The organism is Ideonella sp. A 288 (assembly GCF_002198735.1).
In the GTDB taxonomy this organism is placed as follows: domain Bacteria; phylum Pseudomonadota; class Gammaproteobacteria; order Burkholderiales; family Burkholderiaceae_C; genus Pseudaquabacterium.
Window position 1 is genome coordinate 1 of record NZ_MWLO01000139.1, and the last position, 55,862, is coordinate 55,862.

Annotated in this window: 53 protein-coding genes and 1 pseudogene (1 of these 54 running past the window's edge); 35 read left to right on the forward strand and 19 right to left on the reverse strand. The window is 67.8% G+C overall.

What is annotated here, in order from left to right; genetic code table 11:
• The 3 genes from EOINJALH_RS21180 to EOINJALH_RS21190 all read right to left on the reverse strand — a co-directional run.
• On the reverse strand, nt 1-206 hold a 206-nt coding region (locus EOINJALH_RS21180; protein ID WP_234413968.1), incomplete at its 3' end, for a TrbC/VirB2 family protein.
• 51 nt (nt 207-257) lie between these two features.
• Nucleotides 258-752, reverse strand: a complete 495-nt coding sequence (locus tag EOINJALH_RS21185) for a lytic transglycosylase domain-containing protein (protein WP_088283802.1) — start codon at nt 750-752, stop codon at nt 258-260.
• Between the two features lie 16 nt (nt 753-768).
• The gene (locus EOINJALH_RS21190) at nt 769-1,221 is read right to left on the reverse strand and encodes a hypothetical protein (RefSeq protein WP_158219843.1); all 453 of its coding nucleotides are present in this window, start codon (nt 1,219-1,221) and stop codon (nt 769-771) included.
• A gap of 259 nt (nt 1,222-1,480) precedes the next feature.
• On the opposite strand from EOINJALH_RS21190, the gene EOINJALH_RS21195 reads away from it, so the two are divergent.
• Nucleotides 1,481-2,554 (forward strand): rhodanese-like domain-containing protein, encoded by a 1,074-nt coding sequence (locus tag EOINJALH_RS21195; protein ID WP_234413969.1) that lies wholly within the window; start codon nt 1,481-1,483, stop codon nt 2,552-2,554.
• Nucleotides 2,555-2,588: 34 nt separating this feature from the next.
• Here the strand turns inward: EOINJALH_RS21195 and EOINJALH_RS21200 are convergent, their stop codons facing one another.
• Nucleotides 2,589-3,368 carry an autoinducer binding domain-containing protein gene (locus EOINJALH_RS21200; RefSeq protein ID WP_158219845.1) on the reverse strand — a complete coding sequence of 260 codons (780 nt, stop codon included), beginning with the start codon at nt 3,366-3,368 and terminating at the stop codon, nt 2,589-2,591.
• Nucleotides 3,355-3,780, reverse strand: a complete 426-nt coding sequence (locus tag EOINJALH_RS21205) for a hypothetical protein (RefSeq protein WP_144290118.1) — start codon at nt 3,778-3,780, stop codon at nt 3,355-3,357. Before EOINJALH_RS21205 ends, EOINJALH_RS21200 begins: the two co-directional genes overlap by 14 nt.
• A 915-nt stretch (nt 3,781-4,695) precedes the next feature.
• On the opposite strand from EOINJALH_RS21205, the gene EOINJALH_RS21210 reads away from it, so the two are divergent.
• Nucleotides 4,696-5,013 (forward strand): hypothetical protein, encoded by a 318-nt coding sequence (locus tag EOINJALH_RS21210; protein ID WP_234413970.1) that lies wholly within the window; start codon nt 4,696-4,698, stop codon nt 5,011-5,013.
• A 43-nt stretch (nt 5,014-5,056) separates the two neighbouring features.
• On the opposite strand, the gene EOINJALH_RS21215 is transcribed toward EOINJALH_RS21210, so the two are convergent.
• The 10 genes from EOINJALH_RS21215 to EOINJALH_RS21260 all read right to left on the reverse strand — a co-directional run bounded on the left by EOINJALH_RS21215 (nt 5,057) and on the right by EOINJALH_RS21260 (nt 16,589).
• Entirely contained in the window at nt 5,057-5,287 is a 231-nt protein-coding gene (locus EOINJALH_RS21215) for an AlpA family transcriptional regulator (protein ID WP_088283814.1), read from the reverse strand.
• Nucleotides 5,288-5,832: 545 nt separating this feature from the next.
• The gene (locus tag EOINJALH_RS31360) at nt 5,833-6,396 is read right to left on the reverse strand and encodes a hypothetical protein (RefSeq protein WP_144290119.1); all 564 of its coding nucleotides are present in this window, start codon (nt 6,394-6,396) and stop codon (nt 5,833-5,835) included.
• A gap of 13 nt (nt 6,397-6,409) precedes the next feature.
• Nucleotides 6,410-6,799, reverse strand: coding sequence for a hypothetical protein (locus EOINJALH_RS21225; protein WP_088283820.1), 390 nt, complete (start codon nt 6,797-6,799; stop codon nt 6,410-6,412).
• Between the two features lie 41 nt (nt 6,800-6,840).
• Complete coding sequence (locus EOINJALH_RS21230; RefSeq protein WP_088283823.1) at nt 6,841-9,960, reverse strand: efflux RND transporter permease subunit; 3,120 nt, start codon at nt 9,958-9,960, stop codon at nt 6,841-6,843.
• Nucleotide 9,961: 1 nt separating this feature from the next.
• Nucleotides 9,962-11,080, reverse strand: a complete 1,119-nt coding sequence (locus EOINJALH_RS21235; RefSeq protein ID WP_199873449.1) for an efflux RND transporter periplasmic adaptor subunit — start codon at nt 11,078-11,080, stop codon at nt 9,962-9,964.
• On the reverse strand, nt 11,077-11,649 hold the full coding sequence (locus EOINJALH_RS21240; protein WP_088283825.1) for a hypothetical protein: 573 nt from the start codon (nt 11,647-11,649) through the stop codon (nt 11,077-11,079). The genes EOINJALH_RS21235 and EOINJALH_RS21240 overlap by 4 nt, the downstream gene beginning before the upstream one ends.
• Before the next feature lie 59 nt (nt 11,650-11,708).
• Nucleotides 11,709-13,019, reverse strand: a complete 1,311-nt coding sequence (locus EOINJALH_RS21245; RefSeq protein WP_088283827.1) for a TolC family protein — start codon at nt 13,017-13,019, stop codon at nt 11,709-11,711.
• 164 nt (nt 13,020-13,183) lie between these two features.
• Entirely contained in the window at nt 13,184-13,546 is a 363-nt protein-coding gene (locus EOINJALH_RS21250; RefSeq protein ID WP_088283830.1) for a DUF2946 family protein, read from the reverse strand.
• A 63-nt stretch (nt 13,547-13,609) separates the two neighbouring features.
• Nucleotides 13,610-14,320 (reverse strand): transglutaminase family protein, encoded by a 711-nt coding sequence (locus tag EOINJALH_RS21255; RefSeq protein WP_088283832.1) that lies wholly within the window; start codon nt 14,318-14,320, stop codon nt 13,610-13,612.
• A 7-nt stretch (nt 14,321-14,327) separates the two neighbouring features.
• Nucleotides 14,328-16,589 (reverse strand): cation-translocating P-type ATPase, encoded by a 2,262-nt coding sequence (locus EOINJALH_RS21260; RefSeq protein ID WP_088283835.1) that lies wholly within the window; start codon nt 16,587-16,589, stop codon nt 14,328-14,330.
• A gap of 73 nt (nt 16,590-16,662) precedes the next feature.
• Here EOINJALH_RS21260 and cadR point away from each other — a divergent pair, with 73 nt between their 5' ends.
• Complete coding sequence (gene cadR, locus EOINJALH_RS21265) at nt 16,663-17,103, forward strand: Cd(II)/Pb(II)-responsive transcriptional regulator (RefSeq protein ID WP_088283838.1); 441 nt, start codon at nt 16,663-16,665, stop codon at nt 17,101-17,103.
• Nucleotides 17,104-17,491: 388 nt separating this feature from the next.
• Here the strand turns inward: cadR and EOINJALH_RS21270 are convergent, their stop codons facing one another.
• Entirely contained in the window at nt 17,492-18,370 is an 879-nt protein-coding gene (locus EOINJALH_RS21270) for a LysR substrate-binding domain-containing protein (RefSeq protein ID WP_088284123.1), read from the reverse strand.
• Nucleotides 18,371-18,464: 94 nt separating this feature from the next.
• Here EOINJALH_RS21270 and EOINJALH_RS21275 point away from each other — a divergent pair, with 94 nt between their 5' ends.
• From EOINJALH_RS21275 to EOINJALH_RS21310, 8 genes are all read left to right on the forward strand, one after another.
• Nucleotides 18,465-19,676 (forward strand): muconate cycloisomerase family protein, encoded by a 1,212-nt coding sequence (locus EOINJALH_RS21275; protein WP_088283841.1) that lies wholly within the window; start codon nt 18,465-18,467, stop codon nt 19,674-19,676.
• 26 nt (nt 19,677-19,702) lie between these two features.
• Nucleotides 19,703-19,981, forward strand: a complete 279-nt coding sequence (catC, locus tag EOINJALH_RS21280) for a muconolactone Delta-isomerase (protein WP_088283843.1) — start codon at nt 19,703-19,705, stop codon at nt 19,979-19,981.
• A gap of 35 nt (nt 19,982-20,016) precedes the next feature.
• The gene (locus EOINJALH_RS21285) at nt 20,017-21,003 is read left to right on the forward strand and encodes a tripartite tricarboxylate transporter substrate binding protein (protein ID WP_088283846.1); all 987 of its coding nucleotides are present in this window, start codon (nt 20,017-20,019) and stop codon (nt 21,001-21,003) included.
• A 43-nt stretch (nt 21,004-21,046) separates the two neighbouring features.
• Nucleotides 21,047-21,763 carry a 3-oxoacid CoA-transferase subunit A gene (locus tag EOINJALH_RS21290; RefSeq protein ID WP_088283848.1) on the forward strand — a complete coding sequence of 239 codons (717 nt, stop codon included), beginning with the start codon at nt 21,047-21,049 and terminating at the stop codon, nt 21,761-21,763.
• Entirely contained in the window at nt 21,760-22,407 is a 648-nt protein-coding gene (locus EOINJALH_RS21295) for a 3-oxoacid CoA-transferase subunit B (protein WP_088283851.1), read from the forward strand. The genes EOINJALH_RS21290 and EOINJALH_RS21295 overlap by 4 nt, the downstream gene beginning before the upstream one ends.
• Before the next feature lie 18 nt (nt 22,408-22,425).
• Nucleotides 22,426-23,628, forward strand: a complete 1,203-nt coding sequence (gene pcaF / locus EOINJALH_RS21300) for a 3-oxoadipyl-CoA thiolase (protein ID WP_088283854.1) — start codon at nt 22,426-22,428, stop codon at nt 23,626-23,628.
• Nucleotides 23,629-23,639: 11 nt separating this feature from the next.
• Nucleotides 23,640-24,473 (forward strand): alpha/beta fold hydrolase, encoded by an 834-nt coding sequence (locus EOINJALH_RS21305; RefSeq protein ID WP_088283856.1) that lies wholly within the window; start codon nt 23,640-23,642, stop codon nt 24,471-24,473.
• Between the two features lie 74 nt (nt 24,474-24,547).
• Entirely contained in the window at nt 24,548-25,765 is a 1,218-nt protein-coding gene (locus EOINJALH_RS21310) for a benzoate/H(+) symporter BenE family transporter (RefSeq protein ID WP_088283859.1), read from the forward strand.
• Here EOINJALH_RS21310 and EOINJALH_RS21315 read toward each other — a convergent pair.
• On the reverse strand, nt 25,762-26,706 hold the full coding sequence (locus EOINJALH_RS21315) for a LysR family transcriptional regulator (RefSeq protein WP_088283863.1): 945 nt from the start codon (nt 26,704-26,706) through the stop codon (nt 25,762-25,764). The genes EOINJALH_RS21310 and EOINJALH_RS21315 overlap by 4 nt on opposite strands.
• 143 nt (nt 26,707-26,849) lie before the next feature.
• Here EOINJALH_RS21315 and catA point away from each other — a divergent pair, with 143 nt between their 5' ends.
• The 9 genes and pseudogenes from catA to EOINJALH_RS21360 form a co-directional block, all read left to right on the forward strand.
• Entirely contained in the window at nt 26,850-27,764 is a 915-nt protein-coding gene (gene catA, locus EOINJALH_RS21320) for a catechol 1,2-dioxygenase (protein ID WP_088283866.1), read from the forward strand.
• Between the two features lie 174 nt (nt 27,765-27,938).
• A complete protein-coding gene (gene benA / locus EOINJALH_RS21325; protein ID WP_088283870.1) occupies nt 27,939-29,354 on the forward strand; it encodes a benzoate 1,2-dioxygenase large subunit in 1,416 nt (471 codons plus the stop codon).
• Nucleotides 29,355-29,367: 13 nt separating this feature from the next.
• Nucleotides 29,368-29,853, forward strand: coding sequence for a benzoate 1,2-dioxygenase small subunit (gene benB, locus EOINJALH_RS21330; RefSeq protein ID WP_088284125.1), 486 nt, complete (start codon nt 29,368-29,370; stop codon nt 29,851-29,853).
• A 58-nt stretch (nt 29,854-29,911) separates the two neighbouring features.
• Nucleotides 29,912-30,919, forward strand: a complete 1,008-nt coding sequence (gene benC / locus EOINJALH_RS21335) for a benzoate 1,2-dioxygenase electron transfer component BenC (protein WP_088283872.1) — start codon at nt 29,912-29,914, stop codon at nt 30,917-30,919.
• 10 nt (nt 30,920-30,929) lie between these two features.
• On the forward strand, nt 30,930-31,706 hold the full coding sequence (locus EOINJALH_RS21340) for a 1,6-dihydroxycyclohexa-2,4-diene-1-carboxylate dehydrogenase (RefSeq protein WP_088283875.1): 777 nt from the start codon (nt 30,930-30,932) through the stop codon (nt 31,704-31,706).
• A 47-nt stretch (nt 31,707-31,753) separates the two neighbouring features.
• Nucleotides 31,754-33,139 (forward strand): MFS transporter, encoded by a 1,386-nt coding sequence (locus EOINJALH_RS21345; RefSeq protein ID WP_088283878.1) that lies wholly within the window; start codon nt 31,754-31,756, stop codon nt 33,137-33,139.
• A 20-nt stretch (nt 33,140-33,159) separates the two neighbouring features.
• Entirely contained in the window at nt 33,160-34,485 is a 1,326-nt protein-coding gene (locus EOINJALH_RS21350) for an amidohydrolase (RefSeq protein ID WP_088283881.1), read from the forward strand.
• Between the two features lie 66 nt (nt 34,486-34,551).
• Complete coding sequence (locus tag EOINJALH_RS21355) at nt 34,552-35,376, forward strand: 3-keto-5-aminohexanoate cleavage protein (protein WP_088283884.1); 825 nt, start codon at nt 34,552-34,554, stop codon at nt 35,374-35,376.
• 16 nt (nt 35,377-35,392) lie between these two features.
• Nucleotides 35,393-36,700, forward strand: a pseudogene (locus EOINJALH_RS21360) (malic enzyme-like NAD(P)-binding protein); the annotation flags it as partial.
• A gap of 82 nt (nt 36,701-36,782) precedes the next feature.
• Here EOINJALH_RS21360 and EOINJALH_RS21365 read toward each other — a convergent pair.
• Together EOINJALH_RS21365 and EOINJALH_RS21370 are read right to left on the reverse strand one after the other, a co-directional pair.
• Complete coding sequence (locus tag EOINJALH_RS21365; RefSeq protein WP_088283887.1) at nt 36,783-37,466, reverse strand: trimeric intracellular cation channel family protein; 684 nt, start codon at nt 37,464-37,466, stop codon at nt 36,783-36,785.
• A gap of 222 nt (nt 37,467-37,688) precedes the next feature.
• On the reverse strand, nt 37,689-38,213 hold the full coding sequence (locus EOINJALH_RS21370; RefSeq protein WP_404872785.1) for a MarR family winged helix-turn-helix transcriptional regulator: 525 nt from the start codon (nt 38,211-38,213) through the stop codon (nt 37,689-37,691).
• 135 nt (nt 38,214-38,348) lie between these two features.
• Between EOINJALH_RS21370 and badH the strand changes: the two genes are divergently transcribed.
• The 15 genes from badH to EOINJALH_RS21445 all read left to right on the forward strand — a co-directional run.
• On the forward strand, nt 38,349-39,119 hold the full coding sequence (badH, locus tag EOINJALH_RS21375; protein ID WP_088283892.1) for a 2-hydroxycyclohexanecarboxyl-CoA dehydrogenase: 771 nt from the start codon (nt 38,349-38,351) through the stop codon (nt 39,117-39,119).
• 29 nt (nt 39,120-39,148) lie between these two features.
• Nucleotides 39,149-39,931, forward strand: a complete 783-nt coding sequence (gene badI / locus EOINJALH_RS21380) for a 2-ketocyclohexanecarboxyl-CoA hydrolase (RefSeq protein ID WP_088283895.1) — start codon at nt 39,149-39,151, stop codon at nt 39,929-39,931.
• A 16-nt stretch (nt 39,932-39,947) separates the two neighbouring features.
• Nucleotides 39,948-41,105, forward strand: coding sequence for a cyclohexanecarboxyl-CoA dehydrogenase (gene aliB / locus EOINJALH_RS21385; RefSeq protein ID WP_088283897.1), 1,158 nt, complete (start codon nt 39,948-39,950; stop codon nt 41,103-41,105).
• Between the two features lie 28 nt (nt 41,106-41,133).
• Nucleotides 41,134-42,777 carry a cyclohexanecarboxylate-CoA ligase gene (gene aliA, locus EOINJALH_RS21390; RefSeq protein WP_088283899.1) on the forward strand — a complete coding sequence of 548 codons (1,644 nt, stop codon included), beginning with the start codon at nt 41,134-41,136 and terminating at the stop codon, nt 42,775-42,777.
• Between the two features lie 38 nt (nt 42,778-42,815).
• Complete coding sequence (locus EOINJALH_RS21395) at nt 42,816-43,817, forward strand: tripartite tricarboxylate transporter substrate binding protein (RefSeq protein ID WP_199873450.1); 1,002 nt, start codon at nt 42,816-42,818, stop codon at nt 43,815-43,817.
• A gap of 31 nt (nt 43,818-43,848) precedes the next feature.
• Nucleotides 43,849-44,628: an enoyl-CoA hydratase gene (locus EOINJALH_RS21400; protein WP_088283901.1), complete on the forward strand. Its 780-nt coding sequence runs from the start codon at nt 43,849-43,851 to the stop codon at nt 44,626-44,628.
• A 35-nt stretch (nt 44,629-44,663) separates the two neighbouring features.
• Complete coding sequence (locus EOINJALH_RS21405) at nt 44,664-45,824, forward strand: acyl-CoA dehydrogenase family protein (RefSeq protein ID WP_088283903.1); 1,161 nt, start codon at nt 44,664-44,666, stop codon at nt 45,822-45,824.
• Between the two features lie 9 nt (nt 45,825-45,833).
• The gene (locus tag EOINJALH_RS21410; protein ID WP_088283905.1) at nt 45,834-47,018 is read left to right on the forward strand and encodes an acyl-CoA dehydrogenase; all 1,185 of its coding nucleotides are present in this window, start codon (nt 45,834-45,836) and stop codon (nt 47,016-47,018) included.
• A 112-nt stretch (nt 47,019-47,130) separates the two neighbouring features.
• Entirely contained in the window at nt 47,131-49,011 is a 1,881-nt protein-coding gene (locus tag EOINJALH_RS21415; protein WP_234413972.1) for an AMP-binding protein, read from the forward strand.
• On the forward strand, nt 49,008-50,681 hold the full coding sequence (locus EOINJALH_RS21420; RefSeq protein WP_088283907.1) for an electron transfer flavoprotein-ubiquinone oxidoreductase: 1,674 nt from the start codon (nt 49,008-49,010) through the stop codon (nt 50,679-50,681). The genes EOINJALH_RS21415 and EOINJALH_RS21420 overlap by 4 nt, the downstream gene beginning before the upstream one ends.
• 16 nt (nt 50,682-50,697) lie before the next feature.
• Nucleotides 50,698-51,171 carry a MaoC family dehydratase gene (locus tag EOINJALH_RS21425; protein WP_088283909.1) on the forward strand — a complete coding sequence of 158 codons (474 nt, stop codon included), beginning with the start codon at nt 50,698-50,700 and terminating at the stop codon, nt 51,169-51,171.
• 13 nt (nt 51,172-51,184) lie between these two features.
• Nucleotides 51,185-51,934 carry an electron transfer flavoprotein subunit beta/FixA family protein gene (locus EOINJALH_RS21430; protein ID WP_088283911.1) on the forward strand — a complete coding sequence of 250 codons (750 nt, stop codon included), beginning with the start codon at nt 51,185-51,187 and terminating at the stop codon, nt 51,932-51,934.
• 2 nt (nt 51,935-51,936) lie between these two features.
• Nucleotides 51,937-52,881: an electron transfer flavoprotein subunit alpha/FixB family protein gene (locus EOINJALH_RS21435; protein WP_088283913.1), complete on the forward strand. Its 945-nt coding sequence runs from the start codon at nt 51,937-51,939 to the stop codon at nt 52,879-52,881.
• Entirely contained in the window at nt 52,878-53,915 is a 1,038-nt protein-coding gene (locus tag EOINJALH_RS21440; RefSeq protein WP_088283915.1) for a zinc-binding dehydrogenase, read from the forward strand. Before EOINJALH_RS21435 ends, EOINJALH_RS21440 begins: the two co-directional genes overlap by 4 nt.
• A protein-coding gene (locus EOINJALH_RS21445; RefSeq protein WP_088283917.1) for a 3-hydroxyacyl-CoA dehydrogenase NAD-binding domain-containing protein crosses the window boundary here: on the forward strand, nt 53,912-55,862 show its 5' portion. 119 nt of this gene lie beyond the right edge of the window; only the first 1,951 of its 2,070 coding nucleotides appear in the window; its start codon is at nt 53,912-53,914; its stop codon lies beyond the right edge, outside the window. Before EOINJALH_RS21440 ends, EOINJALH_RS21445 begins: the two co-directional genes overlap by 4 nt.

Genomic DNA, 55,862 nt, shown 5'->3' on the forward strand with positions numbered 1-55,862 from the left:
TTGAAGCCGGCCCAGATGATGGCGATCGTGACCACGGCGATCGAGATCGTCACGAGGATCTCGTTGACGTTGGTGACCGTGGTGTTGATCTTGTCGAAGCCCTGGGCGAGGGCGAGTTGCGGCAGAAGCAATTTGGCGGTCAGGGCCAGTGCGGTGCGGGCCAGACGGGCATGGTGCGGAACGGCGGGGCGGATGACGGTGTGCATGATGATGACCTCGAAGGGGAGTGAACCGAAGGGCAGGGGAGCGATGCCGGCTCACGGTGGTACCCCGCTGGCGCGGCGGCCTACTGCGGCGGCCCGCATGACCCTCTGTGCCACACGCTGCACGTAGCCGTGGCGGAACCCGGTGACGAAGTTGCCGCTGTAGTAGCAGGACAGAGACTGGCGCAAGGCTGTCTGCGGCCCCGACCCCTGCGAGGCCCGCTCGAAGCACTCGTCGAGCAGGGCCTGCATGGCGCGCAGGTTCGCGCAGGGGTCGAGGGCTGTGGCTGGCGTGAGTCCGAGCCGGTCGAAGTTGCGCCGGTTGATCTGCGCGAGGCCGAGGCTGAAGTTCCAGCCGGCCGCCTGCAGGCGGTCCGCGGTCGCCAATGCTTCGGCGCGGGTGCGCGGCTGCCGATCCAGCACGCCGCCGACGACGCCGATGGCATTCGGGTTGAAGCCGCTCTCGACCGCGACGAGCGCGTGGGTGGTGCTCGCGTGCACGGCGGGCGCACAGGCCAGCGCCAGAGCGGAGAAGGTGGTCGGGTCCATGGCTGCCTCGCCTGTCTCAGGGCTGCGCCAGTGCCGGCTGCTGCACCACCTGGTCGACCAGGGCCGGGTCGAGGCCGGCATCCCAGGCGCCGAGCCGGGCGCGGGCCGCCCGCGAAAACACGGTGACGGTCTCGCCACTGGTGTTCCACCAGGTGTGCGACCACAGCGCGCCGTCGATGTCGACCGTGACCAGGCCGTCGTACAGGCAGGTGTAGACCCAGCCGCCCTGGGTCTCGTGGACGCGGGTGTACTGCGGCGGACAGGCCTCCGGGGCGCTGGTCCAGAAGTGGCTGGCGGCATTGCCCGCGCCAGCCATCGCGCAGCGCGGGAAGGCACGGCCGCGGGCCAGGTCCCGCAGCACCTGGCGGATCGGCGGCACGCACTGCGGAATGGCTCGCCAGTTCGGCGCGGCGAAGCACAGCAGGACGAGGCAACCGTCGACGGCCAGCGCGGGACGCGGGGCGACCATGCCGCCCAGCAGCACGGCGGCCGTCGCCAGTACCGCTCCAGGCCGTCCCAGGTACCGGTTCGCACAATTCCGCATGCCAGCGGGGCGGGCAAGGCTTAGAGTGGCAAGGTGGTTCATCTGGAGCGCTCTCGGCTGGGGTTTCCGGGGGAGAAGTCCTTGGATGCCCTGGGTGGGGCGTGAGAACACTCTAGGGTCGGATTCGCTCACCTCGCGTGCGAGATTCAGGCCGTTTTCTTGCAACCTCGGCAGGTCCTTATCGATGGCCGTGTCACCTCGTCCGCACACCCTGACCCTGCCCGTGCACCCGCACCAGCTGGAGGTGCAGGAGTTCGACGCGTACGACCTGATCGTCGATCTGCGGCCGGAGTCGGACTTCGCGGTCGATCACCTTCCCGGTGCCGTGTCCGTGCCGTGGACGGTCGCGCCGACCCACCACGGCGGCGACCCGAGGCGATTGCCTCAGCGGGTCCCGGCCGAGTTTGTCGCCGCAGACAGCGCGATGGTCTCCGTGTCGTACCTGCTTGAGACGCGGCTGTCGGCGATCGAACCCGGCGCGGCCGTGCTGCTGTACTGTGACAGCAGCGGCCAGCACAGCGCCGAGGCTGCCGAGCGGCTGCGGCGGCAGGGCTTCATCGTGGACCGGATCCCCGGTGGCTGGGCCGGCTACCAGCGCTGGGTCGCGGCCGGACTGGAGATCCTGGCGCGCGCGCTGAGCTTCCGCTGGATCCGGTCGGCGCCTGGCGGGGCCGCGCAGGCCCTGGTGAGCGCACTGGCCGACCGGGGCCACCAGGTGCTGCCGATGGCGACGATCTGTGGGCAGCGCTGGATCCCCGGGTTGTCGATGCCGGGCGAGCCGCAGCCATCGTTCGGGTGGCTGCAGTCGCAGCTGGTCGATGCCCTGCGACGGCACGACCCTGGCGAAATCGTGTGGGTCGACGAGGTGGTGCCGACGGTGGACGCGACCGAGGGGCCGATCGTGCTGGTGGAGGCCTTGCAGCGTGCTCCGGCGATCCGTATCGAAGTCCCGCGGCCGGCGCGCGAAGCCCTGCTGCTCGGCCACCTGCAGGCCAGTGGCCTGGCGCCGTCGCGCCTCGTCGGGCCGGTTGATCGCCTAGCGGGGCATGCGGCCTTGTCGCCGGGTCGGATCGATGTCGACGTGACGGCACAGGCGTTGTCGGACGCCGCCGCGGTGGCCAGGATCCTCGACGGGTGTGACCTGATCGGCGCTGCCCTTGCGACACCCGCCACGCCGACGCAGGAGACGACGCTGCGCCTCGATGGGTTCGGCGCCGCGGATCTCGACGCTGCCGTCGCCGCGCTGACAAGCCGTTGAGCCGGGATCCGGCGGGTCGGCAGGATCGGTCAGGTCAGATCAGCCCGTAGATCTCGGCCAGCCGCATGGCCGCGTGCCGGTTGGGCGCGCCGAGCTTGAGGCGCAGGCGATGGAAGCGGCAATCGATGGTCTTGGCTTCGGTGTCCATTGCGGCCGCGATGACCTTGCTGCAATGTCCCTTCTGCTCATGCCGCAGCAGGGCGAGTTCGCCGGCGGTGATGCGGGCCTGGGCCATGAGCTCGGCCCGCATCCGCCGCAGCATCCAGTCGCCGATTTCCATCGCGAGCGCTCGGGCCAGGCAGCGTCGCAGGGGGTAGTCGGCGTCGTCGAAGTAGTCGTCCCGGCCTGAGCCGAGGCACAGCAGGCCGACACGGGACTGGGCCAGTGCCGACGGCGCCGGAACTATCAGGGTCGAGACGAAGCCGTAGCTCCTGGCGGCATCCACCATCCAACGCTCATGCTCGTCCAGCAGGGTCAACTGCCCGGCCTGGACGGGTTCGGTGTTCCGCCTTGCGTAGCGCAGCCATGGATCGTGCAGGCAGCCGTCGCGCTGGGCGTACAACTGGGCCCACACCGGGCTGCAGGCGAGCAGGTGGCGGTAGGAGTCGAAGGTGTCGTACTCGCGCACGAAGCTGGTGAAAGTGGCTGCGTCGGCGCCCAGCGCTTGCGCGGCGTCCTTGAGCAGCAGCACGGCCTGGCCGATTTCGTCGGTCGCTTCCAGGCGACGGATCGCCTCGACGAGACCTGGCACGTCGGCGGGCCGGGCGCCGAGGGCCGGAAGGGCTGGGGGGTCTGCCAGTTCAGCCGAGTGCATCGAAATGCTCCTGGCCAACCCGGCGCAGGCGCTGGAAGAGCAGGGGGTCATCGAAGCGCAATGGCTCGGCGTCGCACCAGGCGGTGAACTCGTCGAGGGCCGTGAAGACCAGGGACTGCACCTGGCGCACGCCACGGGGCCGACGTTGCACCCGCTCGACGTACAGCCCGCCGGCCACGGCCCGGACGGCGAAGCTCAGCGCCGCGTCGGCGGTCGACAGCCGCAGCTCGCCGTCCGGTGTCCCTGGCAGTCGTGTCGCGCATTGCGATCGAGTGACCTGGGTGGCACCGGCGTGACCGCCCAAGCGTCGCGCAACGTCGCTGGCGTGCCCGCGACCCGACCAGCCCGTCAAGGGGGTCCTCGTGCCCTCCGCCGGGGCTGTGCCAGCGGACCTGATGCGTGTGGCGATCATGGGTCTCTCCAGCAGGCTCTGCCAGGCCGCGTCAGCCGACTCGCCCCGTCTCGGGCGAGGGCATGTCGCGGTACTCGAACCAGAGCCGTCGATGTCGAGCATTGACGCGGAATCGATCCCGAGTTGTCCATGGGGACATGTGACGACTTGTGAGCGGCGCCGGGTTGGCAGGGGAGTCGGCGTGCCTGCCGTGCGCAGGCACGTTCGTGGCGGGCGCACTCCGGTGGGCGACCTGCGCGCGCCCGCATGCCTCGGCCACCGACATGGCGCTGCCCTGCACTCGCCGATCGCCTGGGGTGCGGACCCTGGCGCCGCTGGCGTGGCCGCAAGGGCCTTTCGCGGCATAAACGGCCTGCGCCCCGCGCACGCGGGTCCCCTCCATTTATTCCACGGTGCCCTGGCGGCCGCGCTGGCCAGCGGCGCCCGACGGGCCGCACGGCGACCGACGAATGCGGGGCAGTGATGCGATCGGTGGTCGGGGCGGCGTCGAGGGACCGGGTCCCCGACGGCTCCCTCGGAAATTGGGGCAGGGGGCTGGGGAACTGGTGTAGTGAGTTTGACCGGGCGATGCGCGAACTCGCGATGCGCGCGCCTGTGCGTTTACTGAAAGTTGCCATGCGGGTCGAAACCGGGTGCCCGCGCGGCCAGACTGGCACGTTGTGACGGTGGGTGGGGTTCGCCATGGCACCTGCCAGTTGCTCGAGGAGTTCGTCGTGAAGCGTACGAGACGAAATCGGTTCATCAAGGGCGCGGGACGTGTGAAGTCGCCGTGCCGTTGCAGTCGCCCCGGGGGCGGCGGTCTGGGCGGGCTGGGGGGTCGTGTCGCCGTGGCGATGCGCCGCCGTGCAACCGGCGTTTCGGCAGGGTGCTTCGAGCCGGTGACGGGTGCGCTGCCATTGGCTTGTCGAGGGGTGAATGATGTGGGTGCTGTTCGCGCGTGCACCGCTGCCTGATGCCAGGCCGTGGCCGGGACGCCGTTGGCTGGCGGCGTTGGATGCCTTGGCCTGGCCGGCCGCCTGGCTGGCCATCGTGGCGTGGCAGTCCGCGCACGTCGGCGCGGTGGGCCAACTGATGGCTGCCGTGGCCATCGTCGCGGGTGTGGGGCGCTTGCACCGGGCGCTGGCGACCAACCACCGTTATCACTTCACGTCCTGGACGTGGGGCAAGCGGTTGGGCTGGCTGCTGCTGCTTGGCTACGCGCTCAAGCTGTGCACCATCTGGTTCGCCCGTTGACCGGCGGCTCTGACCAGCGACGATGAGTCCGCCGTCGCTCCCGTCAGTGGGCGACCGTCTGTCGGGAATCGCTCCAGCGATCGAGGTCGGCGCGGCGCCAGGCGATGGCGCGGCTCGCGAGTCGCACCGGACGCGGAAAGGTGTTCGCCGCGACCATGCGGTAGATCGTCGAACGACCGAGCCCGGTCAGCTTGATGACGTTGGGCAGGCGCAGGAAGACGGTTGGGGACTCGGCGGCCTGCGGGCCGAGCGGCGCAGTCAGAGAGCGGTCCATCGGAACCTCCGCAGCCAGTCGATGAAGATCAGTCTAGGGTCGATGTGGGACGGTGGCCGCGCAGGATTCCGGCGGATATCTTGCGAGGTTCAATGGTGACCCGCCACGAACGGTTCGCCGCTGCAGTGAAAACACCAGCAGGTCCTGGAGCCGCCCACCGCGCCCTTCGGCGAGTGCGGAATCCCGCCGGGGCCGATCGGCCGACGCGCCAGGCGAAGACTGCGGCATCCGACCCACTGCTGGGTCCTTCGCCGAACGTGCCACGGTGGCTGCATTGCAGCGTAAGGAGCCGGTCGCCGGCCGCTGGGCGCACGCCGGGTCAGCGCCATCAAACCGACATCCAGCTCGGCAGCCAGTGCCGCCATGAGTGTCAGCAATGCGTGGGACAGCTGACCACCGTACTGCTACCGCGCGACCGCGGAGCGCGAATGACCGGTCCTATTTGGGCTGACGGGCTCGAATCGACCCTCTGCAGGCATTGGATGCTGGCAAAACCTGCCTCTCGCCCTGTCCTCTACCGACAAACGCCCCCAGACTGAGTTTGTCTATCGAACCTGCCGCACATCGGCCACAAGCCTGGTGGCAAGTAGGCGGTCCCTGACCTCATCCAAACGGACAGCCTGCCACTTGAAGGTATTGCCCCAGGCCCAGCCCATGCCGTTGAGTTCGAGGACTCGGACATCCCCAGCCTTGCCCTCGACCTCGAAGTCAGCAGTGCGCCCATCCCACTTGGCCGACAGCTTGTGCTTGCCCGGGGCCAGTCGCATGCGCACCAGGGACTCCGGCACCGTCGGCGCATCAGCAGCGCCTTGGACGGTGACCGGAACCACGACCGATGCATCGCCCCAACTCCGTCGCAGCACAAACACAGTCAGGGCGTCGGCGGTACCCTCGAAACGCTTGGCTTCAGCGTCAACCTCGGCCGAAGGAACAGGGCCCGGAGTACAGGTTTGGGTTCTAAGGTAGCTCCTGCCGGACCCGTGGCAGTAGATGCCGTCCGGATTGGCCGAATGCAGCGGATGGGTCACGCAGCCGCCGAGTTGCACGAGTGCGACGGTGGCAAAGCCGACCGTCAAGGTCCTGCGTGCCAAAGAATGGATGTTGTTCATGATCGACCTCGTATCACTTCAGCACAAAGCGCACGGTGCCTGCCGGCTTGCCATCATTGAAGACCAGGGCCACCACCTTGGTGCCCGGGCCGACCTTGAAGCTGCCCGTGGCTTCGAGTTTGTCTCCGGCTGGCTTGAGCTCGACATCCTGCTTGTCAGCGCCTGTCAACAGTGTCAGCTTGGCGCCCGCCTTGGAGACACCGACGGGCTTGCCGTGGTCGCGCAGGTGGAGCTGGATCAGCGTGGACTTGGCGACCAGTTCGTAGTCCATGTCCTTGACTTCGACCACAACGCCACCGTGCAGCGGCGTGTGCTCGTGGGCATGGTCGTGCTTGTCGCCGGCAGCAAAGGCCGCCCCGGCAAAGGTCAGGGCGAGCGTAGCGAAAAGGGAACGCGTCTTCATGGGAATCCTTTCGGGATGGTGGGAGTGAACAGGGAAAAGGCTCAAAGCGCCTCGGCGTCCTTGTCGTCCATCAGCGCTGCGGCCGGCTTGCGCCCGAAGAGCCAGAACATCGCGGGCGTGAGAAAGGTGTCGAGCAGGGTCGAACTGATGAGGCCGGAGAAGATCACCACGGCCACCGGGTGCAGCACCTCGGTGCCGGGTTGCTCGGCCTCGAAGAGCAGCGGGGCCAGCGCAAAGGCCGTGACCAGCGCGGTCATCAGCACCGGGCTCAATCGTTCCAGCGAGCCGCGCAGGATCATCTTCTGGTCGAAGGCTTCGCCCTCGAAGCGCATCAGGTTGATGTAGTGGCTGACCTTCAGGATGCCGTTGCGCACCGAGATGCCGGCCAGCGTGATGAAGCCGACCAGGGCGGCCACCGACAAGGGTTGTCCCGACAGCCACAGGCCGATCACCGCGCCGACCAGGGCGAGCGGGATGTTCACCATGATCAGTGCCGACAGCGCAGCCGACTTGTAGCGGCTGTACAGCACCACGAACATCAAGGCCAGCGACACGATGGACAACAGGCCGACCAGGCGTGAGGCTTCCTCCTGCGCCTGGAACTGGCCGCCCAAGGTGATGAAGTAGCCCTCGGGCAGCTTGGTCTCGGCTACGACCTTGCGGATGTCGGCAACGATCTCCGACAGTGCGCGGCCCGACGCATTGGCCGACAGCACGATGCGCCGCTTGCCATCGTCGCGGCTGATCTGGTTCGGGCCGTCGCCGTCCTCGATCGTCGCGATCTTCGACAGCGGAATGCGGCCGTTGGGCGTCTCGATCAGGATCTGACCCAGGCCTTCGACCGATCGCGCCGATTCGGGCAGCCGCACAACCAGTGCGAAGCGCCGGCCACCCTCAACGATCTGAGTGACCTTCTCGCCCTCGACCAGCGCCTGCAATGCCGACAACACCTGAGGCGCCGGTACACCGTACTGTGCCGCCGCCGCATAGTCGATGCGCACCTTGATCTGCGGCGCGAGCACTTGCTTCTCGATCTGCAGGTCGGCGATGCCCGGGATGGTGGACAGCTTCGCGCGCAGCGCATCGGCCTGGCCGCGCAGTGCATCCAGATCCTCGCCGAAGATCTTGATCGCGATCTGCGAGCGCACGCCCGAGAGCATGTGGTCGATGCGGTGCGAGATCGGCTGGCCGATCTCCAGCGCGGCAGGCAGGTTCACCAGCCGCTTTCGGATGTCGCCCTTGATCTCGTCCATGCTGCGCGTCAGCTCGGCGGTAGGCTTCAAGCCCACGTCGAGTTCGCTGACGTGCACACCTTCGGCGTGTTCATCCAGTTCGGCGCGGCCACTGCGCCGCCCGACGTGCGTCACTTCAGGCACCTGCTTGACCAGCACCTCGGCCTGGCGCGCCAGTGCCGACGATTCGGTCAAGGTGACACCTGGGTTCAGGCGAAGGCCGATCAGCAGCGTTCCTTCGTTGAAAGGCGGCAGGAAGGTCGTCGGAAAGAATGGCACGGCCACCGCGGCCACCAGCACCGCCGCCCCGGCTGCAGCGATGGCAGCCTTGGGCCTGTCCAGCACGCCCTGCAGGCTGCTGCGGTAGCGCGCCTTCAGCCAGGCCAGGACCTTGGTGTCGCCGTGGTCCAGGTTCTTCATCCGCGGCAGCAGGTAGAAGCTCATCACGGGCGTCACCGTCACCGAGACGATCAGCGAGGCGAGCGTCGACACGATGAAGGCAATGCCCAGCGGCACGAACAGCTTGCCCTCCAGCCCCTGCAGCGCGAACAGTGGGATGAAGACGAGAACGATGATGACCGTCGCATAGAGGATGGCCGATCGCACTTCCATCGTGGCACGGGCGACAACCTCGATGGGATGCAAGCGCTGGCCGGGGTGGTTCGCCCGATCCGCCTTCAACCGCCGCAGCACGTTCTCGACGCCAACCACCGCGTCGTCGACCAGACCGCCGATGGCGATTGCCAGGCCGCCAAGCGTCATGGTGTTGATCGACAGGCCGAAATACTTGAAGACCAGTGCGGTGATGAAGATCGACACCGGAATGGCGGTCAGCGCGATGATGGTCGGCCGCAGCGTCCCCAGGAAGAAGAACAGGATCACCGCGACGAAAATCGATGCGCCGATCAGCTTGCCCTGCAGCGTCGTGATCGAGGCCTCGATGAAGCTGGCCTGGCGGAAGGTCACACGCGGCGCCTCCATGCCTGCAGGCAGTGACGCCTTCAGTCCCACCAGCGCGTCCTCGATGGACTTGGTCAGCGCAATGGTGTCGGCGGTCGGCTGCTTCTGGATGCCCAGGATCACGGCTGGCTTGCCCTCAAAACCCGCATCGCCGCGTTTGAGCGCAGCGGCAAACGTGACGTCGGCGATCTGCCGAAGCAGGATGGGCTGGCCGTTCTTTGCAGCGAGCGCGAGGTTCTTCAGGTCATCGAGCCGCGAGGTGCGTCCGAGATTGCGGATCAGGTACTCGCGGCCGTTCAGCTCCAGGAAGCCACCGGAGGTGTTGCTGGAGTAGCCCTTCAATGCGCCTTCGAGCTGATCATGCGTGATGCCCAGTTCCGCCATGCGTGCGGTGTTGGGCTGTACCTGGAACTGCCGCACCTCGCCGCCAATCGGGATGACCTGCGCGACGCCGGATACCGACAGCAGGCGCGGGCGCAGCACCCAGTCGGCGTACTCGCGCACGGCCATCGGGCTGATCTTGCTCGGATCAACCGGAATGGCGATCTGCATGATCTCGCCCATGATCGAGCTGATCGGGCCCATGCGCGGCACCACGCCTTCGGCGATGCCTTCCTCCATCGAGGACAGCCGCTCCGACACCAGCTGCCGGGCGCGGAAGATATCGGTGCTCCAGTCGAAGGTGACGTAGAGGAAGGACAGACCAGCCGACGAGGTCGAGCGCACGCTCTCCACCCCGGGCAGCCCGTTCATGGTCGTCTCCAGCGGGAAGGTGATGAGCTGCTCCACCTCCTCGGCGGCCATGCCGCCGGCCTCGGTCATGATGGTGACGGTGGGCTTGTTGAGGTCGGGGAACACGTCCACCGGCGTCCGCGACAGCGTGAACGCGCCGTAGGCCATCAGAACGACGCTGGCGATGATGACCAGCAGCCGGTTCGTCAGGCTGTTGTCGAGTAGCCACTTGAACATGTCAGCGCACCTGGTTGATCAAGGCGGCGCCACCTGTGGCCACGCGGTCACCGGGCTTCAATCCGGCGGTCACCGCCACGCTAAGTCCATCCAGGGCCTCCGTCGTGACGGCGCGAGGCTCGAAGCGCTCCGGTGCGGTCTTGACCCACACGACGGTCTGGTTCGCCGGGTTCTTCATCAGCGAGGCGACCGGGACAGCGACTCCCTTGACCTTCTGCTTGGTCTGCACGAAGACGCGCACCGGCTGACCGACGGCCAGGCTGTTCAGTGCTGCGCCCTGGGCGCGAAAGCCCAGCGGCAGGGCCTGCTCGCGCAGGCTGCGCGCAGCGCCGATGAACTCCAGCGGCACACGCTGATCACCGACTGCCAGGGCGGCGCTGCCGACATTGGCCGCCAGCGCCGGGTCGAAGGCCAGCGCCTCGATGCGCAGGCGACTCGGGTCGATGATCTCGAACAGCAGTTCGCGGGCATCGACCACCTGGCCGGCGACCACATGGGCCGACGCGATCACGCCTGACACGGGGGCCACCAGCGCTTCCCTCGTCGACAGGCCACCGCCAACGGCCGAGATGCGCTCGGCCAGGCTGGACGCCTCACTTTCGGCGGCCTCGATGTCCTTGCGCGGCACGGTGTCGGCCAGTTCCTTCAGCCGTGCGACGCGCTTGTCGGCGAGCGACTTGGCCGCACGCAGTTCGGCCAGTTGCGCTGATTGATTCGATCTCTCGATGGGCGCTGTCGAGGTCACCACGTAGGCCAGCACCTCGCCCTTGCGCACCACCTGTCCCGGGTTGGGCAGACCGCGCGGACCGGGCTCGATGCGGCCGGCGTTCAGCGGCTGGACCTTGCCGCCCGCGTTCGGGTCCATCAGCACCTTGCCGTTCAGCACGACCGAGCGCGGCAGTTCGGCTTCCTCGCTCACCATCGTGCGCACGCCGAGCTGGCGCTGCGCCGGCTTGGGCAGAAACACACTGCCGTCGGGCTGGCGCTGCGGACCGTTCGCGCTGGGCGCGGCAGGTGCGTCGCCATGGTCGTGACCGTCGCCGGCATGCACGGTCAGCGGGCTGGCCAGGACCAGCACCAAACCGACCCATGCGAGGCGGCGCATCGGAGCGCGCGTCATGCTGCACCTCCAGCACGCACCTGGCGGGTCGACATCAGACGGCGGCCGCCGAACACCAGGACAGCCAAGGCGACCAAGCCACCTGCTGCCCATCCGGCAAGCTCCTTCCATGAACGTGCGTGGACGGGCTCCTGCGTGTGGGCTTCTTCGTGCAGGTCAAGTTCGCCGGCCAGGAGGTCGACCTCAGTGCCGGCGGTCACGGTGGCCGTTATCGGCAGCACTCCGGGCTTCGGTGCTTCCTTGAGCGTCACCTGGTAGGTGTCTTCGCCTTGCTGTCCTTTTGAGGCTTCTGCCTTGAACTTGGCGCCCGCCATGTCGAGTTCGATTTGCGCACCGCGCACGGGTGCGTTGTCGGCAAAGCGGTCCAGGTACAAGGTCAGCTGCTTGCCGTCGAGCACGCCGACCAGTTCGAAGGTTTCAGAAACGGCTGCAAAGCGGGGCAGCGCCGTGCCGGTAGCGGCGGGTGCAGCGTCACCGTGGTCGTGACCGTCGCCGGCTATTGCCCGCATGCCGGTACCGAGCAGGACGGCCGCAAGACTGAGCGCGGCCAAAGAATGGGTGGACTTCATGGGGTGGGATTCCTGAATGGGTTCGCTGAGCGTGTTCGATTCGTTCGCGACGCAAGGGCTCATTGCGGCAGCAGGCCCAGGGCCTGGCGCCAGGCGGAGATCGCTGCGGCGAGTTCGATGCGGGCGCGTGCGGCCTGGCGCTCGGCGACAGCGGCCTCGGACTCGATGCGCAAGCGGGTGGGCAGGTCGGTCTCGCCGAGCCGGAACGACTTGTCGAAGAAGCCGCGCGACTCCAGCGCCAACTGCGCACGTCGATCGGCGGCCGCGAGCTGCGCGCGCGCGGCATCGGTGCGTGCTCGGGCGGCCTCGCGTTCACCCGCAAGGCGGGCGCGTTCGAGCGCCAGCTGCGCCTGCAATTCGACCGCCTCGGCGCGAGCAGAGGCCACGCGTGCGTCGTGTCGGGGTCCAGCGCCGAAGGGGATGCGTACACCGACCATGAAGGTCTGCTGATAGGACTCCCCGTAGGCGCCTCGATCGCGGGTCGCTGCAATTGTCAGCTCAGGGCTGGCGCGTGATTGCGTAGCGGCGAGGGCAACCGATCCCTCGGCAACAGCAGCGCGGTCCTTCAGCGCAAGCAGTTCGGCGTGGGTGTCCATGTCGGCCGCGGGAGTTGCCGGGATGGGCGGCTCCGGTTCAGCCTGGATTGCGGTATTGCTGGCCAGGCCGACTGCCGGCATGGCTGTCAGTGAGCGCAGGTGCTGCTGTGCGGCCGTGAGCGAGCCTTCAGCCTGCGCAACGGCGCCTTCGGCCGCAGCCACCGCACCATCGGCCTGGTGCTGGTCGGCTCGGGCCAGGTCGCCAGCTTTCAGGCGCTTGCCTACATCGGCCGCGATGCGGCGCACGTTGTCGAGTTGGCCGCGCGTGGCATCCAGCTCCGTACCTGCCCGCTGCCAAGACCACCAGGCCTCGCGCACGGTGGCCGCTAGGCGCAGCTGGGCCGCAGTGGTCCGGCTCTCGACGGCACGGCCTTCGGCATCAGCCAGTGCCTGGCTGCGACCACGTTCCCCCGGCAGCCACAACGGGATGGCGACGCCGACCTCGTATTCGCGGGTGCCGAGATTGCGGTTCAGGCGGTCCGTCTTCGTGGACAGCTCCATGGCCACCGGCTCTGGCGTCAACGATTGAGCGGCCTGCACTTGAGCGCGTGCCGCATCCCGCCGGGCTGCCAATGCCTGCGCTTCGGGCTGACGCGCCCACGCTGCTTCGAACGCCTCGCGCAGCGTTGGCCGGTCCTGCACCGTGGGCGCCGCCGCGGTCTGCGCGTGCGCCTCGACAAGACCACCCGTCAGTGCGACGGCAAGTGCCAGGTTCAGGGTGGCGCGGGCGGTGTATTGCCATTGCCCGTCAGCCTGAAAATTTCTTCTGTGCATCCGATGCTCCAGTGTTGAAAACAACCCACGGGAGATCGGCAAGGAACGACGCTGAGCGGTTCAGGGTCGGATCGGGCCCGGAGCGACGCCGCCGACGAAAGTGTCAAGCAGCGCGCACTCAGGCGCGAACGGGCTTCAGATAGAGAACGGGCCCGCCTCGCCGATCAGGCGAGGGGCAGCCACTGAGGGCGTTCGGGCGGGCTTTGCGCGAGCGTGCGCACAGTACCTGCGACCGGAGTGGCCGGATGCGAGGTCAGGGCGAGCGGCGTCGTTACATCCATCGGTGCAGACATGCTGGCACAAGTGCCGTGGCAGTGGCCGCAATCGAAGTCGAACCCAGCCGGCGCGCTCTGGTCTGCAGGCGCATGGCCTTTGTCGGCAGCGGCCTGGACGGTGTGCAGGTGCTCGTGATGACCCAGATGCTGGGCATGCTCGCCGGTTTCATGCCCACAATACGCCGCCACAGCCGCCCAGCTGAACTGGAGCGGCAACAGGGTGAGCATGAGGATCGCGAGCCAACGGCGCATGACAGCAGTCTAGCAGTCACAGAGTTTCGGGAGGGTTCCTGGGGCTGATCGCCGGGACCGGCGTCACCACTTTTCGGCACGGATGCGTTGGACCTGAGCGTTCATGCGGTGCCGGATCACATGCGAGTACAGCCAGCGCTTGACCCCGGCCAGGTTCGAGCCGTGGCGCGCATAGAACTCGTCCGGACTGTCGAAGACGCCGAAGTCATCGGCGATGCCGTCCTTCTGGATGTAGGTGGCCTGGCCTCGCCACTCGACCCCGGGCGCGGACAGGTCGGGCGTGGCGGCACCGTAACCGCAGAGGCGCTGCCGGTCCGGAAAGCGCCTCTGCAGGCTGGACAGGTAGCTTGCATCGAGGATGAAGCCTTCCAGGTTCACCCACCGGCCCTCGTAGGCGACCTCCACCCAGCTGTGGATGATGCGCCGGGGGGCCAGCGCGTAGGCCAGGCCGGTGATCGCACCCTTCTGCAGCAGCTTGTCGATGGTGAAGCCGTGGAAGCGGCAGGGGATGCTCGCCGCGCGCAGCAAGGCCATCAGCAGCGTGCTCTTGGTGTTGCACTGGCCGATGCCATCGGCCAGCACTGCAGAGGCCCGCAACTCGTCACCTTCGTTGTAGCCGAAGGCGATCTCGTTTCGGACGAAGTCGTAGACGGCACCGATGCGTTCATGGGTCGGCAGCTCCCGCCAGCCGCGCTTCTGGATGAGCGCCTCGATGGCCGGGTGGGTGAAGTCGAGCAGTCGGGTGGTCTGCAGCAGGCGCGGTAGGGCATCCATGGTCGTCTCAGCTTCGTTCTGCGTTGTGCAGCAGCCGCAGGCCGTTGAAGACCACCAGCAGGCTGGCCCCCATGTCGGCGAAGACGGCCATCCACATGCTGGCGTTGTCGAACAGCGCGAGCACCAGAAACACGGCCTTGATGCCCAGGGCCAGCGCGATGTTCTGCCACAGCACCGCGTGCGTGCGTTGCGACAGGCGCACCGTCTCGGCAATGCGCCGCAGGTCGTCGTTCATCACCACCACGTCGGCCGCTTCGACCGCGATATCGGTGCCCGCCGCGCCCATGGCCACGCCGACGTCAGCCTGGGCCAGTGCCGGCGCGTCGTTGATGCCGTCGCCGGTCATCGCCGTTGCACCGTACTGCTTCTGCATGGCCTGGATCGCGGCGAGCTTGTCCTCGGGCAGCAGGTTGCCGCGGATGTCGGTGAGCCCAGCCTCGCGGCCGATGGCTTCTGCTGTGGCCTGGTTGTCGCCGGTCAGCATCACTGGGGTGATACCCATGGCCTTCAGCTCGCCGATGGCGGCTGCCGACGAGGGCTTGATGGTGTCGGCCACCGCAAACAGCGCCAGCACCCCGGACGCGGTGGCCAGCAGGCTCACCGTGCGGCCGGCTTGCTCGTGGCGGTGAAGGACGGCCTCGATCTCTGCGGAGCACTGGCCGCGCTCTTCAATCAGGCGGTGGTTTCCCAGGACGTAGCGCTGGCCGTCGATGTCGGCCTCGATGCCGCGACCCGACAGCACCGCAAAGTTGCGGGCCTCAACACTGTTCGGCGTGAGGCCTGCTGCGATGGCGCGGGACACGGGGTGGTCTGAGTGGGCTGCCAGCGCAGCCGTGATGTGTTCGGCCTGCGGCTTGGGCAGGCTGGTGGGCAGCATCTCCCACTCGACAAGGCGCGGCTTGCCTTCAGTGATGGTGCCGGTCTTGTCGAGCGCGATCGCCTTGAGCAGGCGCGCCTGTTCTAGATGGATTCCGCCCTTGATGAGGACGCCGCGCTTGGCCGCCGCCGCCAGGCCGCTGACCACGGTGACCGGTGTCGAGATCACGAGTGCGCAGGGGCATGCGATGACCAGCAGCACCAGGGCCTTGTAGACCGCGACCACGGCCGTCCAGCCGAACAGCCAGGGGCCGGCTATGGCGACCGCGAGCGCCAGCACGAACACCGCTGGCGTGTAGATGGCAGCGAAACGGTCGACGAAGCGCTGCGTGGGCGCACGGCTGCCCTGGGCCTGCTCGACGGCGTGGATGATGCGGGCCAGCGTCGACTGCGAGGCAGCCGCGGTGACGCAGCACTCGATGGTGCCTGTCTGGTTGATGGTTCCGGCGAAGACGGCGTCGCCGGGAACCTTGTCCAGCGGCAGGCTCTCGCCGGTCACCGGCGCCTGGTTCACGCTGGTGCTGCCTTCGGTGACGACGGCGTCCATGGCCACACGTTCGCCGGGCCGGACGCGCACCGTGGCGCCGATGGGGACATTGCCGACGGGCACCGACTGCCAGCTGCCGTCAGGCTGCCGCAGGTAGGCGGTTTCAGGCGAGAGTGCAAGCAGGCCACTGATCGCGTTGCGCGCCCGGTCGACGGCACGGGCTTCGATCAGCTCGGCGATGGCGTAGAGCGCCATGACCATCGCGGCTTCGGGCCACTGGCCGATGACGAAGGCACCGGCCACTGCGACCGTCATCAAGGCATTGATGTTCAGACGGCCGTGCCGCAATGCCGACAGGCCTTTGCGGAAGGTGCCCAAGCCGGCCAGCGCGATGGCCGCCGCCGCGATGGCCAGGCCGACCCACGTCGACCATGGCGCGTCGGGCACCAGGAAGGACAGGCCCTCGGCCGCAGTGGCCAGCGCGAGTGCAGCCACCAGGCGGGGCAGGCCGGAGCCGGTTGCGGCGTCGTGGTCGTGGTCGCTTTCACGACCTGCGTCCGCCGACGCAACGGCGTCAGGCCAGGCCTGAATCTCGAATCCGGTCTTGCGGATGACGTCCACGGCGGCCTGTGCGGCCTGCGGCTCGCCGTCGATGCGCAGGCTGCGCTCGCCGAGCTGAAACCGCAGTCCGAGCACGCCAGGGATGCCTTCGACAGCGCGGCGGATTTCGGACTCCTCGCTCGCACAGTCCATGGCCGGAATGCGGAATCGCTGGCCGCCAGTCAGCGGTGCCGACGCTGGAACGCTGGGTACGGGGTCCGAGGCGCCGCAGCAGGCGCCGCAAGCGTGCGCCTCGGCAACGCCGGCCGGAGCGGGCTCGGTGTGGTGAGAGTGATCGTGGGCCATGGCGCTATTGCAAACCCTGAAGTGGGTATAGAGTCAAGGCGTATCGCGATCCAGTGCTGACAAGAAGGGAACCATGCGAATCGGCGAACTGGCCCAGGCCAGCGGAACGCCCATCGAGACGATCCGCTTCTACGAGCGCGAGGGCCTGCTGCCCATGGCCGCGCGCACGGAGGGCAACTACCGCATCTACACGCCGCAGCATGCAGAGCGGCTGGCATTCATCCGCCAGTGCCGCAGCCTGGACATGACGCTCGACGAGGTGCGGGTGCTGCTGCGCTTTAAGGACCAGCCGCTGGCCGACTGCGGCGAAGTGAACAGCCTGCTCGACGAGCACATCGGCCATGTCGCCGAACGGATCCAGGCCCTGCGCGCCCTGGAAAAGGAACTGCGCGCGCTTCGGGCGGCTTGTCCCGTGCCACACGCCGCCGCCGATTGCGGCATTCTTCAAGGAATCGATCACGCGGGAGCAAAGCCGGCGACTGCTTCGAAACGCCACGTCCGCGGGGCTCACTGAGCGTTGGCACACGGCTGACCAGGCGCGACATCCAGTGACGTCGCTGTCCGGAAATGTTTGACTGATTGAGCCCGCTTGCAGCTTTGCCGCAGAGATCAGCAGGCCGTTGAACGGCAGCTTCCCGGCACGAACGTGTCCGACTGCATGTGGCCGTCACTGTGAGTTCGAGGCCGCGCCAGGAAGCTGACTTCCGATTCACCAGCCAGGGCTGGCCAAGGTCAGGTGTCGGCGAGGTCCGCGAACTGGCGGTGCCGGCCACTTCCAGTCATCCGCTTGGCAAGATACTCGTCCCTCAAAGCCGACGTCCAAGGACCGGCGGCGCGTCTCGAAGGCCTTAATAGCTTTGCTGACCGAGATAAGCCATCGCGCGGCGGTTGATCAGCCCGCCTCATCGGTCTAGCGCCTCGCGCAGCCTCGATGCGAACTCGCGTGCCGCCGCGCTGCGCGAAGCACCGCGCCGCCAGAGGATGCCCGCGTGCCGCACCACTTCAGGCGCGGTCAGCGCGATAGCGCGCAGATCGGGTGCCAGCCGAGCGGCGCGCTCGGGCACGATGCTGGCCACGTCGCCGTGGCGGCACACCACAAGGAGAGACTCCACCGATGCCATCTCGATGCGAACCGTGGCCTCAACACCAGCTTCCTGCAGGCTGGCGTCGATCAGTCGCCGTGTGGCAAAGCTGCGTGGCAGCAGCGCCAGCGGCACACCCGCAAGCGCCCCAAGCGCCAGCGTGCGCCGTTTGGCGAGCGGGTTCGTTGGCGCTACCACCAACAGCATGCGTTCGTCGAACAGCGCTTCGGTCTCGATCTCAGCGTGTGTCGTCGGGTGGAACGCGATGCCCAGGTCGAGCTCCCCGCTGCGCAGTTGCTCCTCGATGGGCCCGGCGCGCAGTTCGCGCACCTCGATTGCGACGCCCGGGTAGGCACGGCTGAAGGCACCCACCGTCACCGGCACGACGGTGTTCAGGAAGGTCGGGATCGCGCCCATCGTGAGCCGACCCGACTGCAGGCCAGAGAGCTCAGACAGTGCCATGCGACCAGCCTCGATCTCTTTTAGCGCGCGCGTGGCGTAACTGCGGAACTCGACGCCGGCATGCGACAGCCTCAGGCCCCGCCCCAGCCGCTCGAAAAGCTGAACCTGCAACTCCTCTTCCAACTGGCGCAGGCCGTGCGAAAGCGTGCTCTGCGTGACGAACAGGTTCTGTGCCGACTGCGTGAGGTGTTCAGTCTCGGCGATGTCGAGGAAGTAGCGCAACTGGCGGAGTTCCATCGCCGCATCGTAGCGCGTACCGTTCGCCCGCATCGAACGGTTCATTGGAAATATGTCATTTGAACTGGCGACGAAGGCGCCTTAACGTGGCGGCATGCAACACCACCCAAGGTTCCTCCCCACGCCGGGAAGCTGGCCCATCGAGCGCATCGAGGCGCGCATCCTCGACATCCCAACGATCCGGCCGCACAAGCTGGCCTTCGGCGCCATCAGCCGCCAGAGCCCGGTCATCGTCCAGCTTTGGCTGGCCGATGGCGCCTGTGGCTTCGGGGAGGCCGCCACCATCGGCGGACCATCGTGGAACGAGGAGTCGCCCGAAAGCATCCTGCACGCGATCGAAGGCCATCTGGCACCAGCGCTGCTGGGTCAGCCCGGCGGCCAGTTCGGTGCCGCGCTGGCGCGCATGGACCTGGCCTGCCGAGGAAACGCCTTCGCCAAGAGCGCAGTGGAGATGGCGCTGATCGACGCCGTGGCGCGCACGCTGGGCGTCCCGGCCTGGCAGCTTCTGGGCGGCCGCCGCCACACCAGCCTGCCGCTGGCCTGGACGCTGGCCAGCGGCGACGTGGCGCGCGACATCGACGAAGCGCAGCTTCGCCTGGAGCAGCGCCGTCACCGCATCTTCAAGCTCAAGATCGGCGCCCGCGAGCCGGCGCAGGACGTGGCCCACGTGGCACAGATCGCCCGCGCGCTGGACGGCCACGCCACGCTGACGGTGGATGTCAACCAGGCCTGGGACGGCGCCACCGCCCGCCGCTGGCTGCCGCCCCTGATCGACGCGGGCGTGACACTGATCGAGCAGCCGGTGGCGAAGTGGAACGTCGAGGCGTTGACCACGCTGACGGCCACGCTTGGCGACCGCGCGGCCATCATGGCCGACGAGACCGTGTGCACGCCGCAAGACGCGATGCGCCTGGCGAAGGCCCAGGCCGCTCAAGTGTTCTCGCTGAAGGTGGCCAAGCACGGCGGCCTGCTGCGCACGCTGCAGGTGGCCGCCGTGGCCGAGGCCGCCGACATCGGCTGGTATGGCGGCACCATGCTTGAGACTTCGATCGGCAGCGCCGCCGCCGCGCACGCCTTCAGCACGCTGGGCCCGCAGCACCACGGCTGCGAACTCTTCGGCCCGCAGTTGCTGGTGGACGATGTCGTCGGCAGCCGCATGGAGATCCGCGACTTCGAATTGCAGCTGCCCGACGGTCCGGGCTACGGCGTCGAGGTCGACCTCGCGCAGCTGTCGCGCTTCGACCGCGCGCGTGGCGGCCTGAACGCCACGCATATCGATCTCGGCCGCCTCGCCGCCACGGCTTGAACACCCATCCTGAGGGAGCCCCAACCATGTTGTTCCTGGTCCGCATGGACGTCCATATCCCGCACGACCTGCCCAACGCACAGGCCGATGAAATCAAGGCCCGCGAAAAGGCCTATGCGCTGGACCTGCAGCGCGACGGCCGCTGGCGCTACCTGTGGCGCGTGGTCGGCGAGTACGCCAACTACAGCGTCTTCGACGTCGCGTCCAACGATGAGCTGCACACCCTGCTGTCGAAGCTGCCGCTCTTCCCATACATGAAGCTGCACGTCACGCCGTTGGCGCAGCACCCCTCGGCCCTCGCCTGAGCGGCGCGCCCTGCCGAATACGAGACGGAGACAAGATGAACAAGCGCCACTTCTGCACCCGCATCGCCGCCGGCCTGGGCCTGCTGGCCGCGACCCTGGCGCCCGCCCAGGCCCAACCCACCGACTGGCCGAACAAGCCGGTGCGCTGGGTGGTGCCCTTTCCGCCCGGCGGCGCGATGGACGCCATCGCACGCATCCTGGGCGAAAGGGTCGGCAAGGCCCTCGGCCAGACCTTCGTCATCGAGAACCGGCCGGGCGCCGGCGGCAACATCGGTGCCTCCTCGGTGGCCAAGTCGCCGGCCGACGGCTACACGATCATGATCACCTCGATCGGCATGGCCACCAACCTTCCGCTCTACGGCAAGCTGCCCTACGACCCGGTGAAGGACTTCGCCCCGGTCAGCCTGCTCGCCGTGGTGCCCAACGTGCTGGTCGTCAACGCCGCGCAGTCGAAGGCGCGCTCGGTGCAGGACGTGATCGCCGGCGCGCGTCAGTCGCCCGGCAAGGTGACCTACGCGTCGGCCGGCAACGGCACCTCGATCCACCTCGCCGGCGAGGTCTTCACGTCGATGACCCAGACCGACCTGCTGCACGTGCCCTACAAGGGCAGCGGCCCGGCAGTGGCCGACCTGCTGGGCGGCCAGGTCGACAGCATGTTCGACAGCGTCACCTCGGCCAAGCCGCACGTCGTCTCGGGCAAGCTGCGAGCGCTGGCGGTGACCACCGCGAAGCGCTCACGCGCGCTGCCCGACGTGCCGACGCTGGCCGAGGCCGGCGTGCCGGGCTACGACGTTTCGCCCTGGTTTGCCGTCTTCGCGCCCGCGGGCACGCCGCGGCCCGTCATCGACAAGCTGAACGCTGCGCTGATGGACGCTATGAAGCAGCCAGACGTCGTCACCCGGCTCGATGCCATCGGCGTGGAACCCGTGGGCTCCACGCCCGAGGCGCTGGCCGCCCACCTGGCCAGCGAATCGGCACGTTGGACAAAGTTGATTGCCGAACGCGGCATCAAGATGGACTGAAGCGCGCCAGCGGCACGCAACAACTTTTGAAAGCGAGAACCCCGTGATAGACAAGATCGCAGCCTCCGTCGCCGAGGCGCTGGCCGGCACGGCCGACGGCGCCACGGTGCTGATTGGCGGCTTCGGTACCGCCGGCATCCCGAACGAACTGATCGACGGCCTCATCGAGCAGGGCGCACGCGAACTCACGGTGGTCAACAACAACGCAGGCAACGGCGACAGCGGCCTGGCCGCGCTGCTGGCCGCCGGCCGCGTGCGCAAGATCGTCTGCAGCTTCCCGCGTCAGGCCGATTCGCATGTCTTCGACGCGCTCTACCGTAGCGGCAGGATCGAGCTGGAACTGGTGCCGCAGGGCAACCTGGCCGAGCGCCTGCGCGCCGCAGGGGCTGGCATCGGCGCCTTCTTCACGCCCACCGGCTACGGCACTGAACTGGCAAGGAACGCCGATGGCAGCGCAAAGGAAACGCGCGTCATCAACGGCCGGCCGTATGTGTTGGAGTTTCCGATCCACGGCGACCTGGCGCTGGTCAAGGCCGAGCGCGGCGACCGCTGGGGCAACCTGGTCTACCGCAAGGCCGCGCGCAACTTCGGCCCTGTGATGGCCACCGCCGCGAAGCGCACCGTGGCCACGGTGCACGAGGTGGTGGAACTCGGCACGCTCGACCCCGAGCACATCGTCACGCCGGGCATCCACGTCAGCCACGTCGTGTGCATCGATCGAGTGGCCACACAGGCCGGCGGCTTCAAGGTGGCAGCATGAGCAAGAACTACCAACGCCGGACCAAGGACGGACTGGCGCGGCGCGTGGCGCAGGACATCTTCGACGGTGCCTGCGTCAACCTGGGCATCGGCATGCCGACGACGGTGGCCAACCACATCCCGTCCGGCATCGAGGTCGTGCTGCACAGCGAAAACGGCATCCTCGGCATGGGCCCCGCGCCCGCCCTGGGTGACGAGGACTACGACCTCATCAATGCGGGCAAGCAGCCCGTGACGTTACGCCCCGGCGGCGCCTACTTCCACCACGCCGACAGCTTCGGAATGATGCGCGGCGGCCACCTCGACATTTGCGTGCTCGGCGCCTTTCAGGTCTCAGCCACCGGTGACCTGGCCAACTGGAGCACCGGTGAGCCCGGCAGCATCCCGGCCGTGGGCGGCGCGATGGACCTGGCCATCGGTGCCAAGCAGACCTGGGTCATGATGGACCTGCTGACCCGCGAGGGCGCCAGCAAGGTGCTGCGCACCTGCACCTATCCGCTGACCGGCCTGGCCTGCGTCAAGCGCATCTACGGCGACCTGGCCACGCTGGCCTGCACGCCGCAGGGCCTGCAGCTCATCGACAAGGTCGAGGGACTGAGCCACGACGAACTCGAACACCTGCTCGGGCTGCCCATCCACCCCTGACGCACCGAAAAGACTCCCATGACACACGCCTACATCTGCGACGCCATCCGCACACCCTTCGGCCGCTACGGAGGTGCGCTGGCTTCTGTCCGTGCCGACGACCTCGGCGCCATCCCGCTGCGCGCGCTGATGGCGCGCAACCCGGGGGTCGACTGGGCGGCCGTGGACGACGTGCTCTACGGCTGCGCCAACCAGGCCGGCGAGGACAACCGCAACGTCGCGCGCATGTCGCTGCTGCTGGCCGGGCTGCCGCTCGAAGTGCCGGGCGGGACCATCAACCGGCTGTGCGGTTCGGGCCTGGACGCGGTGGGCACCGCCGCGCGCGCCATCCGCGCCGGCGAGGCCAGGCTGATGGTGGCCGGCGGAGTCGAGAGCATGAGCCGCTCCCCCTTCGTGATGCCCAAGGCCGAGAGCGCCTACAGCCGCGCCAATGCCATCCACGACACCACCATTGGCTGGCGCTTCGTCAACCGGCTGATGAAGGCGCAGTACGGTGTCGACAGCATGCCCGAGACGGCCGAGAACGTTGCCGCGGCGTACGGCATCGAGCGCGAGGCGCAAGACCGCATGGCGCTGGCCAGTCAGCTGCGTGCGGTGGCGGCGCAGCAGGCCGGCCACCTGGCGCGAGAGATCACGCCGGTGAGCGTGGCGCAGAAAAAGGGCGACGCGCTCGTCGTTGACACCGACGAACACCCGCGTGCCACCAGTCTGGAGGCGCTCGCGAAGCTCAGAGGCGTGGTGCGCCCCGACGGCACGGTGACGGCGGGCAACGCCAGCGGCGTCAACGACGGCGCCTGCGCGCTGGTGTTGGCCGACGAAGCCACCACATCGAGACACGGCCTCACGCCCCGGGCCCGCGTAGTCGGCATGGCCACGGCCGGCGTGGCGCCGCGCGTGATGGGCATCGGCCCGGCGCCGGCGACGCAGAAGGTGCTGGCGCTGACGGGATTGACGCTGGACCAGATCGACGTCATCGAACTCAACGAAGCCTTCGCGGCGCAGGGCCTGGCCGTGCTGCGCCAGCTGGGCCTGGCTGACGACGACGTGCGTGTGAACGCCTGGGGCGGCGCCATCGCGCTGGGCCACCCGCTGGGCGCCTCGGGCGCGCGCCTGGCGACGACGGCCGTCAACCGGCTGCACACGACCAGCGGGCGTTATGCGCTGTGCACGATGTGCATCGGCGTCGGGCAGGGCATCGCCGTGGTGCTGGAGCGGGTGTGAAGGGGAAGGACATGAACGCTGTGACCGGACTCACGACCAGCGCACCGCGCCTGCGCTACGACGTCCAGGGCCCGCGTGAGCGCTCACGTGAGGGCGGCCCAGCGCACCACACCTTCGTGCTGGCACACGCACTGGGTTGCGACCTGACGATGTGGGACGCATTGGCCCACCATCTGGCTGAACACGGCCGGGTGGTGCGCTACGACCAGCGGGGCCACGGCGGCAGCGAGGCACCGGCCGGGCCGTACACCATGGCCGAACTGGCTGACGACGCGGCGTGGTTGATCGAAGAGCTGGCTCTGGGACCGGTGGTCTGGGTCGGCCTGTCGATGGGCGGCATGATCGGCCAGGAACTGGCACTGCGCCATCCGGACCACGTGCGGGCTTTGGTGCTGGCCAACACCACGTCGGGCTATCCGGCGGAAGCGCAGGCCGGCTGGTCGCAACGCATCGCCGGCATCGCACAGGGCGGGCTGGAAGCCATCGTCGACGGCGCGCTGCTACGCTGGTTCCATGCCGGCTTCCACGCCCGGCAACCGCAGACCATTGCGCATTGGCGCGCCCGTGTGCTGGGTTGCGATGCAGCGGGCTACATCGCCTGTTGCCAGGCGATCGCCGGGGTTGATACCACGGCCCGGCTGCCCGGCATCGCGGTGCAGGTGCTGGTGATCGCGGGCGCGATGGACCAGGGCACGCCGCCCGAGATGGCTCGTGTCATTGCGCAAGGCATCCCGGGTGCGCGCCTGGTGGTACTGCCCGAGGCCTCGCACCTGAGCGTGCTGGAGCAGCCGCTGGCCTTCAGCAGCGCGGTCGACGACTGGCTGCAGCAGGCCTTGCCCGCCTGAGCGCGGCCCGCGCCTGCCGCCCTGCACGCCGGCGTCGTGCGGGCGCTCCCGTTTCACACCTTCCGCTCGACACCATGCTCCGACGCGACTGGTCCGTTTCTGCCATCACGGCCGGCTTCCTGGCCGTGCTGATCTCCTACGCCGGCCCGCTGCTGATCTTCTTCCAGGCCGCCCGTGCGGCAGGCGCCGGGCCGGAGCTGATGGCCTCCTGGGTCTGGGCCATCTCGATGGGCGCAGCCGTCTCCGGCATCGCATTGAGCTGGTGGTTCAAGGTCCCTGTCATCACCGCCTGGTCGGCACCGGGCACGGCGTTGCTGATCACGCTGTTTCCGGCGTTGTCGCTGCAGGAGGCCGTGGGGGCGTACATCACCGCTGCGGCCTTGATCCTGATCGTCGGCCTCAGCGGCAGCTTCGATGGGTTGATGCGGCGGATTCCCCGAGGGATCTGTGCTGGGATGATGGCCGGCATTCTGTTCCAGTTCGGGGCCCGGGCCTTCAAGGCGGTGGAGGCGATGCCGCTGCCAGCGCTGTGCATGGTGGCCGGCTACCTGGTAGCGCGCCGCTTCTGGCCGCGCTACCACCTGCTGGTGGTGCTGGCCCTGGGCCTGGCCCTGGCCGCAGCCGTGGGAGGTGTCGACTGGAGCAGCCTGCGCCTGGAGGTCACCAGACCCGTGTTCACCGCGCCCACGTGGAGCTGGGCCTCGACGCTGAGCCTGGCTGTTCCGCTGGCCGTGGTCAGCCTGGCCGGACAGTTCCTGCCCGGCATGGCCATCCTGCGTGGCGCGGGCTACACCACGCCGGCCCGGCCGGTGCTGGTGGCCACAGGTGTGGCGTCTCTCTGCACGGCGCCGTTTGGCGGCATCACCACCGTGCTGGCAGCCATCACCGCGGCCTTGTGCACGGGGCAAGACGCGCACGAAGACCCAGACCGACGCTACGTGGCAGGCATCGCCAACGGCTTGTTCTACCTGGTCGGGGGCTGCCTGGCGGGCACCATCATCGGCGTCTTCACAGTGCTGCCCGCGCCTTTCGTGGCCGTGCTGGCCGGGCTGGCGCTGATCGGTGCGATCACGGCCAACGTGCAGAGCGCCGCCAGCGACCCCGAGCACCGTGAAGCGGCGATGGTCACCTTTCTCGTCACCGCCTGCGGCATGAGCCTGTGGGGCCTGGGCGCTGCGTTCTGGGGCGTGGTGATCGGCGGCTGCGCGTATGCCGTTCTTGGCTGGCAGCGACCGAGTGCAACCGCAGCGCCGGCGCCGACACGGCCGTCCACGTCGTCACCCGGTCGCTAGACCGGCTTGTCCACTGCCGCCGCGCGCGCTGCTTCGGCGCGCTGGCGTGCCTCGGCCTGTTCCTGGTAGATGCGATCGATGAGCACGCGCAGCGTTGTGATGTCTTCGTTCTTGTCGTGCAGGCGCGTGCTCATGATGATCGGTGACACCGCCTGCGGGTCGCTGAGCGCTCGGTAGACCACTTCGTCGGGACGCAGTCGGCTCACGCCTTCGGGCACCACGCAGATGCCCATGCCCGCGGCCACCAGCCCCAGCGCGGTCTGGATTTCCTGCACCTCGTGCACGGCTGCGGGTTGCAGCCCTTGGTCACGGAACAGCGACAAGACCTGATCGGCGTAGCTGGGCCGCGGCTTTCTCGGGTAAATCAGAATGTCTTGACTCTCGAGCGCAGCCAAAAGCAAAGGTTTGCCCGGGATTGCGAGAGCATGCTCCAAAGGTATCGCCGCCACCAGGCGTTCCTCGCGCAGCACCTCGCGCTTGATGCTCGCGTCGTCGAGCCGTATGCGTCCGAACCCGACGTCGATGCGTCCGCTCTTCAGAGCCTCGATCTGATCCAGCGTCCCCATCTCGTCCAGGGCAATCTCGACCTGAGGTAGGGCCGCGCGGAACAAGCGCACCAGGCGCGGCAAGGCGCCGTACATCGTCGACGCCACAAAGCCGATCACCAGCCGGCGCTCCATGCGCGCCACGCGCCGCGTCGCGCGCGTGGCCTGCGCCGCCTGTTCCAGCAGCCGCGTGGCGTGGCTGTAGAAGAAGCGGCCGGGCTCGGTCAGCTTCAGCGGCCTCGAACCGCGCTCGAACAGCGGCGTGCCCAGCTCCTCTTCCAGGTCCTGGATCTGCCGGCTCAGCGGCGGCTGCGAGACGTGCAGCCGCTCCGCCGCGCGGGTGAAGCTCTGCTCGTCGGCAACCGCCACGAAGTAGCGCAGGTGACGCAATTCCATTGCATGCCTTTTGGGTATCGAAACAGTCTAAAAGCGTCTTGGACTTGAGGCAAACGGATTCCTACCATCCGTTCCATTCCAAGCGCACGGCCAGCGCCCCAACGGCCCAACCCTGACCTACACCCCCCCAGAGGAGACACCCCATGGACACCAAGACCATCGACCAGTTGCTGGACCGCTTCGAGAAGACCGGCGTCGTCGGCGAAGGCAACGCCCGCGTCAAGCTTGTCGCTAACCGCCTGGTGCGCGACCTGATGATCGCCATCGAGGACCTGGACATCACGCCCGAGGAGTTCTGGTCCGGCCTGAACTACTTCGCCGAAGCCGGCCGCAACGGCGAGCTGGGCCTGATCGCGCCGGGCATCGGCCTGGAGCACTTCCTGGACCTGCGCATGGACGAGGCCGAAGCCCGTGCCGGCCTGAAGGGCGGCACGCCGCGCACCATCGAAGGCCCGCTGTACGTGGCGGGCGCCCCGGTGGCGCAAGGCGAAGCGCGCCTGGACGACGGCCAGACCGCCGGCGAGGCGGTGGTGATGCAGGGCGTGGTGCGCGGCATCGACGGCCAGCCCGTCGCCAACGCCCAGGTCGAGGTGTGGCATGCCAATGACAAGGGCAACTACTCGTACTTCGACCCGACCCAGAGCGCCTTCAACCTGCGCCGCACCATCGTCACCGATGCGCAGGGCCGCTACAAGTTCCGCAGCGTGATGCCGGTGGGCTACAGCTGCCCTCCGGGCGGCTCCACCGACCGCCTGCTGCAGCAACTCGGCCGCCACGGCCATCGCCCGGCGCACATCCACTTCTTCGTGTCGGCCCCCGGCCACCGCAAGCTGACCACGCAGATCAACATCGAGAACGACCCGCACCTGTGGGACGACTTCGCTTTCGGCACGCGTGAAGGCCTGGTGCCCAAGGTCTACACCAACAACGACCGTGCCGCGATGCAGGCCATGAACGTCGACAAGCCGTTCTACGAGATCCAGTTCGACTTCACGCTGCACGCCGAACAGGCCAGCGCGCCGGCCACGGACTTCGCCCGTCCCCGCGCTGCGGCGTGATGCACTGAGGCCCCAGGCGCCAGGGCTCCTGGACGGCGTCACGCCCTGACCTCGGCGCCGCCCAGCGCGGCGCCGGTCCCCCACAGGCACGTTCTCCCCCCGGCATGCGTTCGTGCCCGGGTCGGGCGAAGCCTTACCCCGAATCAGCCCGCACGACCGGGCATGGAGACAAGCATGAGCACTTCCGCATCCCTCGAAGGCGTCAAGCAGCGCCTGGCCGGCATGCTGGTGGAGGACGCCGACCGGCACCTCTACCGGCTGCATCGCAGCGCCTTCACCGACGAGGCCTTGTTCGACCTGGAGATGAAGCACATCTTCGAAGGCAACTGGATCTACCTGGCCCACGAGAGCCAGATCCCGAACGCCAACGACTACCTGACGACCCAGATCGGCCGCCAGCCCATCGTCATCACCCGCAACAAGGCGGGCGAGCTCAACGCCATCATCAATGCCTGCTCACACCGCGGCGCCACGCTGTGCCGCCACAAGAAGGGCAACAAGACCAGCTTTACCTGCACCTTCCACGGCTGGACCTTCAACAACTCCGGCAAGCTGCTCAAGGTAAAGGACGCCAACGGCGCCGGCTACCCCGACACCTTCAACAAGGACGGCAGCCACGACCTGAAGAAGGTCGCCCGCTTCGAGAGCTACCGCGGCTTCCTGTTCGGCAGCCTGAACCCCGATGTGCTGCCGCTGACCGAATTCCTGGGCGAGTCGACCAAGATCATCGACATGATCGTGGACCAGTCGCCCGAGGGGCTGGAGGTGTTGCGCGGCTCGTCCACCTACACCTTCGACGGCAACTGGAAGCTGCAGGCCGAGAACGGCGCCGACGGCTACCACGTCAGCTCGGTGCACTGGAACTACGCGGCCACCACCAACCAGCGCAAGCAGGCCGCGGCGGGCGACAGCATCAAGGCAATGGACGCCGGCAGCTGGGCCAAGCAGGGCGGCGGCTTCTACTCCTTCGAGCACGGCCACATGCTGCTGTGGACGAAGTGGGCCAACCCGGAAGACCGGCCGGCCTACCCGATCCGCGAACAGCTCGCGGCGCAGTTCGGCCAGGCCCGGGCCGACTGGATGATCGGCCACTCGCGCAACCTGTGCCTGTACCCGAACGTCTACCTGATGGACCAGTTCAGCTCGCAGATCCGCGTGCTGCGGCCGATCAGTGTCGACAAGACCGAAGTCACCATCTACTGCATTGCGCCCAAGGGCGAGGCGGCCGAGGCGCGTGCCCGGCGCATCCGCCAGTACGAGGACTTCTTCAATGCCACCGGCATGGCCACGCCCGACGACCTGGAGGAGTTTCGCGCCTGCCAGCAGGGCTACGCCGGCATCGCGCTGGAATGGAACGACATGTGCCGCGGCGCCACGCAGTGGGTGCCCGGCCCCGACGCCGCCGCCCAGGAGATCGGCTTGAACCCGACGCTGTCGGGCGTGAAGACCGAAGACGAGGGCCTCTACACCGTGCAGCACCGCTACTGGCTGGAGACGATGCAGCGCGCCGTCGCCAGCGAGGAAGCCCGCCAGGCCGCCGGAGTCGAGCACCCGGTGTGCGCCCACAGCCACGCCTGTGACCACGCCTGAAGGAGACGCCACCATGATGACGATCGAACAAGTGCAGGCCTTCCTGTACCGCGAGGCCCGCCTGCTGGACGACCGCCAGTGGGATGAGTGGCTGGCCTGCTACCACCCGCAGGTGGATTTCTGGATGCCGTCGTGGGACGACGATGACCAGCTGACCACCGACCCGCAGCGCGAGATCTCGTTGATCTACTACGCGAACAAGGGCGGGCTGGAAGACCGGGTGTTCCGCATCAAGACCGAGCGCTCGGCCGCAAGCATGCCCGAGCCGCGCACGGGCCACAACATCCACAACGTCGAGATCGTGTCGACGAAGGGCGAGCAGGTCGAACTGCGCTTCAACTGGCACACCCTGAGCTACCGCTACCAGACGGTGGACAGCTACTTCGGCACCAGCCACTACACGCTGGACCTGAGCAGCGGCCAGCCGCTCGTCCGGCGCAAGCACGTGGTGCTGAAGAACGACTACATCCACCACGTGCTGGACGTCTATCACATCTGAGCCTGCCGACGCCGGTGACCTGCAAGAGCAGGCGCCGGCCACGCCGAGGAGACAAGCCATGCCCCACCAGATTGCCTTTCGCTTCGAGGACGGTGTCACCCGCTTCATCGAGGCCAACCCGACCGAGACGGTGGCCGATGCCGCCTACCGCCAAGGCGTGAACATTCCGCTCGACTGCCGCGACGGTGCCTGTGGCACCTGCAAGTGCCTGGCCGAATCCGGCCCTTTCGAGATGGGCGAGTACATCGAGGACGCGCTGAGCGTTGACGAGGCCGCCCGCGGCTACGTGCTGACGTGCCAGATGCGCGCCAAGGGCAACTGCGTGGTGCAGGTGCCGGCATCCTCGTCGGTGTGCCGCACCCCGCAGGCGGCGGTGACTGCCGCCATCAGCGAGGTGCGCCAGCTTTCACCCAGCACACTTTCCTTGACGCTGAAGGACGCGTCGCTCGACAAGCTGGCCTTCCTGCCGGGTCAGTACGTGAACCTGCAGGTGCCGGGCACCGACCAGACGCGGGCCTACTCGTTCAGTTCGCTGGTGAAGGACGGCACCGTGTCGTTCCTGATCCGCAACGTGCCGGGCGGCCTGATGAGTGGCTACCTCACCGGCGCCGCGAAACCCGGTGACCGCATGACGCTGACCGGCCCGCTGGGCACCTTCTACCTGCGCGGCATCCAGCGCCCGCTGCTGCTGCTGGCCGGCGGCACCGGCCTGGCGCCCTTCACGGCGATGCTGGAGAAGATCGCCACCGAGGGCAGCGCGCACCCGCTGCACCTGATCTACGGTGTCACGCACGACGCAGACCTGGTGGAGATGGACCGGCTGGCCGAGTACGCCGAACGCATTCCGAATTTCAGCTACGCCGCCTGCGTGGCCAGCCCCGACAGCGCGTACCCGAACAAGGGCTACGTCACCCACCACATCACGCCAGCGCACCTGAACGACGGCGACGTGGACGTCTACCTGTGCGGCCCGCCACCGATGGTGGAGGCGGTCAGCCAGTTCATCCGCGAATGCGGCGTCAAGCCGGCCAGCTTCCACCACGAGAAGTTCGCCGCCAGCGCCTGAGGAACCAGCCATGAATCCCCGTTTCAAAGACAAGGTCGCCGTCGTCACCGGCGCCGCACAAGGCATCGGCCGACGCGTGGTCGAGCGCATGCTTGAAGAAGGCGGGCGCGTGGCCGCGGTGGACCGCTCCGATCTGGTCCATGAGCTGCGCAGCCTGCCAGGCGCCGCCGATCGGCTGCAGACGCTGACCGCCGACCTGGAGCGCCATGCCGATGCCGAGCGCGTGATGGCGGCCGCCGCCGACCGGTTCGGCCGGCTGGACATTCTCGTGAACAACGTCGGCGGCACGATCTGGGCCAAGCCCTTCGAGCACTACCGCGAGCACGAGATCGAAGCCGAGGTGCGCCGCTCGCTGTTCCCCACGCTGTGGTGCTGCCATGCGGCCCTGCCCATCATGCTGGCACAAGGTGGTGGCGCCATCGTCAACGTCTCGTCCATCGCCACCCGGGGCGTGAACCGCGTCCCTTATGGCGCGGCCAAGGGAGGCGTCAACGCACTCACAGCCTGCCTGGCGTTCGAGAACGCCGAGCGCGGCGTTCGCGTCAACGCCACCGCCCCAGGCGGCACCGAGGCGCCACCACGGCGCATCCCGCGCAACACCGAGCAGCCCAGCGAGCAGGAGAAGGCCTGGTACCAGCAGATCGTCGACCAGACGGTGCAGTCCAGCCTGATGAAGCGCTACGGAACCATCGACGAGCAGGTCGGCGCGATCCTCTTCCTCGCCTCCGACGAGGCCAGCTACATCACCGGCGTCACGCTGCCAGTCGGCGGCGGCGACCAGGGCTGAACGGCCCGACCTTTTCCCAAACACAACACATTGTTCAGGAGACTTCCATGAGACACATTGACGTTCACAAGATCGCCGACGAGGCGCGCTTCAACCGCTTCCACGGCCTGGTGCTGTTCTGGTGCGCGCTGATCATCATCTTCGACGGCTATGACCTGGCCGTGGCCGGCATCGCGCTGCCGTCGATCATGAAGCAGATGGGTGTCGATGCCACGCAGGCGGGCTTCATGGTCAGTTCGGCGTTGTTCGGCATGATGTTCGGTGCCATCTTCATGGGCACCATCGCCGACCGCATCGGCCGGCGTTGGGCCATCGCCATCTGCATCGCGCTGTTCAGCATCTTCACCGCCGCGGCCGGCATGACGAACGACCCGGTGACGTTCAGCGTCACCCGCTTCCTGGCGGGCCTCGGCATCGGCGGCGTCATGCCCAACGTGGTGGCGCAGATGACCGAATACTCGCCACGCAAGGTGCGCTCGACCATGGTCACCTTGATGTTCAGCGGCTATGCGGTGGGTGGCATGCTGGCAGCGGTGCTGGGCAAGGGTCTGATCGAGAGCCATGGCTGGCAGTCGGTGTTCCTCGCTGCGGCCGCGCCGGTAGTGCTGATCCCGTTCATCCTCAGGTCGCTGCCCGAATCGATGCCCTTCCTGCTGAAGCAGGGGCGGCATGACGAGCTCAAGGCCATCGTCGCCAGGCTCGACCCGGCCTTCAAGCCGACCTCCGAGGACCGCTTTGCGCTGCCCGCTGTCGACAAGGCCGCTGACGCACCGGTGAGCCAGCTGTTCCAGGACGGCCGCGGCTTCAGCACGGCGATGTTCTGGATCGCGTTCTTCATGTGCCTGTTCATGGTCTATGCACTCAGCTCCTGGCTGACCAAGCTGATGGCCGGCGCCGGCTACAGCCTCGGCTCGGCACTGACCTTCGTGCTGACGCTGAACTTCGGCGCCATGATCGGCGCGATCGGCGGTGGCTGGCTGGCCGACCGCTTCAACATCAAGTGGGTGCTGTTCTCGATGTACGTGCTGGCGGCGGTGTCGATCACGCTGCTGGGCGTGCCGATGCCCACCGAGGCGCTGTTCTTCGTGGTCGGCCTGGCCGGTGCGTCGACGATCGGCACGCAGATCGTCACCTATGCCTATGCCGGACAGTTCTACCCGATGGCCATCCGCTCCACAGGCATCGGCTTCGCCTCCGGCGTGGGCCGCAGCGGTGCCATCCTGGCCCCGATCGTGATCGGCGCGCTGGTGGCGATAGCCTTGCCGCTGCAGCAGAACTTCATCGCCATCGCGATCCCCGCGGTGATCGCCGCGGTGGCTGTGGCCATGATCCAGCACGGTCGCTCGGCGTCCGCTCGGGCACACGGCGCGGGCGTGGCCGTCGGGACGGCCGTGGGCAGGTCGCCCGCAGTGGCCATCAGTGCCTCCAAGTGAGCGGGCGCCAGGGGCATCCCATGACAACACTCTTCCAGTGCGCCATCGCCGGCGCTGCCGCCTGCCTGCTGGCGACCACGGTTCAGTCGCAGTCTTCGGGACTGGCAGACCGGCTGGGCCGCGACATCGACGCCCAGGTGGCGCTGCACTATGCCGGCGTGGAACGGCTCTACCAGGACCTGCACGCCCATCCCGAGCTCGGCTTCCAGGAAGTCCGCACCGCCCGCGCCCTGGCGGGCGAGTTGCGCAGTGCCGGATTCGAGGTCACCGAGCAGGTCGGCCGCACCGGCGTGGTGGCCCTGCTGCGAAACGGGCTCGGGCCGACCATCCTGGTTCGCACCGAACTTGACGCACTGCCGATGGAGGAGAAGACCGGCCTGTCCTACGCCAGCCGGGTGCAGGTCGACCACCTGGGTCGGCAGACCTACGTGGCCCACAGCTGCGGACACGACCTGCACATGGCGAGCTGGGTCGGCACGGCCCGCACGCTGGCGGCTCTGAAGGACCGGTGGCAGGGCACGCTGATGTTCATTGCCCAGCCGGCCGAGGAACTGCTGGGCGGCGCGCGGGCAATGCTGGCCGACGGCCTGTTTCAGCGCTTCGGCAAGCCCGACTTTGCCTTTGCGCTGCACAGCTGGCCGATGGCCTACGGCGAGATCGGCTTCAACGTCGGTCCGGTCACCTCCAACGCCGACGCCTTCGAGGCGACCTTCCGTGGCCGCGGGGCGCATGGCTCGGCGCCCGACAAGGCTATTGACCCGGTGCTGATGGCGTCGCGCTTTGTCGTCGACGTGCAGGGCGTGGTCAGCCGCGAGAAGGACCCGTTCCAGTTTGGCGTGCTTAGCGTCGGCGCGATCCAGGGCGGCAGCAGCGGCAACATCATTCCCGATAGCGTGGTGTTGCGCGGCACGCTGCGCAGCTATGACGCCACCGTTCGCAGCAAGCTGCGCGACGGCCTTCGACGCACCGCGCTGGCCACGGCGACGATGGCCGGCGCCCCCGAGCCTGAGCTGAGCTTCACCCAGGGCGGCGATGCCACGGTCAACGACGCGGCCCTCGTCGAGCGCACCGAGACCGTGTTGAAGGCGGCCTTCGGCAGCCAGGTCCGACGGATGCCGCCGATCACGCCGAGCGAAGACTTCGCGGAGTTCGGCGCCGCGGGCGTGCCGTCGATGTTCTTCCTGGTGGGCGTGCTCGACCCGAAGGACGTGGCGGCCTCGCGCCAGCCCGGCGGCAAGCCGCTGGCTGGCAACCACTCGCCGTTCTTTGCGCCGGTGCCGGAGCCTTCGATCAAGACTGCGGTGAAGGCTATGAGCCTGGCCGTGCTGAGCGCGCTGCAGCGCTGAGCGACCCTTCACGATCGCACCGGTAATGCGCAACGCCATGCCCGGTGCCCACCAGAGACACTCGCCATGACCTCTCCCTGCATCATCACCGTTGCGATCACCGGCTCGCTGCCGCAGAAGCGCGACAACCCGGCGGTGCCGATCACCGTCCAGGAGCAGATCGAATCGACCCATGAGGCTTTCGAGGCCGGCGCTTCCCTGGTGCACCTGCATGTGCGCAACGACGACGGGACCGCGACGTCGTCTCCCGAGCGCTTCGCGCAGGTCATGGAGGGGATCCGCAAGCACTGCCCGGGCATGATCGTCCAGTTCTCGACCGGCGGTCGCTCCGGTGCCGGCCGCGAGCGCGGTGCGCACCTGGGCCTGAAGCCCGACATGGGCTCGCTGGCCACCGGCTCGGTGAACTTCCCGACCCGGGTCTACGACAACAGCCCCGACCTGGTGGAGTGGCTGGCCACCGAGATGCGTGAGCACGGCATCAAGCCCGAGATCGAGGCCTTCGACCTGTCGATGGTCTTCCAGGCAGCGAACCTGCAGCAGCGGGGCTTCATCCAGGGTCCGCTGCATGTGCAATTCGTGATGGGCATCCGCAATGCGATGCCGGTGGACCGCGAGGTGCTGGAGTTCTATGTCCGCACCCTGCAGCGCGTGGCCCCAGGCGCCACCTGGACTGGAGCGGGCATCGGCCGCGACCAGATGACGATGGCGCGTTGGTCGCTGGAGCTGGGCGGCCACTGCCGTACAGGCATGGAAGACAACGTGCGCTTGGACAAGGACACGCTCGCTCCTTCCAACGCGGCGCTGGTGCGCGCGGTGGCACGGCTGTGTGAGGAGCAGGGCCGCCCCGTCGCCAGCGCTCGGCAGGCTCGTCAGCTGCTCGGCCTGCATTGAATCTGGAGACCCTGCCATGTCTGACCCCACTCCTCTGTCCCCGGCCGAGCAGGCCCTGCGCGACGCGGCGCGCGAGTACCACCGCGCGCCCATGCGCGGCAAGATCGCCGTGACCCCGACCAAGCCGCTGTCCAACCAGCGCGAGTTGAGCCTGGCCTATTCGCCCGGCGTCGCCTACCCGTGCCTGGACATCGCGGCCGATCCCTCACTGGCCGCCGAGTACACCAGCCGCGGCAACCTGGTGGGCGTGATCACCAACGGCACGGCCGTGCTCGGGCTGGGCGACATCGGCCCGCTGGCCGCCAAGCCGGTGATGGAGGGCAAGGGCTGCCTGTTCAAGCAGTTTGCCGGCATCGACGTGTTCGACATCGAGTTGGCCGAGCGCGACCCGTACAAGCTCGTCGACATCATCGCTGCGTTGGAGCCGACACTGGGCGGCGTCAACCTCGAGGACATCAAGGCGCCCGAGTGCTTCTACATCGAGAAGGCGCTGAAGGCCCGGATGCAGATTCCCGTCTTCCACGACGACCAGCACGGCACGGCCATCATCGCCGCGGCGGCGCTGCTCAACGCGCTGGAACTGGTGGGCAAGCCGATCGGGCAGGTCAGGCTGGTGGCATCCGGTGCCGGCGCGGCGGCCATTGCCTGCCTGGACGTGCTGGTGGACCTCGGCCTGCGGCGCGAACATGTGTTCGCGGTCGACTCCAGGGGCCTGATCCAGGCCGACCGTGCCGACGTGCGCGCGGGCCGGCTCGACGAGAGCAAGCACCGCTACTGCCAGCGCAGCAGCGCGCGCACGCTGGCCGATGTCGTGGCCGGTGCCGACGTGTTCCTGGGCTGCTCCACCGCCGGCGTGCTGACGGCCGAGATGGTCAAGACGATGGCAGATCGGCCGGTGATCCTGGCGCTGGCCAACCCCGAGCCCGAGATCCGCCCCGAGCTGGCCCGAGCCGCGCGGCCCGATTGCATCATCGCCACCGGTCGCTCGGACTATCCCAACCAGGTCAACAACGTCCTGTGCTTCCCCTACATCTTCCGCGGTGCACTGGACTGCGGAGCCACGAGGATCACCGAGGCCATGAAGCTGGCTTGCGTGCGCGAGATCGCCGCGCTGGCCAAGGCCGAGGTTCCGCCCGAGGTGGCGGCCGCCTACGCCGGCCAGCCACTGACCTTCGGACCCGACTACCTGATCCCGACCCCCTTCGATACGCGGCTGATCCTGCGCATCGCCCCCGCGGTGGCGCAAGCGGCTGCCGAGAGCGGCGTGGCGCTGCGTCCGATCGCGGACCTGAACGCCTACCGCCAGTCGCTGTCACGCCGGGTCTGATCCCGACGCCGGGTCGCCGGCCGACTTGATGGCGCCGGCCGTGGCAGGCGCAACAACGCAAGGTTGACGTGGCGGGCTGTCAACGCGAGGGCGGATCGGAGTCCGCATCGTTCGTCGCGTGGCCCGCCTGCCAGGCCGGCAAGCGCCAGTCCAGCCCGATCGCGGCAACGCGCAATGCCGTGGCCGTGCTCGCCGCGGCCAGGAGCGAGCCCCATTGCGAGAAGCCTGCTGCGTGGGCCCCCACCATTACCCAGCCGCCCGCGAAGGAGCAGATCGCATACGGCCGGTGGTCGCTGAAGGCCCTGGGTATCTCGTTGCAGACGATGTCGCGCAGCACGCCCCCGAACACCGCGGTGACCATGCCCAGGATCACAGCGATGACGGCCGGCATCGCCGCGTCGATGGCGATCTGGGTGCCCACCGCAGTGAACAGGCCCAGCCCCAGCGCATCGGGCCACTGCATAGCCCGCTCCGTCGGATCCAGGTGCCGGGCGCGCATGAACAACATTGCTCCGACGCACAGGGCAAGCAGGATCCAGACCCACTCGGCATGTTGGACCCAGAACAGCGGGCGACGGTCCAGCAGGATGTCGCGCACGGTGCCGCCGCCGAAGGCTGCCAGCCCAGCGACGACGCAGATGCCCACGGCATCCAGGCGCTTGCGTGCTCCTTCGATGACGCCGGACAAGGCAAACGCAATCGTTGCCACGATCTCGACGGCAATCTGGGTGTGGGACAGCGCCCAGGGTACGGCAGTGGACATGCGCTCCTCTCAGACTGGTGGCGCCTGACCGCAAGAGTCTAGGTCCAGGCATCGCGCCGTATCGGCCAGGCTACGGATGCAGGGACACGACGCTGGTCGCCACATTCCCGTCCTCACCGGACGCTTCTGCGCCATGGAAGGCGCACCGCTCATCGTTGTCGGCGCCAGCGATGTGCTCCGCTGTTGCGCGAACACTCGCAAACTTTGCGTCGCCAGCAGGCCCTATGCAACGGCTTGCGCTTCGTCACCTTCCTCCGCAGAGAGCCGCTCTGCATCGAGCCGCTGCATGTTCTCGAGGATCTTGAGCAGGTAGTGCAGCGTGTGCGTGACGTCGTTGACCGAGAAGTCCGACAGGATGGCCTCGTAGTAGCCGTGGATCTTGGGCAGGGCCAGGTCCTGCCAAACGTGCCGCCCCGACTCCGTCATCGTGACGACGCGCGAGCGGCGGTCCTGCCCGCTCGCGGCGACGGCCACGTGCCCGTCCCGCTCCATGCGGCTGATGAGGCCCGAGAGGTTTTGCCTGCTCACCATCAGGTAGCGGGCCAGATCCCCAATGCTCATGCCGCCCTGCGACTTCTCGCGCGACAGGGCACCCAGCACGGCCCACTGCTGCGTCGTCAGCCCTTCGTCCTCGACGGCACGGGTCCCTGTTTTATGCAACATGTTTGCGCATTGGTAGAGGCGAAAGAACAACCTGTTGGCAAGGTCTATCTTGGTGTCGCGCGAGTTTGACATAGGGTTTACCACTATCTACAGGATAGAAAAGCCGCTTGAGGCCGTTGAAGGTCTGGCCTATAGTTGCGTCAATGTATTGACGTATCTATTCAGGCCGATACGCCACATCTTCGGCTAACCGACCCACTTTTGCAACGGAGAGACCCAATGAGCAAGCGCTTCGACAACCACACCGTGATCGTCACTGGAGGCGGCGGTGGCATCGGCGGCGCCACTTGCCGTCGCTTCGCCGGCGAAGGCGCGGCCGTCGCCGTGTTCGACCTGAACCTGGACGCGGCCGAGAAGGTCGCCGCTGGCATCCGGGCCGAGGGTGGTCGTGCACAGGCCTTCCACTGCGACATCACCGATCGCGCCAGCGTCGATGCCGCCGTCATCGCCGCCGAGAAGGACCTTGGCCCGATCGACGTGCTGGTCAACAACGCCGGCTGGGACGTCTTCAAGCCGTTCACCAAGACCGAGCCCGCACAGTGGGACAAGCTCATCGCGATCAACCTGACCGGCGCGCTGCACATGCACCACGCCGTGCTGCCGGGCATGGCCGCGCGCAAGAAGGGTCGCATCGTCAACATCGCCTCGGACGCGGCCCGCGTCGGCTCGTCGGGCGAGGCTGTCTACGCGGCTTGCAAGGGCGGCCTGGTGGCGTTTTCCAAGACCATTGCCCGCGAGCATGCCCGCCACGGCATCACCGTCAACGTCGTCTGCCCCGGCCCGACCGACACCGCGCTCTTCGCCGACTACAAGGAAGGCGCGGGCAACCCCGAGAAGCTGATGGAGGCGTTCACGCGCTCCATCCCGCTCGGCCGCATCGGTCAGCCCGACGACCTGCCGGGCGCCATCCTCTTCTTCGCCAGCAGCGACGCTGCCTTCGTCACCGGACAGGTGCTGAGCGTGTCCGGCGGCTTGACCATGAACGGCTGACCCAAGCCACCCCACCTGGAGATACCGACATGAACTTCGAAGACATCCTGTACGAGGTCCGCAACGGCGTGGCCTGGATCACCATCAACCGCCCGGACAAGATGAACGCGTTCCGGGGCACCACGTGCGACGAGATCATCAAGGCGCTGAACAAGGCGGGCTACGACCGCAACGTCGGCTGCATCGTGCTGGCCGGCGCTGGCGAGAAGGCCTTCTGCACCGGCGGCGACCAGTCGGCCCACGACGGCAACTACGACGGCCGCGGCACCATCGGACTGCCGATGGAAGAATTGCACACCGCCATCCGCGACGTGCCCAAGCCCGTGATTGCCCGCGTGCAGGGCTTCGCCATCGGTGGCGGCAACGTGCTGTGCACGATCTGCGACCTGACCATCTGCTCCGAGAAGGCCATTTTCGGCCAGGTCGGTCCGAAGATGGGCTCGGTGGACCCTGGCTACGGCACCGCCTTCCTGGCCCGCGTGGTGGGCGAAAAGAAGGCGCGCGAGATCTGGTACCTGAACAAGCGCTACTCGGGAGCCGAGGCCGTGGCCATGGGCCTGGCCAACGTCTGCGTGCCCCACGAGCAGCTCGACGCCACCGTGCAGGAGTGGGCCGAGACGATCTGCGAACGCAGCCCGACGGCCATCGCCATCGCCAAGCGCAGCTTCAACTGCGACACCGCGCACCAGAGCGGCATCGCCGGCATGGGCATGTACGCGCTGAAGCTGTACTACGACACCGACGAGTCGCGCGAAGGCGTGGCCGCGCTGAAGGACAAGCGCAAGCCCGACTTCCGCAAGTACGCCAAGTAAGCCGGGGAGCGCCGCGATGAACCCGAACCCCTACATCGACGAAGACCTGCAGGCACTGGCCGAGACGGCGCGCCGCTTCGCCGACGAACGCGTCAAGCCCGGATTCCAGGAGCGCGACCGTACGCGCGTGCTGGACCGCTCGCTGCTGCGCGAGATGGGCGAACTCGGGTTCATCTGCCCCGAACTGCCCGAGTCCTTCGGGGGACTGGGCATGGGCTGCCTGGCTGCGGGCGTGATCCACGAAGAGATCGCGCGCGCCGACCTGAGCTTTTCGTACCTGAACCTGCTGGCATCGCTGAACAGCCAGATTCTCTCCAAGTACGGCAACCCCGACATCGTCGGCCCCTGGCTGAAGAAGATCGTGCAGGGCGAGGCGATCTGCGCCATCGCGCTGACCGAACCGCGTGGCGGCTCGGATGCGGCCAACCTGCGCCTGCGTATCGAGCTCGACGGGGACTTCTACGTCATCAACGGCGAAAAGACCTCCATCTCCGCCGCAGACCAGGCCGACATCACGGTGGTGTTCGGTCGCACCGGAACGCCGGAATCCGCGGCGCACGGCGTGACCGCGCTGCTGGTGCCCATGGACACCCCGGGCCTCACCACCAACCGTTTCGATTGCCACGGCCAGCGTGCTATCGGCCGCGGCTCGATCTTCTTCGAGAACGTGCGTGTGCCGGTGAGCCACCGGCTGGGCGACGAGAACAAGGGCTTCGTGCAGGTGATGCACGGCTTCGACTTCTCGCGTTCGCTGATCGGCCTGCAGTGCCTGGCGGTGGCGCGCGTGGCGCTGGAGGAGACCTGGGAGTACATCACCCAGCGCCAGGCCTTCGGCCAGCCACTGTCGGCCTTCCAGGGCGTGACACACCCGCTGGCGCAGTTCGACACCGAGGTCGAGGGAGCGCGCCTCGTGTGCCTGCAGGGCCTGTGGCTCAAGGACAAGGGCCTGCCGCACTCCGCCGAAGCCGGCATGGCCAAGTGGTGGGGCCCGAAGCTCGCCTACGACGTGATCCACCAATGCCTGCTGTGCTACGGCCACGGCGGCTACGACCGCGGGCTCATGGAACAGCGCCTGCGTGACGTGCTGGGCTTCCAGATCGGTGACGGTACGGCCCAGATTATGAAAACCATCATTGCCCGCACACGCGCCGGACGCAAATTCGTGCCGGCCTGACCACAACAAGACAACCCGGAGACAAGCCATGGAGTTCGACCCCGTTCTGTTGCCACCCCGTCGCGCTGACAGCATTGCCCGCGGCTGGTGGCATGACCGAACCATCAACGACGACCTGGACGCCTGTGTCGCCGCCTGCCCCGACAAGCTCGCGCTGACAGCAGTGCGCGTCGACTCGGGTGAGGTGCGCCGTTTCAGCTACAGCGAACTCGCGGCCCTGGCCGACCGGGTGGCGGTGGGCCTGGCGCGCCTGGGAGTCGGCCGCAACGACGTGGTGGCGATGCAGTTGCCGAACTGGTGGCAGTTCAGCGTGCTGTACCTGGCCTGCTCCCGCATCGGTGCGGTGCTCAACCCGATGATGCACATCTTCCGCGAGCGCGAGCTGTCGTTCATGCTCAAGCATGGGCAAGCCAAGGTGCTGGTGGTACCCAAGTTGTTCCGCGGCTTCGATCATGAAGCCATGGCACGGGGTCTGCAGCCCAGCCTGCCCCACCTGCAACGCATCGTCGTGGTGGGCGGCGGCGGCGCCGATGACTTTGATGCTCTGCTGACGAAGCCGGCCTGGGAGAACGAGCCCGACGCTCGCGACATCCTGACCCGCAGTCGTCCGGGGCCGGACGACATTACACAGCTGATCTACACCTCGGGCACCACGGGCGAGCCCAAGGGCGTGATGCACTCGGCCAACACGCTGATGGCCAACATCGTGCCCTACGCGGAGCGCCTGGCCCTGCGGCAAGACGACGTCGTCCTGATGGCGTCGCCGATGGCGCACCAGACCGGCTTCATGTACGGCCTGATGATGCCCATCATGCTGCGCGCCAGCGTGGTGCTTCAGGACCAGTGGGAGCCGAAGAAGGCGATCGAGCTCATCCGCACCGAGAGCGTGAGCTTCACGATGGCCTCGACGCCGTTCCTGACCGACCTGACGAAGAACGTGCAGGAGAGTGGCACCACAGTGCCGAGCCTGAAGACCTTCCTCTGCGCCGGCGCTCCGATCCCCGGCCCACTGGTCGAGCAGGCCCGCAAGGTGCTCGGCACCAAGATCGTATCGGCCTGGGGCATGACGGAGAACGGCGCCGTCACGCTGATCAAGCTCGACGACGACGACCAGCTCGCCTGCAGCACCGACGGCTGCCCGCTGCCCGGCGTGGAAGTGAAGGTCGTCGACTTGGATGGCCAGGCCATCCCTGCGGGCGAAGTCGGCAAGCTGCTCGTGCGAGCGTGTTCCAACTTCGGCGGCTACCTGAACCGCCCGCAACTCAACGCCACCGATACGCAGGGCTGGTTCGACACCGGCGACCTGGCCACGATGGACGCCAACGGCTACATCCGCATCAGCGGCCGCAGCAAGGACGTGATCATCCGCGGGGGCGAGAACATTCCGGTCTTCGAGATCGAGGCGCTGCTCTACAAGCATCCGGCTGTGGCGCAGGTGGCCATCGTCGCCTACGCAGATGAGCGCCTGGGCGAGCGCGCCTGCGCGGTGGTCGTGCCCAAGGCGGGCCAGATGCTGGACCTCACCGGCATGGTCGAGTTCCTGAAGTCGCAGAAGGTCGCGCTGCAGTACATCCCCGAGCGCCTGATCGTGCGCGACGCGATGCCGGCCACCCCATCCGGAAAGATCCAGAAGTTCAGGCTGCGCGAGATGTTGCGCGACGGCAGCCTGTGATTGATTTGAGCGCACCCAAAGCAAGCGGAGACAGATCCATGAACACCTCTTTCCACCACACCGGCGAACCCCTGCGTCGCGTGTTTTTCGCTGCCGTCGCCTCGCTAGTGCTGATGTGCGCCAGCGGCTCTGCGCTCGCTCAGGCCGCCTGGCCCACGAAGAGCGTGCGCATCGTCGTCGGCTTCGCCCCCGGCGGCACCACCGACGTGATGGCCCGTGTCGTCGCGCAGGGCCTCACCGAGGCGCTGGGCCAGACCGTGATCGTCGACAACAAGCCCGGGGCCAGCGGCAACATCGCCGCCGGCGAGGTGATCAAGGCGGCGCCCGACGGCTACACGCTGTTCGTGGCTCCGACGTCGGTCGAGACGGCTAATCCGTCACTGTTCAAGTCCCCGATCCTGCCGTCGCGCGATCTCACCCCGGTGATGAGCATCGGACGCACGCAGATGTACCTCATCACGCGACCGGGCCTGGAGGTCAAGGATACGAAGCAGCTCATCGCCATGGCCAAGGCGAACCCGGGCAAGCTCTCCTACGCCTCGGCCGGAACAGGCACGCCGCCGCAACTGGCTGGCGAGTTGTTCAAGCAGAGTACCGGCACCTTCATCACCCACGTGCCCTACCGCGGGGCAGCTCCTGCGCTGCAGGACGTGATGGCCAGCCAGGCAGACCTGGCCTTCGATCCGGGCATCGCCTTCCCCCACATCAAGTCCGGCAAGGTCAAGCTGCTGGCGGTCGCCAGCGACAAGAAGTCGCCCTTCTTCCCGGATGTGCCCACCTACGCCGACCTCGGCATCAAGAACGCCGGCCTGGACATCTGGTTCGGCCTCTGGGTGCCGAACAACACGCCGGCCGAGGTGACTGCGCGCCTGTCGCGCGAGCTCGCCAAAGTATTGGCCACCGCCGCGGTCAAGCAGCGCTTCGGCGACCTGGGCGCAGAACCCGTGACGCTCGAAACCGCCGAATTCAAGAAGCTGCTGGCAGAGGAAGGCAAGACCCTGTCCGCGCTGATCCGCGATCGCAAGATCGTCGTCGAGTGACGGCGCGGCCGGACTGACGGTGAGCACGGTGATGACGACCGAATCCCCGATCCTGATCGAGACGGTCGGCCGTGTCGGCGTCATCACGCTGAACCGGCCCCAGCAGCTCAATGCTCTCAATGACGCCCTGATGGACGCACTGGGGCAGGCACTGCTCGGCTTCGACGCCGACGAGGGCATCGGCGCGATCATTATTACCGGCAGCGCCAAGGCCTTTGCGGCGGGCGCCGACATCGCAGCCATGGCCGACTGGACGTACATGGACGTCTACCGCAGCGAGTTCATCACCCGCAACTGGGAAACCATCCGCCGCGTGCGCAAGCCGGTGATCGCCGCGGTGGCGGGTTTTGCGATGGGCGGCGGCTGTGAACTGGCGCTGGCCTGCGACATCGTCGTCGCTGCCGACAACGCCAAGTTCGCGCTACCGGAAATCAAGCTCGCGATGATGCCCGGTGCCGGCGGCACGCAGCGGCTGCCTCGCGTGGTGGGCAAGGCCAAGGCCATGGACATGTGCCTGTCGGCGCGCACGCTCGACGCCGCGGAGGCCGACCGCTACGGGCTGGTCTCGCGTGTCGTGCCCGTCGAACGCCTTTACGACGAGGCCCTGGCCCTGGCCACCACAGTCGCGGGCTTCTCGCTGCCGGCGCTGATGGCCATCAAGGAGTCAGTCAACCGCGCCTACGAGGGTTCGCTGGCGGAAGGCATCGGCTTTGAACGCCGCCAGTTGCATGCCCGATTCGCCAGCGACGACGCCCACGAGGGCATGAAGGCCTTCCTCGAAAAGCGCAAGCCCGTCTTCGAGCACTGCTGATAGCGAAGCCTGCTCCGAACCAAGGACCCGCCACCATGGCTCTCGACCAAGAATCGTTCGACATCCTGCTGTCCACCGTGCAGCGCTTCGTGCGCGAACAGTTGGTCCCTGCCGAGAACCATCTGGAAGAGCACGACGAAGTGCCGGCCGAGTTGGTCGAGGCCATGAAGGAGATGGGGCTGTTCGGCCTGACGGTGCCCGAAGAGTTCGGCGGCATCGGCCTGTCGGTCAGCCAGGAGGTGCAGGTCAACTTCGAGTTGGGCCAGACCGCGCCTGCCTTCCGCTCGGTGTTCGGCACCAACATCGGCATCGGCTCGCAAGGCATCCTGATGGACGGCACGCCGGACCAGAAGGCCGACTACCTGCCGCGGGTGGCCAGTGGCGACCTGGTGATGTCATTCGCGCTGACCGAGCCCGATGCAGGTTCCGACGCGGCGTCGCTCAAGACCAGGGCCGAGCTCAATGGCGACCACTACGTTCTGAACGGCACCAAGCGCTTTATCACCAATGCGCCGCGCGCTGGCGCCTTCACGCTGATGGCGCGTACCGGTGGCCCGGCCGCATCGGGCGTCTCGGCCTTCATCGTGCCTGCCGACCTGCCCGGTATCAAGCTCGGCAAGAAGGACAAGAAGATGGGCCAGCGCGGCACGATGACCTGCGACGTGATCCTCGAGAACGTCCGCGTGCCGGCGGCGAACATCATCGGCGGCGTGCCCGGCCAGGGCTTCAAGACTGCGATGAAGGTGCTCGACCGCGGGCGGCTGAACATCTCGGCCGTGGCCTGCGGCATCGCGCAGCGCGTGCTCGATGAGTCGGCCCGCTATGCGCGCGAGCGCAAGCAGTTCGGCAAGAAGCTCGGCGAGTTCCAGCTGATCCAGGCCATGCTCGCCGACAGCCAGGCCGAGCTGCTCGCCGGCTGGGCGCTGGTGCGCGAGGTGGCCGAACGCTTCGACCGCAAGCCGGCGCACGTGTCGGACCCGGACGTGTCCATGCGCGTGTCCTGCGCCAAGCTCTTCTGTACCGAGATGGCCAGTCGCGTCGCCGACCGGGGCGTGCAGGTGCACGGTGGCGCGGGCTACATCAACGAGTACCCGGTCGAGCGCTTCTACCGCGACGTCCGGCTGCTTCGCCTCTATGAAGGCACCACACAGATCCAGCAAATCATCGTCGGCCGCCAACTGATGAACCAGGACTAGGAGACAACCATGGCTTCCAACCGCAACACCTTCTCCTGGGACGATCCGCTGTCCCTGGACGGCCAGCTCACCGGTGACGAACGCGCGATCCGCGAGGCAGCGCACGCCTACTGCCAGGAGCGGCTGCTGCCGCGTGTGCAGGACGCCTTCCGCAACGAGAAGACCGACCCGGCCATCTTCCGCGAGATGGGTGAACTGGGCCTGCTCGGGCCGACCATTCCCGAGGCCTACGGCGGCTCCGGCCTCAACTACGTCGCGTATGGCCTGATCGCCCGCGAGGTCGAGCGCGTGGACTCCGGCTACCGCTCGATGATGAGCGTGCAGTCATCGCTGGTGATGGTGCCGATCAACGAGTTCGGAAATGAAGCCACGAAGCAGAAGTACCTGCCCAAGCTGGCCTCGGGCCAGTGGATCGGCTGCTTCGGCCTGACCGAGCCGAACCACGGCTCCGACCCCGGCAGCATGATCACCCGCGCCAAGAAGGTGCCCGGCGGCTACAGCCTGACCGGCAGCAAGATGTGGATCAGCAACAGCCCGATCGCCGACGTGTTCGTCGTCTGGGCCAAGGACGACGAAGGCGCGATTCGCGGCTTCGTGCTCGACAAGGGTGCGAAGGGGCTGAGCGCCCCGGCGATCCACGGCAAGGTCGGCCTGCGCGCCAGCATCACCGGCGAGATCGTGATGGACGAAGTGTTCTGTCCTGAAGAGAACGCCTTCCCCGAGGTGCGTGGCCTGAAGGGTCCGTTCACCTGCCTGAACAGCGCGCGCTACGGCATCGCCTGGGGCGCGCTCGGTGCCGCCGAAGACTGCTATGCCCGTGCCCGCCAGTACGTGCTCGACCGCAAGCAGTTCGGTCGCCCGCTCGCTGCGAACCAGCTGATCCAGAAGAAGCTCGCCGACATGCTGACCGAGATCTCGCTCGGCTTGCAGGGCTGCCTGCGCCTGGGCCGGATGAAGGACGAGGGCACGGCGGCCGTGGAGATCACCAGCATCATGAAGCGCAACTCCTGCGGCAAGGCGCTGGACATTGCCCGGGTCGCGCGCGACATGCTCGGCGGCAATGGCATCAGCGACGAGTTCGGCGTGGCTCGCCACCTGGTCAACCTGGAAGTGGTCAACACCTACGAGGGCACGCATGATGTGCATGCGCTGATCCTCGGCCGGGCGATTACCGGCATCGCCGCGTTCAACTGAAGGCATGACGGACATGCAGGCCGATCCGACCACCGAATCCAGCATCGTCTGGCGGCCGGACGCCGCCATGGTCCAGCAGGCCAACCTGACGCGCTTCATGCAGGCGCAGGGCGTGGACAGCTTCGAGGCGCTCAACGACCGCGCTAACCAGGACCCCGAAGAATTTCACGACGCGCTGATTCGCTTCCTGGACTACCGGTTCGAGCGCCCGTATGCGCGCGTGCTGGACCTCGACCAGGGACGCCCGTTCGCACGCTGGTGCGTGGGCGGCGTGACCAACGTGGTGACGAACTGCCTTGACCGCTGGCGCACGAGCGCTCGCTACGACCAGGCGGCACTGGTCTGGGAGGGTGAAGACAGCACTGTGACCACCTGGACCTTCGCCGACCTAGACCACGAGACCTGCCGGCTCGCCTGGGGTCTGCGCAAGCTCGGCATCGGCCGCGGCGACGTGGTGGGCATGTATCTGCCCAACCTGCCGCATGCCGCCGCCGCAATGCTGGCCGTGGCGAAGATCGGCGCCATCGTGCTGCCGATGTTCTCGGGCTTCGGCGCCGAGGCCATCGCGCAGCGTCTGAAAGACGGTCGCGCCGTGGCCGTCATCACGGTGGATGGATCGCTACGGCGCGGAAAGGCGGTGGGCGCAAAGACGGTCGTCGACCATGCGCTGGTCCAGTGCCCCAACGTGCGTCATGTCGTGGTGCTCCGCCATCTGGCGGCGCCGCACGACTGGGTCTACGGGCGCGACCACTGGTGGGACGAACTCGCCAGCGACGTGCCGGTTGACGTGGCCGACGTCGCGACAGAGCCCATGGCGGCCGACGCTCCCTTTCTGCTGATGTTCACTTCCGGCACCAGCGGCAAGCCCAAGGGCGTGGTGCACTCGCATTGCGGCTTCCCGATCAAGACCGCGCTGGACCTGTCGATTTGCATGGACCTGAAGGCCGGTGACCGCTTCCTGTGGATGTCCGACATGGGTTGGCTGGTCGGGCCGATGCTCGTCTTCGGTGGCCTTCTCGTCGGTGCCACAGTGGTGCTGGCCGAGGGTGCGCCGAACTACCCGCAGCCGGACCGCCTTTGGCGGTTGGTCGAGCGTCACCGCGTCACCTATCTGGGTGTGGCGCCGACCATTGCGCGGCTGTCGATGTCGTTGCCCGACGCGACGCTGGCCGATCGCGACCTGAGCTCGCTGCGCGTGATGATCTCCACCGGCGAGCCCTGGACGCTCGAGGCCTGGCGCTGGACCTTCGAGCGCATCGGCAAAGGCCGCGTGCCGCTGCTCAACTTCTCGGGTGGCACCGAGATGGGCGGCATCCTGACCGGCACTGTGATCCATCCGCTCAAGCCCTGTGCCTTCGCGGGACCCGTGCCCGGCACCGGCGCCGACGTGGTGGATGCCAATAGCGGCGAATCGGTGCCCGTGGGCGTGACCGGCGAACTGGTGATGCGCACGCCCACCATCGGCCTGACGCGCGGCCTGTGGTTCGACCGCGCGCGCTACCTGGACAGCTACTGGTCGCGCCTGCCGGACCTTTGGGTGCATGGCGACTTCGCCAGCCGCGATGCCGATGGCATGTGGTATGTGCACGGCCGCTCCGACGACACGCTGAAGATCGCTGGCAAGCGCACCGGGCCTGCCGAGATCGAGGCCCTGCTGATGGCCACGGGGCTGTTGGAGGACGCCGTCACCATCGGCGTGCCCGATCCCATCAAGGGCACGGCCGTGGTGTGCCTGTGCGTGGCACGTCCGGAGACCGATCGCGAGACGGCGGTGAAGACACTGTCGTCCGCAGTCACTGCTGGTCTCGGCGGTGCCTTCAAGCCAGCCGACGTGGTTTTCGTGCCCGACCTGCCCCGCACCCGAAACATGAAACTGATGCGGCGTGTCGTCCGCACGGCCTGGCTCGGCGAAGAAGCGGGCGACCTGAGCACCCTGGTCAATCCGGAAGCCGTGCAGGCGATCCGCGACGCACGCCCCGCAACGACATCATGAATGCTGTGGAACTGCTAGAGCGCTTCGGCCCGCGCGAAGCGATGGACTACGACGTGGTCATCGTCGGCGGCGGCCCGGCGGGCCTGGCCACCGCGATCCGCGTGAAGCAGCTCCACGCCGATGCGTCGGTGGTGGTGCTCGAGAAGGGAGCAGAGCCCGGCGCGCACATCCTCTCCGGCGCGGTGATGGACCCGCGAGCCCTCACGGAACTGCTGCCGGATTGGAAGTCGCTGGGCGCCCCTCTGCTGCAGCCGGTGACGGGCGACGACGTGCTGTTCCTGTCCGAATTCGGCAGCCGCCGGGTGCCGGACTGGCTGGTGCCGCGCAACCTGCACAACGACGGCTGCTACATCGTGCAATTGGGCCATGTCGTGAAGTGGCTAGCCGAGCAGGCCGAGAGCCTCGGCGTGGAGATCTTCCCCGGCTTTGCCGCAGCCGAAGTGCTCTTCGACGAACAGGGCCGGGTCAAGGGTGTGGCCACGGGTCATCAGGGACTGGGCAAGGACGGCGAGCCAACGGCCAGCTTCCAGCTCGGCATGGAACTGCTCGGCCGCTATACCGTGTTCGCCGAAGGCGCACGAGGCCACCTCGGCCGCCAGCTGATCGAGCGGTTCAAGCTCGCCGAGGGGAAGGACCCGCAGAGCTTCGCGCTCGGGCTCAAGGAGTTGTGGGAGATCGACCAGGCGAAGGCACAGCCGGGCCTGGTCGTGCACACGGCCGGCTGGCCGATGACCGACGAGAGCTTCGGCGGCGGCTTTCTCTACCACCTGTCGGGCAATCTGGTCACCCTCGGCCTCGTGGTCGGCTTGGACTACTCGAACCCGTGGCTGAGCCCGTTCGAGGAATTCCAGCGCTGGAAGACCCAACCCGCGATCCGCGCCCACCTCGAAAGCGGCAAACGCATCGGCTACGGTGCGCGCGCCATCAACAACGGCACGCCACAGGCGCTTCCCAAGCTGGTGTTCCCCGGCGGCGCGCTGGTGGGCTGCGATGCCGGCTTCCTGAACGCCGCGCGCATCAAGGGCAGCCATGCAGCCATCAAGAGCGGCATGTTGTGCGCCGAAGCCATCGCGCCCGCGCTGGCGGCTGGTCGCTCGCACGACGAGTTGAGCGCGTTCCCCGCGGCGTTCGAAACGAGCTGGCTGAAGCGGGAACTCGACCAGCAGCGCAACTTCAAACTCTGGTTCAAGAAGGGCCCGCGCATCGGGCAAGTGATGACGGGTGTCGAGCAATGGCTGCTGCCGAAGCTGGGCGTCACCACACCGCCCTGGACACTGCACAACAGCCGGCCCGACCATCTGGCCCTGCGGCCGGCCGACGAGTGCGCCCGCATCGAGTACCCCAAGCCCGACGGCACGCTCAGCTTCGACCGCCTGAGTTCGGTGTTCGTCAGCAACACCAACCACGCCGAGGATCAGCCGGCGCACCTGACGCTGAAGGATGCGTCGGTGCCGCTCGCAGTGAACCTCGCCCGCTACGCCGGCCCGGAAAGCCGCTACTGCCCTGCCGGGGTCTACGAGTTCGTCTTGGGGGCTGACGGCCAAGAGCGACTGCAGATCAACGCCCAGAACTGCGTGCACTGCAAGACCTGCGACATCAAGGATCCGACGCAGAACATCGTGTGGGTCGCGCCCGAAGGCGGCGGCGGCCCCACCTACGCCGGCATGTGACTAGGAGCACACGACCATGAACGAACTGGGCGGCTACGACGTCGAGGACCTTCGTCCCGGCATGCACGCGACCTACTCGAAGACGATCACCGAAGCCGACATCGTGCTGTTCGCCGGCGTGTCCGGCGACAACAACGCCGTGCACACCAACGAGGAGTTCGCGCAGACCACTGATTTCGGCGGGCGCATCGCGCACGGCTTCTTGACAGCGAGCGTGATTTCCGCCGCCGTCGCGAACCGCCTGCCCGGTCCGGGCACGGTGTACCTCGGCCAGCAGCTGAAGTTCCGCGCGCCGGTGCGGCCGGGCGACACGGTGCACGCCACGGTCAGCGTGGTGAGCATCGACGAGGCCAAGGCGCGCGCGGTACTGTCGACCACCTGCCGCGTTGGCGACACCGTCGTCATCGAGGGCGAGGCGACGGTGATGACCACCTCCGTGACCCGCCGCCTGGCCCCGCGCGTCGCGCGCGAAGCGGTCGAAGCCAACTGAAAGGACCCCTCCCATGAAGATCCTCGTGCCCGTGAAGCGGGTGGTCGACTACAACGTCAAGGTGCGCGTCAAGAGTGACGGCACTGGCGTGGACATCGCCAACGTCAAGATGAGCATGAACCCCTTCGACGAAATCGCCGTCGAAGAGGCCGTTCGCTTGAAGGAGAAGGGCGTGGCCACCGAGGTCATCGCCGTCTCCTGCGGCGTGACGCAATGCCAGGAGACGCTGCGCACCGCGATGGCCATCGGCGCCGACCGCGCCATCCTCGTCGAGACAAGCGAAGAACTGCAGCCGCTAGCCGTGGCCAAGCTGCTCCAGGCGCTGGTCGACAAGGAGCAGCCCGGGCTGATCATCCTGGGCAAGCAGGCGATCGACGACGACTGCAACCAGACCGGCCAGATGCTCGCCGCCCTGGCCGGCCTGCCGCAGGCCACCTTCGCGAGCAAGGTCGAGGTGACCGACGGCAAGGTCCAGGTCACGCGCGAGATCGACGGCGGCCTGGAGACGTTGTCGATGGCGATGCCGGCGGTGGTTACCACCGACCTGCGCCTGAATGAGCCGCGCTACGTGACGCTGCCCAACATCATGAAGGCCAAGAAGAAGCCGCTCGAGATCGTCAAGCCGACAGATCTCGGCGTGGACGTCACGCCGCGCATCAAGACCCTCAAGGTCAGCGAGCCGCCCAAGCGCGGCGCCGGCATCAAGGTGCCCGACGTGTCGACCCTGGTGAACAAGCTGAAGACCGAAGCGAAGGTGATCTGACCATGGCCGCACTCGTCATTGCCGAACACGACAACGCCCTCATCAAGGGCGCCACCCTCAACACCGTCACCGCTGCGCTGGCATGTGGCGGCGACGTGCACGTGCTCATCGCCGGCACCAACGCGGCGGGCGCCGCGCAGGCCGCCGCTCAGATCACCGGCGTCTCGAAGGTGCTGCATGCCGACGCCCCCGGCCTCGACCACGGTTTGGCCGAGAACGTGGCAGCGCAGGTCGTCGCTCTTGTTCGACATGAGGCCAAGGGCTACAGCCACCTGCTTTTCCCGGCCACCGCGGCGGGCAAGAACGTGGCGCCGCGTGTGGCCGCGCTGCTCGACGTCGCCCAGATCAGCGACGCCACCAAGGTCATCAGCGCCGACACCTTCGAGCGCCCGATCTACGCCGGCAACGCCATCGCCACCGTGCAGAGCAGCGACGCGATCAAGGTCATCACCGTGCGCACGACCGGCTTCGACGCCGCGGCGGCCACAGGCGGCAGTGCCCAGGTCGAGGCGCTGGCGGCGGTTGCCGATGCCGGCACCTCCGCCTTCATGAGCAGCGAGATCGCCAAGAGCGACCGGCCCGAGCTGACGGCGGCCAAGATCATCGTCAGCGGCGGCCGTGCGATGGGCAGCAGCGACAAGTTCAACGAGGTGCTGACGCCGCTGGCCGACAAGCTCGGCGCGGCGCTGGGCGCCAGCCGCGCCGCGGTGGACGCCGGCTACGCCCCGAACGACTGGCAGGTCGGCCAGACCGGGAAGATCGTCGCGCCGAGCCTGTACATCGCCTGCGGCATCAGCGGCGCGATCCAGCACCTGGCCGGCATGAAGGACAGCAAGGTGATCGTTGCGATCAACAAGGACGCCGAGGCGCCGATCTTCAGCGTGGCGGACTACGGCCTGGAGGCCGATCTGTTCGCTGCGGTGCCCGAGCTTGTGAGCAGCCTGTGAAGGCGGCATACCTCACCGGTCATGGCGGCAACGAGGTCGTTGCCGTTGGCGAACGTCCGCGACCGGAACGACGGCCCGGCGATGTGCTGGTCCGCCTGCGCGCGGCGACCGTCAACCGCGTCGACCTCTACATGCGCGACAGCGGGGCCGGCATCACCCACGCGCTGCCCTTGATCATGGGGCTCGACGGCGCCGGCGTAGTCGAGGAGATCGATGCTGACGAGCGGGCGCTGAGTGTCGGCCAGAGCGTCGTGCTTCACCCCGGCATTGGCTGCGGTCGCTGCGAGTTCTGCCTGCGGGGCCGCGACACGCTCTGCACGTCGATGCGCCTGCTGGGCGAGCACCGCGATGGCACCTTCGCCGAGTTCGTCAGCCTGCCAGCGCGCAACGTCTTTGCGATTCCCGAAGGCCTGAGCTTCGGCGAGGCGGCCGCCCTCGGGGTCAACCACATCACCGCATGGGGCATGCTGCACGGCAAGGCGCGCATCCAGCCGTGGGAGACGGTGCTGATCTTCGGCATCGGTGGCGGCGTGTCGCTGGCCGCGTTGCAGCTGGCAAGGCTGGCCGGCGCACGCGTGCTCGTCACATCGCGGGACCCGGCCAAGCTGGAACGCGCGCTGTCGCTCGGCGCCGACGCCGCGATCGATGGTCGTGGCGACGTCGTTCGGCAGGTCATGGCCGCCACCGACGGCCGCGGCGCCGATGTCGTGATCGAGAACGTCGGTGCCGCCGTGTGGACCTCGGCGATGAAGTCGCTGGTGCGCGGCGGCCGCCTGGTGACCTGCGGCGCAACGACCGGCGACCAGCCGCCGGCCGACATCCGCCGCATCTTCATCCGGCAACTGCAGATCCTTGGCTCGACGATGGGCGACCTCGGTGAGTTCCGCGACCTGGTCGCGCTCGTGCAGCGCAGCGGCCTGAAGCCGGTGATCGACAGCGAATACGCGCTGGACGAGGTGCACGCTGCGCTCGACCGCCTGGCGTCTGGTCAGCAGTTCGGCAAGGTGGTGATCAAGATCGGAAGCGGTTCATGAGTTCCATTCGCAGTGTCGTTCGTCAAGAGGCGATCGGCCCGGTCCTGCTGATCACCATCGATCATCCGCCAATCAACGCCACGTCGCACACCGTGCGTGCAGGCCTGGTCTCGGCAGTCGACGAGCTCAGCCGCCGCCCCGACCTCGCCGCGGCGGTGCTGATCGGCGCCGGCAGCACCTTCATTGCGGGTGCAGACATCCGCGAGTTCGGGCAACCGGCGTTGGAACCGTCGCTGCCGGCGGTGATGGCGGCGATCGAAGCCTGTCCCAAGCCGGTCGTCGCCGCGCTGCACGGTTCGGCCCTCGGCGGTGGCCTCGAAGTCGCGCTGGCCTGCGATGCACGCATCGCGCTGAAGGGCACCAGCCTCGGTCTGCCTGAGGTGACGCTGGGCGTCGTGCCAGGTGCGGGTGGCACGCAGAGGCTGCCGCGCCGCGTCGGCCTCGTGCGCGGAATCGAGATGGTCGGGCGTGGCGAGCGCATCTCCGCAAATGAGGCCCTGAAGCTGCGCCTGCTCGACGCCGTCGTGGAGAGCGAGCTGCAGACCCAGGCGATCGCGCTGGCGACCCGTCTGGACGGCCGCAAGTGCCGCATCCGCGACGAAGCCGTCCCGCCGACCGACGAGCAGGTCGTCGACCAGGCGGCCCAGGCCGTCGCAAAGGCCGGCAAGCGGCGCCCTGCCGTGCTGGCGGCGATCGAGCTGGTGCGCGATGCGGCCCGCCTCCCCTTCGACGAGGGCCTGGCGAAGGAGCGCGCGTGCTTCCTCAAACTGCGCGATTCCACCGAGGCTGCGGCTTTGCGGTACCAGTTCTTTGCCGAGCGCGAAGCCACGCGCCTGCCGCGTGAGCTGAACGCGCAGCCGCGCCTGTTGAAGACCGTCGCGGTGATTGGTGCGGGCACCATGGGCAGCGGCATCGCCATCGCCGCGCTTGACGCCGGCATCACCGTGATCCTGCTTGAGCAGGACCCCGAGGCGCTGCAACGCGGGCGCGAGCGCGTCGCCGATCATTACCGCCAGCGTGTCGCGGCCGGCAAGCTGGAGGCCACGCAGGCGTCGGCCACTGAAGCGCGCTTGTCGACATCGCTCGACTGGGCCTTGCTCGCCCAGGCGGACCTCGTGATCGAGGCGGTTTTCGAGGATCTGGCGGTCAAGCAGGAGGTCTTCCGCCGCATCGACACGCATGCGCGCCCGGGGGCGGTGCTGGCCACCAACACCTCGTATCTGGACGTCGATGCCATCGCGCAGGGGACGAACCGCCCGCAGGACGTGCTCGGCCTGCATTTCTTCAGCCCGGCGAACGTGATGAAGCTGCTGGAGGTGGTGCGCGGCGCGCAGACGGCACCCGATGTGCTAGCCACCGGCAACGCGCTCGGCAAGGCGCTGCGCAAGATGCCGGTGCTGTGCGGCAATCGCTTCGGCTTTATCGGCAACCGCATCTACAACGCCTACCGCATGCAGTGCGAGTTCATGCTCGAGGACGGCGCGTGGCCAGAGGACGTGGACCGCGCGCTCGAAGGCTTCGGCTTCGCGATGGGCCCGTTCGCGGTGGCCGATCTGTCGGGACTGGATATCGCCTGGCGCATGCGCCGGGCGCGCGCCGCGATGCGCGATCCCCGCGAGCGCTACGTCCCGGTGCTCGACCGCCTGTGCGAACAGGGGCGGCTGGGTCGCAAGGCGGACCGTGGCTACTACCTGTACGACAACGGCAAGCAGGTCCGCACGACAGATGCTGATGTGCGCGCAGTGATCGAGCAGGCCTCGGCCGAGCGCGGGATCACGCGGCGCGCGCTGGCCGCTGACGAGATCGTCCGGCGTGCCCTGGCGGCCATGGTCAACGAGGCGGCGCTGCTGCTCGCCGAAGGTGTGGCCCAGCGCGCCGGCGACATCGACGTCGTGCTGGTGCAGGGCTACGGCTTCCCGCGCTGGGAGGGCGGACCGGTGTTCTGGG

What these genes read in the sequence shown, in the direction of transcription:
- EOINJALH_RS21405 (WP_088283903.1), top strand. Translation starts at nt 44,664, where the DNA reads ATGGCTCTCGACCAAGAATCGTTCGACATCCTGCTGTCCACCGTGCAG.
- EOINJALH_RS21210 (WP_234413970.1), top strand. Translation starts at nt 4,696, where the DNA reads ATGATGTGGGTGCTGTTCGCGCGTGCACCGCTGCCTGATGCCAGGCCG.
- EOINJALH_RS21305 (WP_088283856.1), top strand. Translation starts at nt 23,640, where the DNA reads ATGAACGCTGTGACCGGACTCACGACCAGCGCACCGCGCCTGCGCTAC.
- EOINJALH_RS21190 (WP_158219843.1), bottom strand. Translation starts at nt 1,221, where the DNA reads ATGGTCGCCCCGCGTCCCGCGCTGGCCGTCGACGGTTGCCTCGTCCTG.
- catC (WP_088283843.1), top strand. Translation starts at nt 19,703, where the DNA reads ATGTTGTTCCTGGTCCGCATGGACGTCCATATCCCGCACGACCTGCCC.
- pcaF (WP_088283854.1), top strand. Translation starts at nt 22,426, where the DNA reads ATGACACACGCCTACATCTGCGACGCCATCCGCACACCCTTCGGCCGC.
- EOINJALH_RS21275 (WP_088283841.1), top strand. Translation starts at nt 18,465, where the DNA reads ATGCAACACCACCCAAGGTTCCTCCCCACGCCGGGAAGCTGGCCCATC.
- EOINJALH_RS21235 (WP_199873449.1), bottom strand. Translation starts at nt 11,080, where the DNA reads ATGACGCGCGCTCCGATGCGCCGCCTCGCATGGGTCGGTTTGGTGCTG.
- cadR (WP_088283838.1), top strand. Translation starts at nt 16,663, where the DNA reads ATGCGAATCGGCGAACTGGCCCAGGCCAGCGGAACGCCCATCGAGACG.
- EOINJALH_RS21310 (WP_088283859.1), top strand. Translation starts at nt 24,548, where the DNA reads ATGCTCCGACGCGACTGGTCCGTTTCTGCCATCACGGCCGGCTTCCTG.
- EOINJALH_RS21240 (WP_088283825.1), bottom strand. Translation starts at nt 11,649, where the DNA reads ATGAAGTCCACCCATTCTTTGGCCGCGCTCAGTCTTGCGGCCGTCCTG.
- aliB (WP_088283897.1), top strand. Translation starts at nt 39,948, where the DNA reads ATGAACCCGAACCCCTACATCGACGAAGACCTGCAGGCACTGGCCGAG.
- EOINJALH_RS21195 (WP_234413969.1), top strand. Translation starts at nt 1,481, where the DNA reads ATGGCCGTGTCACCTCGTCCGCACACCCTGACCCTGCCCGTGCACCCG.
- EOINJALH_RS21425 (WP_088283909.1), top strand. Translation starts at nt 50,698, where the DNA reads ATGAACGAACTGGGCGGCTACGACGTCGAGGACCTTCGTCCCGGCATG.
- EOINJALH_RS21430 (WP_088283911.1), top strand. Translation starts at nt 51,185, where the DNA reads ATGAAGATCCTCGTGCCCGTGAAGCGGGTGGTCGACTACAACGTCAAG.
- badH (WP_088283892.1), top strand. Translation starts at nt 38,349, where the DNA reads ATGAGCAAGCGCTTCGACAACCACACCGTGATCGTCACTGGAGGCGGC.
- EOINJALH_RS21355 (WP_088283884.1), top strand. Translation starts at nt 34,552, where the DNA reads ATGACCTCTCCCTGCATCATCACCGTTGCGATCACCGGCTCGCTGCCG.
- EOINJALH_RS21345 (WP_088283878.1), top strand. Translation starts at nt 31,754, where the DNA reads ATGAGACACATTGACGTTCACAAGATCGCCGACGAGGCGCGCTTCAAC.
- EOINJALH_RS21395 (WP_199873450.1), top strand. Translation starts at nt 42,816, where the DNA reads ATGAACACCTCTTTCCACCACACCGGCGAACCCCTGCGTCGCGTGTTT.
- badI (WP_088283895.1), top strand. Translation starts at nt 39,149, where the DNA reads ATGAACTTCGAAGACATCCTGTACGAGGTCCGCAACGGCGTGGCCTGG.
- EOINJALH_RS21205 (WP_144290118.1), bottom strand. Translation starts at nt 3,780, where the DNA reads ATGATCGCCACACGCATCAGGTCCGCTGGCACAGCCCCGGCGGAGGGC.
- catA (WP_088283866.1), top strand. Translation starts at nt 26,850, where the DNA reads ATGGACACCAAGACCATCGACCAGTTGCTGGACCGCTTCGAGAAGACC.
- EOINJALH_RS21420 (WP_088283907.1), top strand. Translation starts at nt 49,008, where the DNA reads ATGAATGCTGTGGAACTGCTAGAGCGCTTCGGCCCGCGCGAAGCGATG.
- EOINJALH_RS21365 (WP_088283887.1), bottom strand. Translation starts at nt 37,466, where the DNA reads ATGTCCACTGCCGTACCCTGGGCGCTGTCCCACACCCAGATTGCCGTC.
- EOINJALH_RS21215 (WP_088283814.1), bottom strand. Translation starts at nt 5,287, where the DNA reads ATGGACCGCTCTCTGACTGCGCCGCTCGGCCCGCAGGCCGCCGAGTCC.
- EOINJALH_RS21255 (WP_088283832.1), bottom strand. Translation starts at nt 14,320, where the DNA reads ATGGATGCCCTACCGCGCCTGCTGCAGACCACCCGACTGCTCGACTTC.
- EOINJALH_RS21315 (WP_088283863.1), bottom strand. Translation starts at nt 26,706, where the DNA reads ATGGAATTGCGTCACCTGCGCTACTTCGTGGCGGTTGCCGACGAGCAG.
- EOINJALH_RS31360 (WP_144290119.1), bottom strand. Translation starts at nt 6,396, where the DNA reads ATGAACAACATCCATTCTTTGGCACGCAGGACCTTGACGGTCGGCTTT.
- EOINJALH_RS21200 (WP_158219845.1), bottom strand. Translation starts at nt 3,368, where the DNA reads ATGCACTCGGCTGAACTGGCAGACCCCCCAGCCCTTCCGGCCCTCGGC.
- EOINJALH_RS21185 (WP_088283802.1), bottom strand. Translation starts at nt 752, where the DNA reads ATGGACCCGACCACCTTCTCCGCTCTGGCGCTGGCCTGTGCGCCCGCC.
- EOINJALH_RS21270 (WP_088284123.1), bottom strand. Translation starts at nt 18,370, where the DNA reads ATGGAACTCCGCCAGTTGCGCTACTTCCTCGACATCGCCGAGACTGAA.
- benC (WP_088283872.1), top strand. Translation starts at nt 29,912, where the DNA reads ATGCCCCACCAGATTGCCTTTCGCTTCGAGGACGGTGTCACCCGCTTC.
- EOINJALH_RS21410 (WP_088283905.1), top strand. Translation starts at nt 45,834, where the DNA reads ATGGCTTCCAACCGCAACACCTTCTCCTGGGACGATCCGCTGTCCCTG.
- EOINJALH_RS21350 (WP_088283881.1), top strand. Translation starts at nt 33,160, where the DNA reads ATGACAACACTCTTCCAGTGCGCCATCGCCGGCGCTGCCGCCTGCCTG.
- EOINJALH_RS21225 (WP_088283820.1), bottom strand. Translation starts at nt 6,799, where the DNA reads ATGAAGACGCGTTCCCTTTTCGCTACGCTCGCCCTGACCTTTGCCGGG.
- EOINJALH_RS21245 (WP_088283827.1), bottom strand. Translation starts at nt 13,019, where the DNA reads ATGCACAGAAGAAATTTTCAGGCTGACGGGCAATGGCAATACACCGCC.
- EOINJALH_RS21400 (WP_088283901.1), top strand. Translation starts at nt 43,849, where the DNA reads ATGACGACCGAATCCCCGATCCTGATCGAGACGGTCGGCCGTGTCGGC.
- benA (WP_088283870.1), top strand. Translation starts at nt 27,939, where the DNA reads ATGAGCACTTCCGCATCCCTCGAAGGCGTCAAGCAGCGCCTGGCCGGC.
- EOINJALH_RS21230 (WP_088283823.1), bottom strand. Translation starts at nt 9,960, where the DNA reads ATGTTCAAGTGGCTACTCGACAACAGCCTGACGAACCGGCTGCTGGTC.
- EOINJALH_RS21295 (WP_088283851.1), top strand. Translation starts at nt 21,760, where the DNA reads ATGAGCAAGAACTACCAACGCCGGACCAAGGACGGACTGGCGCGGCGC.
- aliA (WP_088283899.1), top strand. Translation starts at nt 41,134, where the DNA reads ATGGAGTTCGACCCCGTTCTGTTGCCACCCCGTCGCGCTGACAGCATT.
- EOINJALH_RS21285 (WP_088283846.1), top strand. Translation starts at nt 20,017, where the DNA reads ATGAACAAGCGCCACTTCTGCACCCGCATCGCCGCCGGCCTGGGCCTG.
- EOINJALH_RS21435 (WP_088283913.1), top strand. Translation starts at nt 51,937, where the DNA reads ATGGCCGCACTCGTCATTGCCGAACACGACAACGCCCTCATCAAGGGC.
- benB (WP_088284125.1), top strand. Translation starts at nt 29,368, where the DNA reads ATGATGACGATCGAACAAGTGCAGGCCTTCCTGTACCGCGAGGCCCGC.
- EOINJALH_RS21260 (WP_088283835.1), bottom strand. Translation starts at nt 16,589, where the DNA reads ATGGCCCACGATCACTCTCACCACACCGAGCCCGCTCCGGCCGGCGTT.
- EOINJALH_RS21340 (WP_088283875.1), top strand. Translation starts at nt 30,930, where the DNA reads ATGAATCCCCGTTTCAAAGACAAGGTCGCCGTCGTCACCGGCGCCGCA.
- EOINJALH_RS21250 (WP_088283830.1), bottom strand. Translation starts at nt 13,546, where the DNA reads ATGCGCCGTTGGCTCGCGATCCTCATGCTCACCCTGTTGCCGCTCCAG.